The sequence below is a fragment of the Pseudomonas sp. JV241A genome (genome assembly GCF_900275665.1).
GTDB lineage: Bacteria > Pseudomonadota > Gammaproteobacteria > Pseudomonadales > Pseudomonadaceae > Aquipseudomonas > Aquipseudomonas wadenswilerensis.
The window spans coordinates 55377-112572 of the sequence record NZ_OPYO01000007.1 but is presented as its reverse complement, the minus strand read 5'-3'; the positions used below and the strand labels follow the sequence as shown (position 1 = coordinate 112572).

The following is a 57196-nucleotide window of genomic DNA, read 5'->3' as shown; positions in this document are numbered from 1 at the left end:
TCGACGTGTACCGCGGCGACACCCCGGCGACCCGCAACCTGATCGACTTCGCCGCCTTCGTGGCGATCTTCCCGCACTTGATCGCCGGCCCCGTGCTGCGCTTCAAGGACCTGGCCGACCAGTTCAACCACCGCACCCACACCCTCGACAAGTTCTCGGAAGGCTGCACGCGCTTCATGCAGGGCTTCATCAAGAAGGTGTTCATCGCCGACACCCTGGCGGTGGTCGCCGACCATTGCTTCGCCCTGCAGAACCCGAGCACCGGCGACGCCTGGCTCGGCGCCCTGGCCTACACCGCGCAGCTGTACTTCGACTTTTCCGGCTACAGCGACATGGCCATCGGCCTGGGCCTGATGATGGGTTTCCGCTTCATGGAAAACTTCAAGCAACCGTACATCAGCCAGTCGATCACCGAGTTCTGGCGGCGCTGGCATATCAGCCTGTCGACCTGGCTGCGCGACTACCTGTACATCACCCTGGGCGGTAACCGCGGCGGTACCTTCGCCACCTACCGCAACCTGTTCCTGACCATGCTCCTGGGCGGCCTGTGGCACGGCGCCAACTTCACCTACATCGTCTGGGGCGCCTGGCACGGCATGTGGCTGGCGATCGAACGGGCCCTGGGCATCAACGCCGCGCCGCAACGCTTCAACCTGGTGCGCTGGGCCTTCACCTTCCTGCTGGTGGTGATGGGCTGGGTAATCTTCCGCGCCGAGAACCTGCACGTCGCCGCACGCATGTACGGCGCCATGTTCAGCTTCGGTGACTGGCAGCTGTCGGAACTCAACCGCGCCAACCTCACCGGCCTGCAAGTGGCGACCCTGGTACTGGCCTACGTGACCCTGGCGTACTTCGGCCTGCGCGACTTCTATCGCAACGCCAGGCCCGAGCCCAAGGCCAGCCCGGTGGCCGTCCATGCCGACGGCAGCCTGAGCCTGGACTGGGGCCTGTACGCCACCCGTGCGCTGGTGCTGCTGCTGTTCGTGGCCTCGATCCTCAAGCTCTCGGCGCAAAGCTACTCGCCGTTCCTCTACTTCCAGTTCTGAGCGAGCCGACCATGACCCGATCATTACGCAAACTCTACGCCCTGCTGTTCCTCGCCCTGTTGCTGGGCCTGGGCCTGTGGTCGCTGGGCGGCCTGGGCAGCTTCCAGCGCAGCGCGCAGATGACCGCCCTCGACGGCAAGCTGGCCAAGGCCGCCGAGACCCACTACGACGAGCAGTTCCCGCTCAAGCGCATCGGCACCAACCTGTGGGCGGCGCTGGATTTCAAGCTGTTCAACGAAGGCCGCCCGGGCGTGGTGCTGGGCCGCGAGCACTGGCTGTTCAGTGACGAGGAGTTCAAGCCGGTGGCCAACAGCGACCAGTTCGAACAGGAAAACCTCGCGCTGATCCGCGGTGTGCGCGACACCCTGCAGCAACGTGGCGTACAGCTGGTACTGGCAATCGTGCCGGCCAAGGCGCGGCTGTATCCGGAGTACGTCGGCGAACAGACCCCGGCCAGCCTGCACACCGACCTGTACAACGAGTTCCACGCCCAGGCCCGCCAGGCCGGCGTGTTCGCCCCCGACCTGCTGGCGCCGCTGCAGGAGGCCAAGGCCCGTGGCCAGGTGTTCCTGCGTACCGACACCCACTGGACGCCCATGGGCGCCGAAGTGGTCGCCCAGCACCTGGCCGCCGCCGTCGCGCGCCAGACCCTGCTCAACGGCGAGCCGCAGCAGTTCGTCACCGAACAGCGCCAGAGCGCGCCGTACAAAGGCGACCTGACCAACTTCCTGCCGCTCGACCCACTGTTCAGCAACCTGCTGCCGCCGCCGGACACCCTGCAACAACGCAGCACCCGCCCGGCCCAGGCTGAAGGTGAAAACGGCGACGCACTGTTCGCCGACAACGAAATCCCGGTGGCACTGATCGGCACCAGCTACAGCGCCAACCCCAGCTGGAACTTCCTCGGTGCCCTGCAGCAAGCGCTGCGCAGCGACGTGGTCAATTACGCCGAAGACGGTCATGGCCCGCTGCTGCCGATGCTCAAGTACCTGCAAACCGACGCCTTCAAGAACAGCGCGCCGCAAGTGCTGATCTGGGAGTTCCCGGAACGTTATCTGCCAATGAAAAACGACCTCAGCGCATTCGATCCGCAGTGGATCGCGCAGCTGAAAAAAACCCGCAATGCCAATCAAGACCTGGCCCTGTCGTCCCATCGGACGGAAAACTGAAGAGGAAACGCACATGACCTTGCATACCCAAAAGCTCCGCATCGCCAAAGCCTGCGCCCTGGCCGCCGGTCTGAGCCTGCTCTCGCTGCAAGCCCTGGCCGGCGCCGACGCCGCGCTGTATGGCCCGACCGCGCCGAAAGGCTCGACCTTCGTGCGCATCTACAACGCCGGTGCCCAGCCGGTCAGCGCCAGCGTCGGCAATACCCAGATCAACGAAGTGGCCGCCCAGGGCAGCAGTGATTTCAGCTTCATGCCCCAGGGCGATTACAGCGCCAAGGTCGGCAGCCAGAGCCTGCCGGTCAAGCTCGCCGCCGATCACTACTACACCCTGGTCAACAACACCTCGGGCCAGCCGCAGCTGGTCGAGGAGCCGCCGTTCAAGAACAAGCAGAAATCCCTGGTGCGGGTACAGAACCTCAGTAACCAGGCTTTGACCCTGAAGACCGCCGACGGCAAGACCGAAGTGGTCAAGCCGGTGGCCGCCAAGGCCCGTGGCGAGCGTGAGATCAACCCGGTCAAGGTCAGCCTGGCGCTGTATGAAGGCGATAAGAAAGTCAGCGATCTGAAGCCTGTGGCTCTGGAGCGCGGCGAAGCGGCGGTGCTGTATGTCACCGGCTCCGGCAGCAACCTGTCGCCGGTCTGGGTCAAGCGCCCGGTATCCACCCGTTAACCACCTGCCTATTTCTATTTTTGGAGAACACCCATGATTCCAGTCATTCTGTCCGGTGGTAGCGGCTCGCGTCTGTGGCCCCTGTCGCGCAAGCAATTCCCCAAGCAGTTCCTGGCCCTGACCGGCGAACACACCCTGTTCCAGCAGACCCTCTCGCGCCTGGTGTTCGACGGCATGGACGCCCCCATCGTGGTCTGCAACAAGGACCACAAGTTCATCGTCAGCGAGCAGCTGCAAAGCCTGAAACTCGAAACCCAGGGCATCCTCATGGAGCCCTTCGGCCGCAACACCGCGCCAGCAGTGGCGCTGACCGCGATGAAACTGGTCAACGAAGGCCGTGACGAGCTGATGCTGGTGCTCCCGGCCGACCATGTGATCAACGACCAGAAAGCCCTGCAACGGGCCCTGGCCCTGGCCACCGTGGCCGCCGAGCGTGGCGAGATGGTGCTGTTCGGAGTCCCGGCGACCAAGCCGGAAACCGGCTACGGCTACATCAAGTCGAGCCAGGACGTACTGCTGCCCGAAGGCGTCAGCCGGGTGGCGCAGTTTGTCGAGAAGCCGGACGAAAAACGCGCGACCGAGTTCGTGCGGGCGGGTGGCTACTTCTGGAACAGCGGCATGTTCCTGTTCCGCGCCAGCCGCTTCCTCGAAGAGCTGAAAAAGCACGATGCCGACATCTACGACACCTGCCTGCTGACCCTGGAGCGCAGCGAGGAAGACGGCGACAACCTGAGCATCGACGAAGCCACCTTCGCCTGCTGCCCGGACAATTCCATCGACTACGCCGTAATGGAAAAGACCCAGCGCGCCTGCGTGGTACCGCTGTCGGCGGGCTGGAGCGATGTCGGTTGCTGGTCGTCGCTGTGGGACGTGCATGAAAAAGACCACAACGGCAACGTGACCAAGGGTGATGTGGTGGTCCAGGACAGCCACAACTGCATGATCCACGGCAACGGCAAGCTGGTGTCGGTGATCGGCCTGGAGAACATCGTCGTGGTCGAGACCAAGGACGCCATGATGATTGCCCACAAGGACAAGGTTCAGGGCGTCAAGCAACTGGTCAACACCCTCAACGAACAGGGCCGCAGCGAAACCCAGACCCACTGCGAGGTCTACCGGCCGTGGGGCTCGTACGACTCGGTGGACATGGGCGGGCGTTTCCAGGTCAAGCACATCACCGTCAAGCCCGGCGCCAGCCTGTCGCTGCAGATGCACCACCACCGCGCCGAGCACTGGATCGTGGTGTCCGGCACCGCCGAGGTGACCTGCGACGAGAACGTGTTCCTGCTCACCGAGAACCAGTCCACCTACATCCCGATCGCCTCGGTGCACCGCCTGCGCAACCCGGGCAAGATCCCGCTGGAGATCATCGAGGTGCAGTCGGGCAGCTACCTGGGCGAAGACGATATCGAGCGCTTTGAAGATGTCTACGGGCGCTCGACACCGATCGAGCGCGGGATTTCGATCAAGACCATCGCGCAGTAAAACCCCAATCGCGGGGCAAGCCCGCTCCTACACATTGTGGGAGCGGGCTTGCCCCGCGATGCTTTTTGGTTAGGATGAAAGAATACCCGCACACAAGGTTCGCTCCATGTTCATCGGCGCCCTGCTCATCCTTACCTGGCTGGTCCTGCTGCTGCGCTACCCGGCCAAGGCCCTGCCGATTTCCCTGGCAGCGCTGTTCGGCCTGGGGCTGGTGGCGTTGTGGGTGGTGTGGCTGGACAATCGCGAAGCCAACCAGCTGGCCCGCCTGGAACTGCGCCTGACCTACGCCCCGGAGCAATGCCCGGCCGATCGCCCGCTGCAAGTCCACATCAACAACGGCAACTCGGTGCCATTAGTGGAGCTGCGCTGGCGAGTAGCAGCCTATGCCCCCGGCGATACCGTCAACCTTGCCGAAAACACCTATGCCGCCCCGCGCTACCGCGGCCCGGGCGAGCTGCAACCCGGCGCCAGCTGGCAGGAATGCCTGCCATTGCCGCCGCTGCGTTCCGGCTACCGGCCACAGAGCGTCGACTACCGCGCCGAGCACCTGCAAGGCAGTTTCGCCGACTGAGCACCTGATATTTTTGCCAGGTTACCTACACCCCGAAGCCGTGTTGAATAGACACTCACATTTCCAGCGTCGGGAGCGGGACCATGGCGGACACCTCAACAGCGGTTCAGGCCGAGTTCAAGGCGCTTGTCGAACGTATCCAGGGCAACACGCAGCTGGATCGGCCAGTGGCCATTCTGGTTTTTTCCGATACCTGCCCGGCCTGCGCAGGCGCCAAGGCGCAGTTCAGCGCGCTGGCCGATGAAGGTTATCGAGACAAGGTCGACTTCTACCAGATTCCCTTCAGCGCCTTCAGTGCGCTGCGACTGGACAGGGAAGTCAAACACGTACCGACCTACCTGCTGTATGACCTTCCTGGCACACCCCGCCGGTTTCTCGGCCCCAGTGCCGAGCCGCTGAAAAAAACACTGGTGCAGCGGTTTCCTGACGTAGTATTCGTGGCGACTCCCCCTGCTTAAGGACAGCAGCTCATGCCCAGCGTGTTGATCACCGGTTGCTCCAGCGGTATCGGTCTGGCTTTGGCCGAGGCCTTCAAGAACGCCGGCTTCGAGGTCTGGGCCACGGCGCGCAAGGCCGAGGACGTCCAGCGCCTGGCCGCCAACGGCTTCAATGCCCGCCAGCTGGACGTCAATGACCCAGCGGCATTGAGCCAATTGGCAAGCGAACTGGAACAACGCGGCCAGGGCCTCGATGTGCTGATCAACAACGCCGGCTACGGCGCCATGGGCCCCCTGCTCGATGGCGGCGTCGAGGCCATGCGACGGCAGTTCGAGACCAATGTGTTTGCCGTGGTCGGTGTCACCCGCGCACTGTTCCCGGCCTTGCGTCAGAACAAAGGCCTGGTGGTGAATATCGGCAGTGTCTCCGGGGTCCTGGTCACGCCGTTCGCCGGTGCCTACTGCGCCTCCAAGGCTGCGGTGCACGCCCTGAGCGAAGCGTTGCGCCTGGAAGTGGCGCCGTTTGGTGTGCGCGTGATGGAAGTGCAACCCGGGGCGATTGCCTCGCAGTTCGCCAGCAACGCCGGGCGCGAAGCTGAGCAATTGATCGAAGAACACTCGCCCTGGTGGCCGCTGCGCGAAGGCATCCGTGCCCGCGCCCGCGCCTCCCAGGACAAGCCGACCCCGGCCGCCGACTTCGCCCGGGGCGTACTCAAGGCCGTGCAGCAGCCAGAGCCCGCGGCACTGGTGCGCCTGGGCAACGGCAGCCGCGCCTTGCCGCTGCTGCAAGCCTGGCTGCCCCAGGGCTTGCTGCAACGGGTGCTGAAAAAACGCTTCGGCCTGGACCGCGCGCTCTAGGCGATTGAACGCACCACGCCACCATCGACGCGCATGGCCGCGCCAGTGGTGGCGCTGGCCTGGCGCGAGGCCAGGTAGATCACCAGGTTGGCCACTTCTTCTACCGAAGCCAGGCGCTGGATGATCGAACTGGGACGGTGTTCGGCAATGAAGCCGGCCTCCAGTTGCTCCACCGGCACACCCTGCTCCTCGGCCATCTTGGCGAAGAAGCCGCCGACTCCTTCGGAGCGGGTCGGCCCGGGCAGCACGGCATTGACCGTGACGCCGGTGCCGGCGAGGGTTTCCGCCAGGCCGCGGGACACTGCCAGCAGTGCGGTCTTGGTGGTGCCGTAATGGACCATCTCCACCGGAATCTGCAAGGCCGATTCACTGGACAGGAACAGCACCCGGCCCCAGCCACGCTCGGCCATGCCCGGTGCGTAATGCCGCGCCAGGCGCACCGCGCTCATGACGTTGACCTCGAAAAACAGCTGCCAGTCTTCATCGGTCAGCTCGAAAAAGCCCTTGGGCTCGAAGATGCCGAGGTTGTTGACCAGGATGTCGGTCTGCGGCACTTCGGCAAACAGCCGGGCGGCGCCTTCGGCACAGCCCAGGTCCGCGGCAAGCCCCGAGACGCGAGCGCCGGGCAGCTTCAGGCGAATGTGCTCCAGGGCCTGATCGACCCGTTCCTGGCTACGGCCATTGATCACCACGTCGGCACCCGACTCGGCCAGGCCTATGGCAATCGCCAAACCGATACCGGCGGTGGAGCCACTGACAATCGCGCGCTTGCCATGCAATGAAATGTTCATACCTGTGTCCTTACGCTGGATGAAAAAACTGACAGATCAGCCCTGTGCGGCGGTCTGCAACGGCGCACTGAACGGCTGCCATCCGCCCCCCAGCGACTTGTACAAACCGACCAGAGCCTGGGACACCGCCGCCGAGCTTTCGACCCACTGCTCCTGGCTGGCCAGCAAGGCGCCCTGCACGCTGAGCACATTGAGAAAGTCCACGGCGCCCTCGACGTATTGCTGCTGGGCGGTCTGCAGGGCGATGCGGTTCTGCCGCACGGCCTCTTCAAGCAGGTCGCGGCGCAACTGGCTGGCGTTGTACAGGCGTAGCACATCGTCGATTTCGTGCCAGGCGCGCAGCACCACCTGCTGGTAGCGCAAGGCGGCTTCCTGCTGCTGGGCTTCGCGCAACTTGAGCACTCCGCGCAAGCGCCCGCCTTCGAAAATCGGCAGGTTCAACTGCGGGCCGATTGCAAACCGGCGTGAATCCCAGCTTCCGAAATCAGACAACTGCATCGACTGAAAACCAACATTGCCCGACAGACGGATGCTTGGATAAAAGTCGGCCTTGGCCACACCGATGCTGGCGGTGGCGGCATGCAATTGTGCCGCGGCCTGGAGAATATCCGGGCGGCGCTCGGCCAGCTCCGACGGCACGCCGATGGCAAAGCGTTGCTGTGGCGTCGGCATCGCCGCAGGTTCCAGCAGCTCGGCCTGCAAGCTGCGCGGCGGCTCAGCCAGCAGCAGGCCCAAGGCGTTGATCAGTTGCGCCTGGCGCTCTTCCAGGGTTGGCAGGCGTGCCTCGATCGAGGCGACCTGGGCACTGGCCTGAGCCACATCGAGGGCGGTGGCGACACCGTCGCGCAAGCGCATCTGCGACAGGCGCAGGCTGTGCCGGGAGACCTCGAGGTTTTCCCGGGTAACAACCAGGTTGCTCTGCACGGCGCGCAACTGGATGTAGTTGCCAGCGGTCTCGGCCAGCAGCGACAACAGCACACCACGACGGTCATTCTCGGCCACTTCGACCACCGCATCGGCGGCTTCGACCTGGCGGCGCACGCGGCCCCAGAGGTCGAGTTCCCAACTGGCGGTAAAGTCGCCCTGCCAGAGGTTGAAGGCCGACTTGCCGCTGTTGCCGGACGGGTCATTGAGGCCTTCGGCACTGTTGCGCGCACGGCTGTAACCGCCGCTCAGGTCAACCGATGGGGTCTGCTCGGCAGCGATGCTCATGCGTAGCGCACGGCTTTGCAGCAAGCGCGCACTGGCGATCTGCAGGTCGAGGTTGCGCTGGCTGGCGCGCTCGATCAGGGCGCTGAGCTTGGGGTCGTGAAAGCTTTCCCACCAGCGTTGCTCCAACGGGTCGGCCTGGGCCTGGCTGGCGGCGGGCGTTTCCTGCAGCGCTGCCCAACTGGCGGGGGCATGGCTGTCAGGCTTGTTGAAATCCGGGCCCAGGGTGCAGCCGGCCAACAGGCTCAGCAACAACGGGCAAAAGGCGAACGCAGGTTTCATCGGGCGCTGACCTCTTCACCGGTAGCCAGGGTCGCGCCAGTGTCGATCTTCGCCACGACCGACATGCCAACCCGCAGGCGCTCCAGCAATGGCTGGTTGGCGTCGAAGACAATCTTGACCGGAATGCGCTGCACCACCTTGGTGAAGTTGCCGGTGGCGTTGTCCGGTTTGACCGCAGCGAAGGTGACGCCGGTCGCCGGGGCGATACTTTCGACCCGCCCGTGCAGGTATTCATCGGCGAAGGTATCCACACGGATTTGCACCGGCTGCCCGGGCTGCACGTGGGTCAGCTGGGTTTCCTGAAAGTTGCCGACCACATAGGCGTGCTCCAGCGGTACCACCGACAACAAGCGTGCACCCGGATTGACGTAGGCTCCGACGCGCAGCGCACGCTCGCCGACCATGCCGTCGATGGGCGCGACGATGCGGGTGTAGGACAGGTCCAATTGCGCCCGATCCAGGCTTGCCTGGGCATGCTTGAGGCCACCTGCGGCACTGTCGACCTGAGCGCTGAGAATGTCCACCTGCTTGCGCGCCGCGGCCAGCGCGGCCTGTGAGTTGGCCAGCCGCGCCCGTGCCTGATCGACCCGGCTGCGCGCCTGCTGGGCGTTCTGCACGGTACCGGCACCCTGCTCGGCCAGGCGGCTGTGACGGGTCAGTTCGTGGTTGGCAAAGGCCAGCTCGGCCTGATCGGCGCTGACTGCGGCCTGAGCCTGATCAATCAGTGAAACCTGACGTTCGAGGGTCGCCCGGGCATTGTGGCTTTGCGCGGTGGACACCAGCAGTTGCGCCTGGGCCGCCGCCAGCGCGGCCTGGTAGTCACGGTCATCGATCAGCGCCAGCAACTGGCCGGCCTTGACCTGCTGGTTGTCTTCCACCAGTACCTGTTTGATGAATCCGGCCACCTTGGGCGCGATCACCGTGTAGTCGGCAGACACATAAGCGTCGTTGGTGCTCTGCTCGCTGTCGTGGCCCAGCAGCATCGGGCCGAGCACGCCCGCCAGCCCGGCAACGACCAGGGCGGCGACGAGCAAGGCGGTTTTTTTATGGTTTGTTGTAGTGGTCATGTCTTTCTCTCAAGTCCGCAAACCTAGGCCACCGCACGCGGTGGGTAGATCCGGGTAGGCACAAAAGGAATCAGCACAATCAGCGCCGCGGCCAGCAGCGCCATGCACAGGTAGAGGTCGGCCGAGGTCAGCACCAGGGCTTGTTCGTGGATGCGCCTGGCCAGGCCCGGCGCGCTGCTGTCGGCCAGCGGCGAATTGCCCAGGCTGTCAACCAGCGCGTTGGAATGAAAATGCCGGCGCACAGTAGTCAGTGCCTCGATCAGCCCGGCGGCGACCACCGAGGCCAGGCCCTTGACCGTGTTGAACCAGGCCGAGGCGAACGGCCCGTCCTGCGGGGTCATGCCGCCGGTGGCCAGCATCAGCAAAGGGATCACCGACATCGGCTGGCCAAAGATGTGCAGCAGTTGCAGCAGGTAGAAGTTGTCGCGAATCCACACGCTGGTGAGCTGGGTGCCCAGCGCGCACGACAACGACAGCATGCCCAGCCCCGTCGCCAACACCCAGCGGCAATCCACCGCGCGGATGTTGCACAGCGCCGCTACCAGCGGCAGCGCCAGCAATTGCGGCAAGGCCACCAGCAGCATCAGCGGGCCGGTCTGCGCCGGGCGGTAACCCTGGATCTGCGCGAGGTAGCTGGAGGGGATGATGATCACCGCAGTCAGCACGATCAGCACACCGAACAGGGTCACCAGGGCGTGGGTCAGGTTGCGCACCTTGAGCATCTGCAGCTTGAAGAACGGCAGCGGCTCGGACCACTCGTTGCACAGGAACAGCACCAGCAGTACCAGGCCGCCACCGAGCAGCCAGCAGATCAGCGTCGAGTCGAACCAGCCCATGCGGTCACCCAGGGTCAGGCCGATCACCAGCGTGCAAATGGCCGGCAGGCCGAGCAGCAAGCCGCGCCAGTCGAACTGCTTGAAGCGCTCAAGGCGCAGCGGGTCCTGAGGCAAGCCCCAGGACACACAGGCCATGGCCAGCAACGACGGCAGGATGATCTGCCAGAACGCCCACTGCCAGCCGACATACTCGGTCCACAGCCCGGCCAGCGGCGTGCCCAGGTTGGGCCCGAAGGTGGCGGTCAGGGCGTAACCGGCCAGGCCGTAGACCTTGATCCCCGGTGGCAGAAAGCGCAGGGCGACGCTCATCAGCATCGGTGGCAGCGCCCCCGACGCCAGCCCCTGCAACGTGCGCAACAGGAGCAGGCTGGACAGGTTCGGCGCATAGGGCTGCAGCAGGCCGAGCAGGGCAAACACGCCGATGGCACAAAGGGTGAAGCGGCGCAGGGAAAAGGTTGCCGCCAGCCACGGCGAAAAGGCCATGGCCGAGACCGACGCCGCCGAATACACCGCAATCAGCCAGGCGCCTTCATCGGCGCCAATGAACATGCCGCCACGGATATCGGCCAGCGAGGCCTTGGTGACCATCTCGTTCAGGCCGGCGCACAGCACCGCCAGCAGCACCCCGAGCAGGCCGACCAGAATGCGCGTGCCGAAAGCCGCCGGCGCCGCAGCGGCGGCAGCAGGTGGGGGCAGCACAGGTAAGGGAGTCGCGATCAGCGAACTCATGACAGACATCTCCGGACAGACAAGGAACCGGCAGAAGTCTATGAAGGGTCAATGCTAACGAAAACTGACATATTGGCAGTTTACTAGTGCAGCAAACGCAATCGGCCGGTTCAGCGCTGCTCGCTGCAGCAGGCCTTGAGGATCTGGCGCAGCCAGCGGTGCGCCGGATCGTTGTCAAAGCGTGGGTGCCAGGCCTGCATCACCGTCACCCGCTCCATCGGCAAGGGGATGTGGAACGAGCGTAGCGGCAGGCCGAGCTTGGTCACGCTGCTGAGGATGTTGGCCGGCATCGGCAGCAGCAGGTCAGAGTCCGGCAGGGAGAACATCGCCGAATGAAAGCTCGGGGTGATCAGCGCCACCCGCCGCTGCACCTTGTAATTGGCCAGCTCGACATCGATCGGGCCGTTGGCCCGACCACGGCGCGACACGCTGATCTGCGGGTAGGCGGCAAAGCGTTCGGGGGTGATCTCGGCCTCGAAGATCGGGTGATCGTGGCGCGCCAGGCCGACGTAGATGGTGTTGAACAGGCTCTGCATCTTGATCTCGGGACCCAGGTCGATGGTCGAGCTGACGATCAGGTCGGTACCACCGTCGCGCAGTACCGCATCATCGTCGCCACCGCTTTCGGGGACGAAGCGCAGCACGGTATGCGGCGCCTGCTCGTGCATCATCTGCAGCAGCTGCGCGCCATACAGGGCGATGAACAGGTCATTGGTGCGGATGTTGAAGGCCCGGTCGAGGGTCGCCAGGTCGACTTCTTCACGGCTGCGAAACACCAGCCCGGCCTGCTCGACCAGGGCCCGCACCTGCTCGTGCAGGGCCAGCGCCCGCGGTGTCGGCACCAGGCCGCGGCCGGCGCGAACCAGGATCGGATCGCCGATGGCCTCGCGGATCCGCCCCAGGGTCCGGCTCATTGCCGCCGGGCTGAGGTTCATGCGCCGCGCCGCGCCGACCACGCTGCCTTCATCGAGCAGGGCATCGAGGGCGACCAACAGGTTCATATCCGGGATCTGCATTGCCAGGCATCCATGACGTGTAAACAAGGGGCGATCTTAACAGCTCGACAGCGGCCTTCGGTTTGCGCCGCACGCAACTACACAGTGCAGGCCAGGCCATTTATCCGCAGGCCGGGAATCCCCAACAATAGCCGGCTCGACTGCCGCCCACAGGAGCCGCCCATGCTCAGCCCCGTATTGATTGCCATCGATGGATCGCCCGCTTCCCAGCGCCTGGTCGAACTGGCGCAGCAGTACTGCCTGCCCAACTGCCATCGCCTGCTGGTGGTGCTGGCCATCGACAGCGCCTTTGCCCTGAGTGACGGGCCGGGGGCGATCAGCCTGTACGAGCAGCAGGAGTACCCGGCGGCCACCGATGAGCAGCGCCATGCCACCCAGGCCGTGCGCCAGGCCCTGGAGAACCTGCGCGCGCTGGGGTTCGAGAGTGAAGGCAAGCTGGTGCAAGGCGAGCCGGTGGCGGCAATCGTTGCTGCCGCCCGCGAGCTTGAGTGCGAGCTGATCATCGTCGGCCACCGGCACTTGAACCGCCTGGGGCGCTTGCTGGATCCGTCGATCAGCAACAAGGTGATCGATCAGGTCAGTTGCCCGGTGCTGGTGGATTCGCGCCAGGACTGAGCCGCTTTTAACCCTCTTTCTGACCCGGCTTGACCACCACCGTACAGGTGGTCCCCGCCGCCAGCAAAAAGCCCTCCGGCACTTCATCGATATGAATCCGCACCGGCACGCGCTGGGCCAGCCGTACCCAGTTGAAGGTCGGGTTGACGTCGGCGATCAGCTCGCGGCTTTCCGGGTTGTCGCGGTCATAGATGCCGCGCGAGATGCTCTCGACATGCCCCTTGAGCCTTTCGCCGCTCATCATCTGCAGCTCGGCCTGGTCACCCACCCGAACATGCGGCAGTTTGGTTTCCTCGAAGAAGCCGTAGACCCAGAACGAGTCCTTGTCGACCACCGCCATCTTCGGTTCGCCGGTGCGCGCGTAGTCACCGCGATGGACGTTGAGGTTGGTGACGTAGCCATCGACCGTGGCAAGGATCCTGGTGCGCTTGAGGTCGAGCTCGGCCGCCGCCAGTTGCGCCTGGGCCTGCTGGTAATCGGCCAGCGCCGAGTTGGCGATGTTGCTGGCATCGTCACGGTTCTCCCGCGAGATCACCAGGTTGTCCATGTCGGCGCGGCGATGGGCGTTGACCTTGCGCATTTCCCAGGTGGCCTTGCGCGAGGCGACCAGCGCCTGGGCCTGGCGGACCGCCACTTCGTAGTGCTCGGGGTCGATCTGCAGCAGCACATCGCCCTTCTTCACCAACTGGTTGTCGCGCACCGGCACATCGACCACATAACCCGGCACGTCGGCAGCGACGTTGATGATGTCGGCGCGCACGCGCCCGTCGCGGGTCCAGGGCGTGTTCATGTAATGCACCCAGAGCTGGCGACCGATCACCACGGCAGCGGCCAGCACGAGCAAGGTGGCGATCAGGCTGAAAAACTTTTTCATCAACAGGGGTCTCAACGGTAGAGAGTCAGGGCCATGGAACCGAACAGGCAGATAAACAGGCACAGGCGCAGCAACGCCGGGTGCCAGAAGAAGCGGTAGCCGTCATGGCTGGCGATAAACCGGTCCAAACCCCAGGCAAGCCCGGCGGCGAACAGGAACATCAGGGTCATGGTCGGCATGTAGACGCCATGGAAGGCGATTTCACGAGGCATGGGGCAGTCCTTTGGCCGGGGCCAGTTCGGCCAGCGGCGACTGAGGGTCGAGCAACGAAGTACGGATGAAATGCAGGTAGCTCTGCACCCGGCGCAGGGCCGAGGTGTCGAAGTGGCGGGCGAACGGCTCGTCGGTGGCCTGCACCCGGCTGATGGCGTGATCCACCGCCACCAACGCACGCTCGTGGTTGCTCGCGCTCGGCTGCATGAACAGCCGCGCCAGCGCCCGGCCCATGACCCGGATGGCCTGGCGCCAGGGCTGCGATTCGGCATAGCACGGGTGCACCGGCAAAATCGCCTGCTCCTTGCGCAGCTCGATGATCGCGTGACCGACCTCAAGCACCACGAACATCCAGCGCAGCAACTTGCTCTGCACCCGCGGCTGGCCGACCGCCAGGCCATAGGCCTGGTGCAGCAGGTCGCGGGTGCGGCTTTCGAAGCTCGAACCCAAGCCGCGTAGGCGCCCGGTGATCGCATACAGCACCTGGGCACGCAAATCCTGCTCCAGGCGGCTCCACAACCAGCAGCTGTTGGGCGGCAGGATGATTGCCCCGGCAGCGGCGCAGACCAGCATGCCGATGACCATGGCGATGTAGTCGTTGATGAAGTTGTAGGGGTTGTAGATGGTCAGGTTGTCGGGCACGGAACCGGTGGCAAAAAAGATCAGCAGGCCCAGCCCGTAACCGGCATAGGCCGGTCGCGAAGCGAGGAACGCGCCGAACACGAACACCGGCGCCAGCACCAGGCACAGCAGCGGGAAACCGTCGATCCAGGGGAACACGAAGAAGGTTTCGAAGAAGCCGACAAAGGCGCCGAACAAGGTCCCGCAGGCCAGCTGGAACGACATGCGCTTGGGGTTTGGCGTGGCCGCCGAGAGGCCGACGGTGGCCGCGGCGATCAGCGTCATCATCGCCCCGCTCGGCCAGGCGGTGAGTATCCAGAAGCTGCCCAGCACCAGCAGGATGAACGAGGCGCGCACACCGGCGGCCAGTGAGGCCATCCAGTTGGTCTGCGCCACATAGGGCTCATCCCACTGCTCGCGGGCATGGTTGTGCTCGGTCAGCGAAGCGTGGGTCTGGGCGTAGCTGTGCATGTCGTCGACGAAGCGGTACAGCAGTTCGTAGGCGGTGTGGAAATCCAGCAGGTCGGCATCGCTCGGGCCGCTCTCGACATACGCCGCACGCAGGGTGCGCACGCGCTCCGGCAAGCCTTCCTTGTAGGCGGCCAGCTGCTCGGCCAGGCGCGCCGCATCACCCTCGGTAAGTCCGCGACCGGCATAGCCGTCGAGCAGCTCGGCCAGGGCGGTGAGCCCCGGCTCGATGGCGGTGACGATCTGCAGCGGCCCACGCAAACGCAAGCGCTCCAGCAACTGGTGCAAGGCGTTGAAGCGCGTGGTGATGGCCATGAATTCGCTGTTCATCCGCCCCAGGCGCCCGTTGCGCCGGCGCATGTGCGGGTCTTCGAAGGCGGTGACACTGCGCAGGCTTTCCAGGCCCACGGCCTCGGCGATAAAGCGCACGTTGCTGCTTTCGAAACGGTCGCGCTGGCTGTCGCCGCGCAGGCCCTCGGCAACGAAGCCGGCAAACACGCCGAAGCGTTGGTACAGGGCGTTGCGCATCGAGGCGCTGGCCGACTGCGGCAAAATCGCGGCGCTGACCAGGGTCGAAACCAGAATCCCCAGGGAGATTTCCAGCACCCGCCACACCGCGGCCATGAACGCGCCGTCGGGATGCTGCAGGGCCGGCAAGCCGACCATCGCCGCGGTGTAACCGGCGAGCACGAAGCCATAGGCGCGGAAGGTGCGGTAGCGCATGGCGCCGGCCGAACACAGGCCGACCCAGATCGCCAGGCTCGGCAGGAACAGCTCGGTGTTCTGCGGAAACAAGGCGATCAGCGCGACCATCATCGACGAGCCGGCCAGGGTGCCCAGCAGCCGGTAGAAGCTCTTGGCGAACACATGGCCGCTCTGCGGTTGCATGACGATGAACACGGTGATCATCGCCGTGCGCGGCTGCGGCAACTCCAGGCGCATGGCCAGCCACAGGGTCAGGAAGGCGGCGCTGAGAACCTTGAAGATGTACACCCAGGTCACCCCGTCGGTGCGCACCCATTCAAAGAACCCGCGACGCCACTCCAGGGTGGCCAGCCAGCGAAACGGCAGGGTCAGTGCGCTCATTCGGCATGGCCCGGCTTGTCGAAAATCGCCAGGGTCGCCGGGGTTTTCGGCGCCTGTTGCCGGTCTGCTTCCGGCACATCATGGCCCGCGCCCAGGCCGCCGCCCAGGGCCGTGACCAGTTCGGCGTGGGCACTCAGGCGTGCGGCCTGGACCTGCTGCTGGATCTGCTGCTGGCGGAACAGCATCGTCTGCGCGTTGAGCACATTGAGGTAATCGGTCAGGCCGCGCTGAAAGGCGATCATGGCGATGTCGTAGGTCTTCTGCGCCGAGGCCACCGATTCGGCGGCAAAGTGCTGCTGCTCGTGCATCGACTCACGGCGGATCAACTGATCGGAAATCCCCTTGAGCGCCTCGACCACGGTCTGGTTGTAGCGCGCCACGGCGATGTCATAACCGGCCGAGGCAACCCCCAGTTGCGAACGCAGGCGACCGCCATCGAACACCGGCAGGCTGATCGCCGGGCCGACGTTGTAGTTGAACTTGCGCCCGGTCAGAAACTCCAGCGCCCCGCCACCGGTGGCCATGAAACCGAGGCCACCGACCAGGTCGACGTTGGGGAAGAAACCAGCATGGGCGACATCGATACCGCGGGCCTGGGCCGCGACCTGCCAGCGGCTGGCGACCACGTCCGGGCGTTGGCCGACCAGCTCGGCGGGCAAGGCCGAGGGCAAATTCAGCGCGGTACCCAGCGCCAGCTGTGGACGCTGCAGTTGCGCACCCTCGCCTGGACCTTTACCGGCCAGGGCTGCCAGCTGGTTACGGGCCAGGGCGATTTCTTCATTCATTGCATCGAGCTGACGGTGGGTTTCCGGCAGCGGCGTCTGCGCCTGGCTGACTTCGAAATGGGTGCCGATGCCGCCGGCCAGACGCCGTTCGGCCAGGGCCAGGATCTGCTCCTGCTGCTCAAGCTCGGCCTTGACGATATCGCGCTGGGCAAAGTGCAGCGACAGCTGGATGTAGACCTTGACGATATTGTTCTGCAGCTCGAGCTGGGCCTGGCGGGCCTGGGCCACGCTCATGTGGGCCATGTCCACGGCCTGCTCGCTGGCATTGCGCTCACGGCCCCAGAGGTCGAGGGCGTAGCTGAAGCCGAGCGCGGCATTGTTGTCCCAGGTGTTGGAACCGGACAACGCGCCGGGGCCATAGAACTGGTCTTCCGGCCAGTTGTGGCGCTTGAGCGTCGACTGGCCATTGACCTGCAGTTTTTCCGCCGACTCGACCACCCCGGCCATGGCCTTGGCTTCGCGCACACGGGCGGCGGCCATGGCCATGCTCGGGCTGTCTTGCACGGCCAGGGCGATCCAGCGATCGAGTTGCGGGTCGCCGTAGGCCCGCCACCATTGCTGGTCGGGCCAATGGGCGTCGCGGGCGGCTTCACGGATCGCCGCGTCGGTGGTCAGGGTATTGGCTTGCAGCGTCTTGCTTTGCGGGGCAATGCCCCAGGTTCCGATACAGCCGCTCAAGGTCAAGCTAAAGGCACAGGCACTGAGCGCATTGAGCGCTCTGATGATGCGACGCGGCACAGCTGCAAATTCCCGACGTAGAAGGTGGATGACGCTTGGAGACGCAATTCTAGGGGGCTGCCGCACTGGCGATAAGCGTGCATTACTGCGAATCTTTGTTACGAAAACAGCGATAATCCGGCTTTAGTCTGAAGACCGCCTCGGTTACTTCATGTCACAATTTGTCGTCTACTTTGAGAGCGACCCATGGACACCCTGCAAAACATGCGTGCTTTTAGTTGCGTCGCGCAAGTCGGCAGCTTCACTGCCGCGGCCGTGCAACTGGATACGACCACCGCCAACGTGTCGCGGGCGGTCTCCAATCTTGAAGCCCATCTGCAAACCCGCTTGCTCAACCGCACCACCCGGCGCATTGCCCTGACCGAAGCCGGCAAGCGCTACCTGATGCGCTGCGAACAGATCCTCACCTATGTCGAGGAAGCCGAAGCCGAGGCCAGCGATGCCCACGCCCGCCCCGCCGGGCAGCTGAAGGTGCATTCGATGACCGGGGTAGGCCAGCATTTCGTCATCGACGCCATCGCCCGCTACCGCGAAACCCACCCGGACGTAACCTTCGACCTGACCATGGCCAACCGCGTGCCGGACCTGCTCGACGAAGGCTATGACGTGTCCATCGTGCTGGCCAGCGAGCTGCCGGACTCGGGGTTTGTCTCTCAGCGCCTGGGCATCACCTACAGCATCGTCTGCGCCTCGCCCGAGTACGTGAAGCGCCACGGCATTGCCCACAAGCCCAGCGACCTGCTCAACCACGCCTGCCTGCGCATGGTCAGCCCGGTGATCCCGCTGGAGAAATGGCTGTTCGACGGCCCCGAAGGCCAGGAAGTGGTCAACATCACCCAGGCGCCGTTCCAGGTGAACTCCGCCGACGCGATGAAAACCGCGATCCGCAGTGGCATGGGCGTCGGCGTGTTGCCGATCTACTCGGCCATAGAGGGCCTGCGCGATGGCTCGCTGGTGCGGGTGATGCCCGAGTACCGCCTGCAGGAGCTCAACCTGTACGCGATCTACCCGTCGCGCCAGTACCTGGATGCCAAGATCAAGACCTGGGTCGAGTACCTGCGCAACTCGCTGCCGGAGATTCTCGCCGCCCATGAAGCGGACCTGAAAACCCACGAACTGCGCATTGCCACCTGAAATCTTGCTGCACAGCGGCGGTGGAGAATGATAGCGTGCTACCCATTCTCCACCGCCCGCAGAGATTTCGCCGATGAAAAAGACCGTCCTTGCCTTCAGCCGCATCACCCCGGCGATGGTCGAACGCCTGCAGCAAGACTTCAACGTGATCGTGCCGAACCCCAAGCTCGGCGACATCAGCGCCCAGTTCAACGAAGCCTTGCCCGAGGCGCATGGCCTGATCGGCGTCGGCCGCAAACTCGGCCAGGCACAGCTGGAAAACGCGAGCAACCTGGAAGTGGTCGCCAGCGTCTCGGTGGGTTATGACAACTATGACCTGGCCTACTTCAACCAGCGCGGCATCGCCCTGACCAACACCCCGGATGTGCTCACCGAAAGTACCGCGGACCTGGGCTTTGCCCTGCTCATGGGTGCGGCACGGCGGGTGGCCGAGCTGGATGCCTGGACCAAGGCCGGGCAATGGCAGGCCACCGTGGGCCCGGCGCAGTTTGGCAGCGACGTGCACGGCAAGACCCTGGGCATCGTCGGCCTCGGTAATATCGGCGCGGCCATCGCCCGGCGTGGGCGCTTCGGCTTCAACATGCCGGTCCTCTACAGCGGCAACAGCCGCAAGCCGGCCCTGGAACAGGAACTGGGCGCGCAATACCGCAGCCTCGATGAGCTGCTGGCTGAGGCTGATTTCGTCTGCCTGGTGGTGCCATTGGGGGCGCAGACCAAACACCTGATCAGCACCCGTGAACTGCAACTGATGAAGCCGAGTGCGTTTCTGATCAACGTGTCCCGTGGCCCGGTGGTCGATGAGGCGGCGCTGGTGCAAGCCTTGCAGGCCGGCACCCTTCGCGGCGCCGGGCTGGATGTGTACGAGAAAGAGCCGCTGAGCGAATCGCCGCTGTTCCAGCTGAAGAACGCCCTGACCTTGCCGCACGTAGGTTCAGCCACCGCTGAAACCCGTGAGGCCATGGCCAATCGCGCGATTGATAACCTGCGCAGCGCGTTGCTGGGTGAACGGCCGCGGGATCTGGTCAATCCGCAGGTGTGGAAGTAAGGCGTTACGTATAGCTAATCAACAACCCTTACCGTTACCAGTGGTGAGATCTGCGACGGCAGGCTGAGCACCGCCAGATCGAAAAACAGCACACCGGTACCGCCCAGCGCGCTTTGCAGATAGCGCCTGGGCAGTAGGAAGTCGTGCCCACGGTAGTCTTCCCAGCGTTCGATTACATAGGTTTTCCCGTAGTGTTCCGGCGCCCCTTCCGGTGGAAAGCCAACCCAGCCAAACACCAAGGTTGCCCCTTGAGAGCCCTGCAGGCCTGGCAAGGAATAACCACTAAGCGTCAGTCCCTCGTCCCCGACCTGGGAAAGGCTGATGGTCCAGACCGCGTCTTTGGGAGTGGGCGGCGCGACCACCGGTTTATCGGACTTGCCAATCATCACTTCCATAACCGTTGCTCCGAACACTGCGAATGTGTTCTGCAAGCTACGCCGTTGGAACGCCATTGAAACCTGGCATTTTTACCAGGTACCGCTAATCAGCTGCACCGGCTACATCGTTGTAACGAAACCTGAGCCTGCAGACTCCATCAGTCTGTTTGAGCCTCAGGACAACAACAGCATGGAAACCTTATCGACTCACGGATTGATACGCCTCGGCAAGATCCTGGTCACAGCGTTCATCGGGATCTTCAGTGCCTTGGTGGTATTCGGCAACCTCACCGACTACGCCAGCAACTTTCTCTTCGTCCAGCACACCTTGAGCATGGACACGACCTTCCCGGGCAATGCCCTGCTCTACCGATCGATCACCTGGCCACCCCTGCACCATCTGTCCTACTGGCTGATCATTGCCGCCCAGGCCCTCTGTACGATGTGCTTTGTGATCGGTGCCTGTCAGTTGTTCAAGCACCGATGTGCCGACGCCCGAGGCTTTCACCAGGCCAAACGCTTCGCCATTATGGGGTGCCTGCTGGGGCTGCTGATCTGGTACCTGCTCTTCCAGGTAGTGGGCGGTGAATGGTTTGCCATGTGGCAATCTACCCAGTGGAACGCCCTGGCCACTGCGGGGAGGATCGTCGATTTTCTGTTTGCCACGCTGATTTTCATCAGCCTCAAAATAGATGATTGAGGCCGGTTGCCAACAATGCTCCTGCTTGAGCCGGCCCCTGTGGGCTGGCTGTACCGGCCTCATCGCGGGGCAAGCCCGCTCCCACCGCTACCTCAAGGCCACGACCGGCTCGACCACCTTGGGCCGGGGCTTGCGAAACACCAGGACGTTGCCCAGCATCACCAGCACCAGGCCTGCCAACGCCGGCGCCGTCCATTGATAACCTTCGTAGAACGCCGAGACGTTCAACGCCACCAGCGGGAACAGCACCGTGCAGTAAGCGGCCCGCTCCGGCCCCATGCGTCCGACCAGGGTCAGGTAGGCAGTAAAGCCGATCACCGAGCCCGGGATCACCAGGTACAACAGCGAGCCGATGTAGCGCGTGTTCCACTCCATCGCAAACGGAATGCCATTGACCAGGCAATACAGCCCGAGCATGGTCGCGCCATAGAGCATGCCCCAGGCATTGGTGGTCAGCGGCCGCAGGCCAGCCTTTTGTTGCAGGCTGGAGAGCATGTTGCCGGCTGAGAAGCATAGGGTGCCCAGCAGGGCCAGGCCCAGACCGATGATGGTTTCGCGGCTGGCGGCATGCCCGGACAGTTCCGGCCAGAACAGCAGGCCCAGCCCGGCCAGGCCCAGTGCGCCGCCGGCCAGCACATTGGCAGCAACCCTCTGCCCAAAGAACACCCGCGCATTCAGCGCGTTCCACAAGGTGGCGGTGGAGAACACCACGGCGATCAGGCCACTGGGGATCCACTGGCTGGCGGTGAGAAAGCACATGAAGTTGACGCAGAACAGGCACAGCCCCTGGGCCAGGCAGATCAGGTGGCCGCGGCGGTTCATCGGTTGCAGGCGGCGGCTGAGCAGCAGGATGACAAACAGCACCAGCGCCGCCAGGGCAAAGCGGTAGACGATCGACACCGGAATGGCAACCACCCCCAATTGCAGCTTCAGGGCAATCCAGGTAGTCCCCCAGATCAGCACAGTGAGCAGATATAACGACAGGTTCATGGCGGCACTCCTCGATTCCAGGCCACCAGTGTGCAACTGCACCCTCAGCCGGCACTTGCACATTCTTGCGCTTTTGCGCAGGCAGCAGCTGTCAGCCCCGGCCTGGCGGAGTACGATGGCCCACAGAGGTAAGGACCATGACGCCGTTGGACCAGCTGCAAGTCTTCAAAGCCATGCACGACTCACCCCATGCCCGCCTGGAACACAGCGCGCACCTGGGTGACGGCCTGGCTGCAGCCCTATGGAACAACCGCCACGACGCCCGCGACTACGAAGCCCCCAGCCATCACACCCTGTCGTGTTACATCGCCGACGGCACCGGCACCTTCCGCCGCGACCGTCCCGGCCACACCGGCGCGCCCGACAAGCTGTGCATCATGCCTGCAGGGTCGGCGTCGCACTGGGTGGTCAACGGCTCGATCCGCCTGGCGCACCTGTACATCAGCCAGGAACAGTTCGCCCTCGGCTGCGTCAGCCTGCTGGACCGCGAACCCCGTGAGCTGCAACTGCAGGAAGCGACCTTTCTCGACGACCCTGAGCAGGCCCGACGCTTTCGTCAGCTGATCGCCCTGGACTGGGACGAGCCCGCCGAGCGCCTGCTGACCAGCAGCCTGGCCCACGAGATTCTCGACCACGCCCTGCTCAGCCAGGTCGGCCTGCGCCAGGGCCTGCGCCTGAAGGGCGGGCTGGCCGCGCACCAGCGCCGGCAACTGAGCGAATATGTCGAAGGCCATCTGGATCAACCCCTGAGCCTTGGCGAGCTGGCGGCGCTGTGCAACCTCTCCGAGTACCACTTCGCACGGATGTTTCGCGAAAGCTTCGGCCTGCCGCCGCACCAGTACCTGCTGGCCCGGCGCCTGGCCAAGGCGCGTCAACTGCTGCGCTATAGCCAACTGCCGCTGGGCGAAGTAGCCCTGCTGTGCGGCTTTGCCAGCGCCAGCCATTTCAGCAACCGCTTCCGCCAGGCCCTGGGCGCGACGCCCGGTGCCTACCGAACCGCGCTCAAAAGCTGATACCCCCCGCCTCACAAGCCCTCACCAGGACGCCCGCTCCCCGGCACGCCGGGCCGCCGTCTGCTCATTGAATTTATTCATAATCTCGATCAAAACAATCGAATTAGTGAATACGTCTGCGCACCTTAAGCTTCGCCGCCTTCATCTTCCTAAGCCGAAAACGTGCGCTGAACGGGGTGAAAGAACAGCGGAGCTTCGCTGTTTGGTTATTGGGGAATTAACAAGAATTCAGAGAAATTCGTGCCTAACAAAAACCATTTATTCATCAGGACAATTCCAGCGGCCTGCTTACGCGGCCCCTAAAACCAGGACAGCACCATGAGCGACGTACAGACTCCCAGCCACTTGCGACAGCGGCACTCCCTGCAGCGATCGAGCCTTTATCTTTCATTGCTGGCAGTGCTTTCGCCACTGGCTCAAGCGGACTCAGTCTCAGGGTTTGGCACCGACAACACCTACGGCGCCGGCGCCGTAGACCCCGAAATCACCAGCAACTCGGGAAACTCGGCCTACGGTTTCAATGCCGGTGCCAAGGTTACGGGCAAGCACAACACGACGGTCGGATCGAACGCCGGGGTCAATGTCGAAGGCTCATTCAACAGCGCTGTCGGGCGCAACGCGGGCAGTAACGTGGTTGGTGACAACAACACCTACGCCGGTAACGATTCCGGTAATGGCGTCAAGGGTCGGGGCAATACCGGATTCGGCATCAATGCCGGTCGCACCGTCAACGGAACGGGTAACAGCGGTCTAGGTGCAAACGCCGGGCAGAACATTACCGGCAACTTCAACTCCGGCGCCGGCAACAACGCAAGCAATCGGGTCAACGGCAGCTTCAACAGCGCCAACGGGGCATTTTCCGGCTGGAATGTGACCGGCGACACCAATACCGCGACAGGCGCACACGCCGGAAAACAGGTTAACGGCAGCTCCAACTTCGCCGCAGGTTTCTCCGCCGGCAACAACGTAAGTGGCGACAACAACATTGCCATCGGCAGAACCTCAGGCTCGAAGATCAGCGCCAACGACACGGTGGCCATCGGCACCGACGCCAGCGCCACGGCCTCCGACGCTGTTGCCCTGGGTAACCGCGCAAGCGCGATCAATCACAATGACGTGGCACTGGGTGCCAGCAGCCAGACTGCCGCCGCACAGCCGACAGCCGGCGCGGTGATCGACGGTAACGCCTACATCTATGCAGGCAGCAAGCCTGCCAGCGTGGTCAGTGTCGGCGCCCAAGATGCCGAACGCCAAATCAGCAACGTCGCGGCCGGACGCGTCACCGGCACCAGCACCGATGCGATTAACGGCAGTCAGCTGTTCGCTACCCATCAGGCGGTCAACCTGGTGGGCAGCCGCTTGAACAGTCTCGGCGGTGACATCGCCAATTACTTCGGCGCCGGTGCCGTGTACAACCCGTTCACCGGCAACATGTCTGCACCGAGCTACCTCATCCAGGGCTCCAACTACAACAATGTCGGCGACGCGTTCAAGGCAGTGAACACCACACTGACCAGCCTGGACACCCGGATCACCGATCTGCGCGATAAGAGCCCCGTGCAGTACAGCAACCCGCAAACGCCTACCCAGGCAAACCCCTATGCGCCCGGCTCGGGAGGCGCGGGTGGAAGCTCAAGCGCCGGTTCGGTCAACGGCATTACCCCCACTCAGGACGTCACCCTGGTCGGCAACGCCCCGGGCCAACCCGTGAGCCTGCACAACGTGCAGGATGGCGTGGTGGCGCGCGACAGCAAGGACGCGGTCAATGGCGGCCAACTGCACCAGACCCGACAGCACCTCCACAATCAGGGCAATAGCGTCGCCAACACCCTGGGTGCAGGCTCGCGCTATGACGCAAACACCGGCAAGGTCAGCAACCCGACCTACACCGTGTATGGCAACAACACCAGCAATGTCGGCGAAGCTATCGACAAGCTGCAGACCGGCGCGCCGGTTCAGTACTCGGATGCGCACGGCGTAGCGACACCTGATGTGCCCTCCAATGACGTCACCTTGTCCGGCAGAAACAGTGGCCCTGTCGCTGTGCACAACGTCGCGCCAGGCATCCAGGGCACCGATGCGGTCAACGTGAATCAACTGCACTCGGCAATCAGGGGCGGCACGCAAGGCCAGTTCGACCAGATCCGTTCGGACGTCAACAACCTGCGCAAGGATGCGATGGGCGCGGCTGCCGGTGCCATGGCCATGGCCAGCATGCCCCAGGCCTATCTGCCCGGCCGAAGCATGCTGGCTAGCGGCATGGCCACGACCGGTGGCGAGGCCTCGATGGCCGTGGGCCTGTCGACGCTGTCCGACAACGGCAAGTGGGTGTTCAAGGCCAATGGTTCGGCCGACACCCGCGGGCAGATGGGCGTTGGTGTCGGTGCGGGCTTCCACTGGTAAACGGCAAGGCAGTTGCCCGCTACAGGGCAACTGCCACGGGTCAATCAATCACTCTGATTCCAACGGATTTCGACATGAACAAACGTTCGATTTTGCCTGCTGCCCAATGGGCTGCCTTACTAGCAATCGGCGCCGTGCTGGCGGCTTGCGGTACATCCCGACTAAGCCAGATTACCGAGGACGGGCATCTGCAAGCCCATACCGAGCCGGTCTGGCCCTCCGTCGAGGACAACCACTGGCAGCCGGAAGGCAGCCTCCCTGACCTTGATAACCTTGGCCGCATGATGCCGGGACTGAGCAAACCTCAGGTCTACGAGCTGTTGGGGCGCCCGCATTTCGCCGAGGGGCAAGTGGCCGTACGCGAATGGGACTATGTCCTCAAGCTGCCTAGCGGTAACGGCACTGAATATAGAACCTGCCAATACAAGATCCTGTTCGACCGGAACATGAAGACTCAGGATGTTTTCTGGCTGCCCGCGCAATGCGCCGAGCAACTCAAGCACGGGTAACCGGGTTACCCCCCTGGCCAGCGCCACAGCCGTGAACGAAGTTCGAGGTGTGGCGCAGCGGCTAGAACTCCAGGGTGCTGGACAGGCTGACCTGGCGCGCATCACCCACCGAGACAAAGTTGCGGTTCACCGCCGAGCTGTAATAGGTGCGGTCGAACAGGTTCTTCACGTTCAACTGCAAGCGCACCTTGTGCTCGTCCAGGCGGGTTTCGTAACTGGCGAAAGCATCGGCGACGGTGTAGCCCGGCAGCTCGAAATCATTCTCGGCGTTACCCGCCCGCTCACCGACATAGCGCGCACCGGCGCCCAGGCGCAGGCGGTCGCCACCGAACAGGCTGCCAGCGTCATACACCGCCGACAGCGAGCCGCTGTGGCGCGCCACGTTCTGCAGGCGATTGCCTTCGAGCGTGGGGTCCTGGGTAACTTCAGCGTCGGTAAAGGCATAGTTGCCGATCAGGCTCCAGCGCTCGCTCAACTGGCCGGTCAGGTCCAGTTCGACGCCCCGCGAGCGTACCTCGCCGGCGTTGCTGTAGAGGGTGTCGCCGGTTGCCGAGTCGAAGTTGGCCACCAGCACGTTGCGCTTACGAATGTCGAACAGCGCCAGGGTGCCGGTCAGCGCCCCCGGCATGTCGAGCTTGGCCCCCAGTTCCCAGGATTTACCTTCTTCCGGTTCGATACCCGAGTCCAGCACCAGGCCGCCGGTCAAGGGAGCGATACTGGAGTTGGGCTTGAACGATTCGGTGTAGCTGCCATAGAACGACAGCTGCTCGTCAACCTTGTACACCAGGCCCACCCGCGGCACCCAGGCCTGGCCGTTGTTGTTGGTGTTGGCCTTGAACGGCCGCCCGCGCCCGGCGATTTGGTCGTACATCTGGTAGCGCGCACCGGCGACCAGAATCCAGTGCTCGTCGAGGTGGATCGAATCCTGGAAGAACAGCGAGTCGCTGCGCAGCTTGTCGGTCTGCGCGCTGTCGCTGTCACGCACGCTGGTGCCCTCGACTTCGCGGCCATACACCGGGTTCAGGTAACTGAAGGTACTCAGGCTGCTCTGGCGGATCAGGTCGGCGCGGTAGACTTTGCGGTACTCGTTATCCAGGCCGAACAGCAGGTCATGCTGCATCCCCGCCAATTGCACCTTGCCCTCAAGACTAACGGTGGCGAAACGGTCGCTGCTGAGCGCGCCGTGGGTACCGTCCATGCTCCGGGTCAGGGTGCCGCGGGCAGCGTTGACGGCGGTCACCCGCACCTGGCTGGCGTCGTAGGTTTCGCGGTTGTAGCTGAAACCGAAGTGAGCTTTCCAGTCGTCCGCAAGCTGATGGTCGACTTCCAGGCGGTAGAGGTCCGAGCGCCCCTCCATGTTATTGAACGGCTCGTCCAGGCGCCGCGTGCTGGGGATATCCAGCGGGTGGTTGGTGCGCGGATCGATGGCCGTGCCACGGTCGAACGGATAGAGAAACTCGCGGTGCTCGTAGGCCAGCAGCACCTGGGTGTCTTCGCCGAACCAGGCCAGCGACGGCGCCACCAGCGATTCGCGGTGGGTACCGAAGTTGCGCCAGTAGTCTTCGTCTTCATGGTCGAGTACCAGGCGGTAGGCGAAGTTGCTCTCGCCCAGCGCGCCGGTGCTGTCCAGGCCGCCGCCGCTGCCGTTCTTGCCGCTGCCATAGGTGGAGCCACGCAGGTTCAGGGCGTTGTAGCGCTGCAGCTGTGGCCGCTTGCTGACCACATTGATCACCCCGCCCGGGTCCTGGATGCCATACAGCAACGAGGCCGGGCCCTTGAGTACTTCGACCCGTTCGGTGGTGGCGTTAAGGCTGCGCCCCTGCACGATCGGCATGCCGTCGCGCATGATCGAACCGTCGCGGTTGTCGCCGAAGCCGCGTTTCATCACCGTGTCCTGGGTGCCGCCGAAGTTGTTGCCCTGGGTCACGCCGCTGACATTGGCCAGGGCGTCGTCGAGGTTGCGCGGGGCCTGGTCCTTGAGCACCTGGGCCGGCACCACGTTGATGGCCTGGGGCGTCTCCATGATCGATGCCTGGCTGCGCATCACCGAGCTGTTTGGCGGCGGCTGGTAGCTGTAGTCGGCATCGGCTTGCGAGTTCACCGTGGTCGCGTCGAGCTTGAGCGCAGCGCTGGTATCCTGCGGTTCGAGGGTCAGGGTGCGAGCGTCGACGCGGCGAAAGACCAAACCGGAACTGCCCAGCAGTTGCTGCAAAGCCTGCTCGGCAGTCAGGCTGCCATTCAGGGCCGGGGCGTTGAGCATCGGCAGGTCGGTGGTGTAGATCACGCTTTGCCCGGTCAGCCGGCTGAAGTCGTTGAGCGCCTGCACCAGTGGCTTGCTCGCCTGGGCAAACACGTAGACCTGCTGCGCGGCAACGGCCCCCAGGGGTAACGCGCTACCCGCAGCCAGAGCCGAAACACTGAGCCAGATTGAAAAGCTACGCGCTGCCAAGGGTGTGAACTTCATGACCGGTGACCTGTGAAGGAGTGACGTTTATGCGAATGAATCGCACTTTCACTCACTACACGGTTGTCGCGCGAACTTACCTCATCACTTTTCTGAAAATATTTTTCAGCGGATCAGGGTGACCCGTTCCAGCAGGGTACTGCGCTTGAAGCCCAGCACCGCGCCGAGCGAATCCAGCGCCGCCAGCGGCTGGCTGGCCGGGAAGCTGCCGCTGACCTTGCGTTTGCCCAGTTCGCTGTCGAGCAGCATGATGCGCCCTGGGTAGTAGCGAGCCAGGTCGTCGATCACCGTGCTCAGCGGCACCTGATAATAATTGAGCCAGCCTTGGCGCCAGGCCAGGCGCGACTCGCTGTCCACCGCTTCGACCGCGCTGGCGGTGCCGTCGCGATAGCCCACCTGCTGGCCGCCGCTCAGTTGTTGCTGCACGCGCCCCGGCGCGGCCGTCACCGCCACCCGGCCATCGAGCACGGTGACCCGCGCGCCGCCATTGTGCTTGCGCACCTCGAAGCGCGTGCCGAGCACACGGGTTTGGCCTTTTGCCGCCTCGACCACGAACGGCGCGCCGGTGTGGGTGACATGAAAGAACGCCGCGCCGCGGCGGATCGTCACTTGGCGCTCACCGTCGCGAAAATCCACTGACACCGCACTGCCGGCATCCAACGTCATGTGCGAGTTGTCCGCCAGCACCACCTCTTCGACCTGCCCCGCCGCCGTGACGTAATCCGCCTGCAGATCATCCAGCCAGTACCCTGGATGCCAGCCCGCAGCAGTCCCCAGCGCCAGCACCAGGCAAGCGGCTGCAGCGAAGGTGGCAATGCGGCGCCAGGTGCGTCCCGGCGCAGGTTGCTGCATGGCGCGCAAATAACCTTGCAGGGCCTGGTCATCCTCGCTCGCCAAAAGGCTCGCCGGCCCCTCACTCAGGCGCCACACCGCCTGGGCCTGGGCATAGGCGCGGCCATGGGCCGGGTTGGCCAGCAACCAGCGCTTGAACTCGGCGCGCTCGGCCAGTTGCGGTTGCTCGTTGATCCGGCTCAGCCAGTTCAGGGCGGCTTGTTCGTGCTCGGCGGTGATTTCACTCATGGTGCTTTCCCTGGCATGCGCGTACTGGCTGGCGGCAGCGCAACACTCGCCTTGCACGCCTCCAGGGCACGCATCATATGTTTTTCCACCGCGCTCTGAGACAGGTCCATGGCCTTGGCGATCTCGGCGTACTTGCGCCCATGGATACGGTTGAGCAGAAAGATCTGCCGGGTACGCTCGGGTAGTTGGCGCAATGCCGCTTCGATGCGCTGCAGGTCGCTGTTCGCCTCCAGTGCCAATTGCGGTTCGCTGACATGATCGTCGGCCACTTCCCGCTGCAAGCTGTCGTTGACCCGCTCGCGGGCACCTTCGCTGCGCAGGTGATCGATGGCGATGTTGCCGGCGCAACGCAGCAAGTAGGTATCGAGCGCCTCGACCTTGACCTGCGGGCGCCGCCAGAAGCGCAGGAACAGCTCCTGGACCAGGTCCGAGGCCGTGGCCCGGCAGCCGATGCGCCGGTTGACCAGGGCTTCCATCTGCGCCCGCTGGGCGAGGAACACCTGCACAAAACGCGCGCGCCCGCTCGCCGCGTCGGTGTCGTTGGCACCGTCGGTGGGCAGATCGAGCGGCTCGTTGACCAACTTACAGCGAAGCCACGGCCGTCAACGGCGCCAGCACCACGCTGGCCGCCGCCAGGCACAGCAGCAGCCGCGGCTGGTAGGGCAAGAGGAACACCCAGAGGGTAACGCCGGCCATCAGCACCGCGAACAGCTCGACCAGGCCCATGGCCCAGCCGCTGTGACGCACGGCCAGCAGCAACGCCAGGGCCAGCAGCACCCAGCCCGCCACCCGCAACGCCTTGAGCCGGGTACTGCTGGGCTTGTGCCCAAGCAGGTCCTTGTAGTGCTTCTCCATCGCCAGGCACAGGGCGGCGAAGCCGGCAAAACCAAACAGGGCAATGGCCAGCATCAGTTCACCTCGCTTTCGATCAGCTTGCCGGGCGCGGCCTTTGGCGCACGCTTGGCCGCCACTACCGGCGCCCGCCACATCTTGCTGGCAGCCCATGCCAGGAACAGGCCGCTGGCCAAGGCGGTCAGGTCGAAACCGGCCATGGCCCAGTCGCCGACGGCGAGCGAGTGGTTCAGGCCCTGGCCGGTGGTCAGGCCGTTGAGTAGTGGCAAGCCCGCCCACATCAGCGCACCGAATCCCAGTTGCTCGGCCCAGGCACGGCGGCCGCGGCGCAGCATGGCGTGTACCAGCGACAAGGCCCAGAGCAGGAAGAAGCAGTTGGTCTCCCAGTCGGCTCGGCCTTCAAGGCCGATCGGCAACAAGCGGTTGGCCCAGAAGAACGCCGCCACGCCCAGCAGCAGGCCGCTCATGCTGGCAATGTTGAGCACCTCGACGAGGCGCAGCTCGAAGGGCTGGGTGCCGCTCTTGGCATGCTTGAGCTGGCGCTTGCCCAGCCACATGACCAGGCCAGTGCCGATCACCGCCGTGCCGGCCAGGCCGAAGAAGAAGTACAGCCAGCGCAGCCAGGGGCCGGCGAAAATGCCCATGTGCAGGCCGTACATGCCGCCGGAAATCAGCACCGGCGTGGCCTCGATCTGGCTGCCGCCCTCAAGCGTGCCATTGACCCCGTCGAACAGCCAGCCACCGCCGCGCTGGTGAGCGATGCGGTCACCGGCATGGCGGGCGAACCGGACCCGGGCGTTCTGGTCACCGGGGTTCTGTACCTCGACCCAGGCCAGGTTGGCCCCGGGCGCCTGCTCCTGGACCTTGGCGTACAACTGCGGCAACGGCAGCAACGGCGCCGCAGTACCGGCAGCCTGTACCTGGCTCTGGCCGCCGAACAGGTCGTTGAAAAAGCCACGGGTGTTGTCGCCATAGCTGGCGATGATGCTGGCCGGCATGACCATGGCCATGAAGATCACCAGGCTGCTGTAGCTGATCATCAGGTGGAACGGCAGCACCAGCACGCCAATGGCGTTATGCCCGTCGAGCCAGGAACGCTGGCCCTTGCCCGGACGGAAAGTGAAGAACTCCTTGAAGATCTTCTTGTGGGTGATGATCCCGGTCACCAGGCCCAGGAGCATGATGAACGCGGCAAAGGTCGACAGCCAGCGGCCCCAGGGGTGAGGCATCTCCAGCTGGAAGTGGAAGCGGTAGAAAAAATTGCCGCCACGGGTCTCGCGCGCCTGCAATTCGGCGCCGGTGGCAGGGTCGAGGGTCTTGGAGGTGAAGTCGCGGCGCCCGCCACCGGCCTTCGGCCAGCTCACGCTCAGCGCCGGTTCGCGGGCATTGGGCAACTCGATGAACCAGCTGCCTGCGGTCGGCGCATGCTCTTGCAGGTAGCGTTGGGCGAGGTCCAGGCTGGCCGCCGGGTCCAGCGCCCGGTTGGGCACTTCCGGCTGGGTCCAGTGGCTGATTTCTTCCTTGAAATAGGACATGGTCCCGGTCAGGAAAATCGCAAACAGCAACCAGCCGAAAATCAGCCCGGTCCAGGTATGCAGCCAGGCCATGGCCTGGCGAAAGCCCTCTTTCATGGGTTTTTCATCCAGTAGGCCAGGCCGCTGATCATCGCCAGCAACAGGCTCGGCACCAGTACCCCCAGCCAGGCCTGCCAGGCGCTACGACAGGCGAAGCACCAGAGAAAGGCCACCAGGTAGAACAGGAACGACAGCATCATGCCGCTGATCACCGCCTCGGCGCGCGGCACCGGCAACAGCAGGGTGATGCAGACGCTGGCCATGGCCGCCAGCAGGTAGCCACCGAACACGGCAGCCAGGCTGCGGGAGGTCACGGCCAGGCGATAGCTGATGGGTAGCCCGGCGGCTTTGCTTTTCATGGCATCCGTCCATTACGAGAAGCGCACAATAATAATGATTTATATTCTCATAAGCAAAGCCGCGGGCCAGACGGATCAGAACGACAGGTCGACGCCCATGGTGTAGCGGCGGCCGTCCAGTACGGTCTGGTAGCTGTCGTAGTCCACTTCCTTGTTGAAGACGTTGTACACACCCGCCAGCAGCTTGACGTTCTTGGTCACCCGGTAGGTGCCGCCGAAGTCGACGAAGGTGTACGACGGCGTGCCGTCGGACATGGTGCTCCGGCCCAGGTAGTCCGAGGTTTTGCCGCGGTAGTTCAGGCGCGCCCAGGTACCCAGCTGATCGGTGGCCTGCCAGTCGAGGGTGGCGTTGAACATGTGCCGCGGCATCTGGTTCAGGGCCTTGCCTTTCTGCGGGCCGCTCTTCTGCTCGGAGGCGGTGAAGGTGTAGTTGGTGGCCAGCGAGACGGTCTGGGTGATGTCCCAGTCCAGGGTCGCTTCAATGCCACGCATCTGCGCTTCATCGACGTTGACCCGGTCACTGATGAACTTGTACGAGGTACCGCCGATCTGGCACTGGCCCGAGGCATTGCCGGTGCTGTCGGTGCAGCGGCGGGTCTCGGTGATCTTGTCCTTGAAGTCGGTGTTGAACAGGGTCAGGCCGGTGGAGAAACCTTCGAGGTTGTCCCAGATGAAGCCGATTTCCTGGCTCAGGCTCTTCTCCGGCTTGAGGCTGGAGTTGCCGACGATGATTGCCGGGTCGCCACCGCCACCGGTGATCTGGCCCCAGTCATCCACGGCGGCGCGGATGTCCGGCGAGCGATAACCACTGGATACGCCACCCTTGATGGTCCACTGCTCGGTCGGGTGATAGACCCCGTACAGGCGTGGCGACCAGTGGGTGCCGTAGTTCTCGTCGCGGTCCATGCGCAGGCCGCCGGTCAGGGCGAAGGCTTCGGTCAGGCGCCATTCGTCTTCGGCAAACAGTGCCCACGACCAGCGGGTCAGCTGGTTGACGCTGGCCGCCGAAGCCAGTTGGTTGCCCTCGTCGCTGAGGTCTTCGTATTTGTACTGGCCACCGAAAGTGGTGATGTGCGAATCGCTGAAGAACGACACCTGCGAATTGAGCACGGTGTTTTCCAGTTCCATGCGCCGGCCGGGGTTCTCGATCTTCTCGCGCTGCAGGTAGCTTTCGCTGGTGAGGCTGTCCCAGCGCCCGGAATGGGTGATGGAGAAATTGGTGCGGTCGTAGTCGTTGCGACTGTCGGATCGGCTCGCCGAACGGCCTTTGTGCGAGTTGCGCTCCTGCTCGGACTTGCCCGCTTCCAGGGTGATGTCGTTGTGTTCATCCGGGGTGAACGACAGCTTGGCCGTGGCGCTGTCGGTGCTCTGCTCGTTGAAGCCGTTGACGATATGGTCTTCGTCGCGGCGCGAACGCTGGCCGTACAGCTGCAGGCCGACCAGGTTGTCGACCAGCGGCCCGGAGATGAAGGCATTGGTGCTGTTGTAGTTGCCCGAGTCGGAGCGGTCCTGGAAGGTCGCTTCGGTGCGGATGCCGCCGTACCACTGCGGGGTAACCTTGCGGGTGATGATGTTGATCACCCCGCCCATGGCGTCGGAGCCGTACAGCGACGACATCGGCCCGCGCACCACTTCGATACGTTCGATAGCTTCCAGCGGTGGCATCCAGCCCTGCTCGATACCGGCGCCGTCACTGTTCGGGCGAGTGGCACGCGAGTCCTGGCGTTTGCCGTCGACCAGCATCAGGGTGTACTTGGAGGCCATGCCGCGAATGCTGATGTCGCTGGAGCTGGCGCCACCGGTGACCACCACGCCCGGCACATCGCGCAGGGCATCGGTGACGTCACGGTAGGATTTGTTCTCGATCTGCTCGCGGGTAATGACCGAAATCGACGCCGGCGCATCCTTGATCTGCTGGGAGAAACCCGACGCGGTCACCACCATGTTGTCCAGCTCCAGCGGTTGGGTCTGGGCAGTGGCGTTCGCGGTGTACAGCGAGCAGAGGGTGAGCGCGAGGCAGGATTTGCTGAAAGTCGGGGACACGAGGACCTCTCCCTGAGAAATGTAAAGGTTGCGTAAATTCATCAAGGGAGCGAATGCTAGTTATTCTCAAATGAGAGTAAAGCGTATTTACGTTTTTTACATTTTCCCGATCCTCTGCTATGCCCGTCAGTCAGCCGCCGATTGCCGAGTAGTGGCACTTTTCACTACAATGCGAACAATTCTTATTCTGTTGCGCATCCCGGCGCCGGAGTGTTCACGGTGCCCAGCGCTCCCTCTTCCTCGCTCGAAGGCCTCTACCTCGACCATCACAACTGGCTGACCGGCTGGTTGCGCCGGCGTCTCGGCTGCCCCGACAGCGCCGCGGACCTGGCCCAGGACACCTTCATGCGCCTGCTCCAGGCCCGCCAAACGCCGCTGCTCAACGAGCCGCGGGCGTTCCTCACCACCGTGGCCAAACGTGTGCTGTGCAACCACTACCGCCGCCCGGACCTGGAACGCGCCTACCTCCAGGCACTGGCGCAGCTGCCGGAAGAACTGGCGCCATCGGAAGAACACCGGGCAATTATTTTCGAGACCCTGCTTGAGCTCGACCGCCTGCTCGACGGCCTGCCCTTGCCGGTCAAGCGCGCCTTCCTGATGGCTCAGGTCGATGGCCTGAGCTACAGCGCGATCGGTGTGCAACTGGGCATCTCCCTGGCCACGGTCAAGCGCTACCTGAACAAGGCGGCCATGCGCTGTTACTTTGCCCTGTGAACGGCCATCAGGAATTTTCCCCGCAGGTGGCCGAACAGGCCGTGCACTGGCTGATCGAGATGCAGGGCGGTGCTTTCGATGCGCGTCAGCAGCAGGCCATGCAGCAGTGGTTGCAGGCCGACGACAATCACCAGCGCGCCTGGGAACACATTCAGCGGGTCAACCAGCGCTTGCGTGGTTTGTCGTCGCCGCTGGCCCACGCCGCCTTGCAGGCGCCGCGTTCGACCAGCCGCCGACGGGCGCTGAAAACCCTGCTGATCCTCGGCGTCGGCAGCGCCAGTGGCCTGGCTTTGCAGCAGCACAACCCACTGCCGACGCTACTCGCCGATTACCGCAGCCCGGTCGGCGAGCGGCGCCGCCTGGCCCTGGACGACGGCAGCCAGCTGCAGCTCAACACCCGCAGCGCCGCCGATGTCCGTTTTGATTCCCGCCAGCGCCTGGTGCGCCTGCTTGAAGGTGAACTGCAACTGACTGTGGCCCGTGATACGCGACCACTGCAATTGCTCGGCGAACATGGCCTGCTGAACCTGAGCAGCGGTCGCTACAACCTGCGTCAGTTCGCCCAGTACAGCCAGTTGACGGTGTTTGAAGGCAGCGCCAGCCTGGCTGGCAATCTCTTGCCCAGCGGCCAGCAAGCGCGTTTCAACGGCCCGCAATGGCAGGCCAGCCAGGCGCTGGACAGCAACGTCGGGGCCTGGGTCGACGGCATGCTGGTGGCCGCGCACATGCCCCTGGGCGCGTTTCTCGACGAGCTGGGCCGCTACCGTCGCGGGCAGCTCAACTGCGCGCCAGAAGTGGCCAATTTGCTGATTTCCGGCAGTTATCCACTGGCTGACAGCGAGCGCATTCTGGACATGCTCGAGGTGGCGCTGCCGGTGCGCGTCAGGCGCTTTACCCGCTACTGGGTGACAGTCGAAGCGCAGGCCTGAAACTTTTTTCAACTGACCTGAGCCGTTTTCAATTCTCGCGTGACAGAGAAGGCAGAACCCTTTGCTTTGACCTTCTCAAGGACCTCCTGCATGCCCCTTCGACCGAGTCCACTTGCCCAGGCCCTGCGCGCCCTGCTGCTGGGCGCCAGCCTGAGCGTTGCCGCTGTTGGCGCACACGCCGCCCAAGCCCCTGCGCGCACTTACCAGATCGCGCCGACCAGCCTGGAAAACGCCCTGAACCAGTTCGGCCGCGAAAGCGGTGTGCTGATCTCGTTCGGCTCGCAGGTCACCCGCGGTGTGCAGAGCCCCGGCCTGCAAGGCCAGTACAGCCCGCAGCAGGGTCTGGATGCACTGCTGCAAGGCAGCGGCCTGCAAGCCCGCGCCGAAGGTGACAACGCCTTCAGCCTGCAACCGCTTGCCGCTGTCAGTGCGCCGGTCGAGCTCGGTGCCTCCACCGTGATCGGTGACTGGCTGGGTGCGGCGCAGCAGGACAACGTCTTCGAACATGCCGGTGCCCGCGACGTGATCCGCCGCGAAGAATTCGAACGCAGCGGCGCCACTACTGCGCGCGAAGTGCTCAACCGCATCCCCGGCGTCAACGCCCCGGAGAACAACGGCACCGGCAGCCACGACATGGCGCTGAACTTCGGCATTCGCGGGCTCAACCCGCGCCTGGCTTCGCGCTCGACGGTGCTGATGGACGGCATCCCGGTGCCTTTCGCCCCCTACGGCCAGCCGCAGCTGTCGTTCGCCCCGATCAGCATGGGCAACATGGACGCGGTGGACGTGGTGCGCGGCGGCGGAGCGGTACGCTATGGCCCGCAGAACGTCGGCGGCATCGTCAACTTCGTGACCCGGGCGATCCCCGACGAGCCGACGGTCAAGGCCGGTTTCCAGACCCAGACCAGCCCGTCATCCAGCCATGACGGTTTCAAGACCAGCGCCAACCTGCTCGCCGGTGGCACCAACGCCAACGGCCTGGGCGGCGCCCTGCTCTACTCCGGCAGCCGTGGCGGCGACTGGCGCGAGCACAGCGACACGCAGATCGACGACCTGATCCTCAAGGGCAAATACCAGCTCGACGAGGCCAACAGCCTGCACGCCATGGCCCAGTACTACGAAGGCGAAGCACAGATGCCCGGCGGCCTGAACGTTGCCGACTACGATGCCGACCCGTACCAGTCGACCCGCCTGCAAGACAAATTCTGGGGGCGGCGGACGATGTTCAACTTCGGCTACGACTACAAGGAAGACGCCCGCCAGTTCAGCGTCAACAGCTTCTTCACCAAGACCCTGCGCAGCGGCTACCTGGACCAGGGCAGCTTCGTCTCGCTGTCGCCACGCGAGTACTGGGTACGCGGCATCGAAACGCGCTTCTCCCAGGGCTTTGCCCTCGGTGAGAGCTGGCACGAAGTCGGCGTCGGCTACCGCTACATCAACGAAGCCGGCCATGAACTGCGCTACCGCGAACCGATCGCCGCCAACCAGCTGCCGACCACCGCCAGCCGCAACGACCGCGACACCCGTGGCAGCACCGAAGCCCACGCGATTTTCCTCGATGACCGCATCGACATCGGCCAGTGGACCATCACCCCGGGTATCCGCTACGAAATGATCGACTCCGAGCAGTCCAACAAGCTCAACGGCCAGCGCTACCAGGGCGACTACAACACCGCCCTGCCGGCGCTCAACGTCATGTACCACCTGACTGACAGCTGGAACCTGTACGCCAACACCGAAGGCTCGTTCGGCAGCGTGCAGTACAGCCAGATGCCCAACCGGGTCAGCAGCGGTGAAGTAAAACCGGAAAAAGCCCGCACCTGGGAACTGGGTACCCGCTACGACAACGGCAACCTGCAGGCCGAAATCGGCGCGTTTCTGATCAACTTCGACAACCAGTACGAAAGCAACCAGACCAACGATTCGGTGATCGCCCGCGGCGAAACCCGCCACCAGGGCATCGAGACCAGCGTCAAGTACGCCCTCGAAGGCCTCAACCCGGCGCTGGCAGGTTTTGACGTGTACGCCACCTATGCCTTTGTTGACGCTAAAATCCGCGAAGACGGGTCTAACAAGGGTAATCGTGTGCCCTTCTCGTCACGCCACAAAGGCACCCTGGGCGTCGGCTACAGCGAAGGCCAATGGAAGCTCAACCTCGACAGCACCTACCAGAGCGACCAGTTCGCCGACAACGCCAACACCTCGGCCGAAAGCGCCGACGGCAGCACCGGACGCATCCCCGGCTACATGCTGTTCAGCAGCCGCGCGGCCTACGATTTCGGCCCGCAACTGGCGAACCTCAACGTCGCCGTGGGGGTGAAGAACATCTTCAATCACCAGTACTACACCCGCTCGTTCGACGACAACAACAAGGGCAAGTACGTGGGTGAACCCCGTACGGTATACCTGCAGACCTCCGTCGCGTTCTGATCCAGCGCATGCAAAAGCCCGGCCTGTGCCGGGCTTTTTGCTACAAGATATTTTTATTTCAAAAGGGCTTGAATTGTTCGGCCAAGTGCCTGACCTTGTAGTCAAGAGGCGATGGTTCTCACAGGCCGCAAAGGCCCCATCGATTCTCTTGCGAGCTAGCTGAATAAGGGATTGAACTATGCAAATCCAAGTCAATAGCGACAACCATATTCAAGGCAACATCCGGCTGGAAGAGTGGGTCCGCAGCACGGTAGAAAGCACGCTCGAACGATTTGACGAAGACCTCACCCGCATCGAGGTCCACCTGCGCGACGAGAACGGCGACAAGCCTGGTCCGCACGACAAACGCTGCCAGATGGAGGCACGCCCAAAAGGCCATCAACCGATTTCCGTAAGCCATAAATCCGCATCCCTCGACCAGGCTGTCGAAGGCGCCGCAATCAAACTGAACCACGCCTTGGAGCACTTCTACGGCAAACTGCGCAGCAAACGCGCGGTGGCCCAGCAAAGCATCGACGGCGCCCAGAATGACGGGCTGTTGCAGGAAGAGTTTCTGGAGAACGAGCAAGCTCGCATCAACTGAACAAGCAGCAACGCAGACGGTAAAAAGGCGAGCCCAGGGGGCTCGCTTTTTTTTCCGAAGTAGGAGCGGGCTTGCCCCGCGATGAGGCCAGTACAGTCAGCTGATCAGGCGTTGCCTGGACTGCGACCGCTACGCGCTCGATCGCGGGGCAAGGCCCGCTCCCACAGGGTCCAGTGCCTGTTACTTCGCTTCCTCGATCTCCTTGCCACTAGCATCGATAGCCTTGGTCGACGGGTAGCGGTACGAGGCGTAGCGCACCACCAGGATCGAGAACGCCAGCAGCAGGATGCCGCCGCACACGTACAGCAAACCGGCGTCCGGCGCCTTGTGGTGCGACACGTCGCCAATCAGCAGGCGGGTCAGAGCGGTGATCGCCACATACAGCAGGAAGCGGATCGGCATGTGGTTGGTCTTGAAGTAGATCCCCACCATGGCGCCGAGTTCGAGGTAGATGAACAGCAGCAGGATGTCGTCGACGCTGACGCCCTTGCCGAGCATCTCGATAAAGGTGACCACGGCCGCGTAGGCGGTGATGCCACCGATGCCGAACAGGGCCAGGTAGTGGAACGCTTCGACGCACAGGTTGCCCAGCGAATCGGCCGAGCCATGCAGGCTCTTGCGCAGTTTGTCAGCCCAAATGATGCTCACGATACGGTTTCCTTGATACGGCTGGAAGGATGATGCGGCAAGCGCATGACGCTTTGTCTGCATGCAGTAAAAAGGCCAGGCCCCCTGCTTGAGAAGGCGACCGATTGCCGCAAGGCACAGCCATCGCTGGCTGTGCCCCTATCCTTTCAGTTCGCGGTTACCGAAACGTGTTTACTCCAGCGCAGACGCCGGGCCGAAGAACTCGTAGCGGCTTTGCTGCTCTGGCACGCCCAGCCCCTTGAGGTGGCGCTTGATGCTGGCCATAAAGGCTTTCGGGCCAAGGAAGTAGGCGTCCACATCACGCTCTTGCGGCAACCACTGGCCGAGTTGATCGGCGCTGAGCAGACCCACTGCATCCGCCGGCTGGCTAACGCCATCGTCTTCGGCATAGCAGTAGAAGCGCTTGACCTGCGGGTGGCGCGCCGCCAGTTCATCGACCCAACCACGGAAGGCATGCACCGCGCCGTTGCGCGCGCAGTGGATGAAGTGCACCAAACGACCGCTTTCCAGCGCTGCTTCGAGCATCGGCAGGGTCGGGGTGATGCCGACGCCGCCACTGATCAGCACCAGAGGCTTGGCGCTGGCACTCAGGGTGAACTCGCCCGATGGCGGGAACAGGTTGATAGTGTCGCCTACCGCCAACTGCTCGTGCAGGTAGTTGGAAACCTTGCCGCCCGCTTCGCGCTTGACGCTGATGCGGTACTGGCCGGCATTGCTCAGGGCCGACAGCGAGTAGTTGCGGCGCTGTTCCTGGCCGTCGATGAACAGTTGCAGGCCGATGTACTGGCCGGGCTCGGCCTGCAGGATCGCACCACCATCAACCGGGGCGAAGTAGAAGGAGACGATCTCGCTGCTCTCCTCGACCCGCTCGACCAGCTTGAACGCTCGCGCACCGCGCCAGCCGCCAGGGGCCGCGGCTTTTTGCGCGTAAACATCGCCTTCAGCGCCGATGAGGATATCGGCCAGTTGCTGATAGGCCGCGCCCCAGGCTGCGATCACTTCGGGGGTGGCAATCTCTTTGCCGAGTACTTCTTCGATGGCGCGCAGCAGGCAGCTACCGACGATCGGGTAATGTTCCGGAAGGATCTGCAAGGCCACATGCTTGTTGATGATCTGGCCGACCAGGCCGCCCAGCTGTTCGAGCTGGTCGATGTGCCGGGCGTACATCAGCACGCCGTTGGCCAGGGCCCGTGGCTGGTCGCCGCTGGCCTGGTGCGCCTGGTTGAACAGCGGACGCACTTCGGGGTACTCGCTGAGCATCAGTTTGTAGAAATGGGTGGTCAGCGCTTCACCGCCGCTTTCCAGCAGAGGTACGGTGGCTTTGACGATTGCACGATCCTGGGCATTGAGCATGGATGACTCCTGAGCCTGTGGCTTCTTGATGGATGCCTTGGTTATTACAGCTTTCGTGCCAACTTTTTAATCCTTATAAATCAATGACTTAAAAATTAAAGAGTCATAAGGACAACACTTGCGATATAGTCATTTTGACCCACAGGAGTCTTTATGACCGCAAAATCCCTGCTCACCGCCTTGCTGCCGCTGGTCAGCGACCTGTCCCGCGAACTGCCCGAGCGCGAACGCTACCGGCGCCTGCTCGAAGCCATGCGCAGCCTGCTGCCGTGCGATGCCGCCGCGCTGCTGCGCCTGGACGGCGAATGGCTGGTGCCGCTGGCGGTGGACGGCTTGAGCACCGACACCCTCGGGCGGCGCTTCAAGGTCGATGAGCATCCACGCTTTGCAGCGATTCTCAGCCGCAACGAGCCGACCCGCTTTGCCAGCGACAGCGAGCTGCCCGACCCCTACGACGGCCTGGTCGAAGGTCTGCACCAGCACCTGGAGGTGCACGACTGCATGGGCTGCCCGTTGTTCGTCGATGAACAGCCCTGGGGCCTGATCACCCTCGATGCGCTGGACCCGGAGCAGTTCCAGCAGGTCGAGCTGGATGCCCTGCAAGCCTTTGCCAGCCTGGCGGCAGCCACGGTCAACGTCGCCGAGCGCATCGAGCACCTGGCCTTGCGCGCCGAAGATGAACACGCGCGTGCCGAGGTCTATCGCCAGGCCAGCGGTCAGCAACACAAGGAACTGATCGGCCAGAGCAAGACGCACAAACGCCTGCTGGAGGAAATCCGCCTGGTCGGCAGCAGCGACCTGACGGTGTTGATTACCGGCGAAACCGGGGTTGGCAAGGAGTTGGTAGCCCAGGCCATCCACCAGGCCTCGAGCCGCGCCAACCAGCCGATGATCAGCCTCAACTGCGCCGCACTGCCCGACACCCTGGTCGAGAGCGAGCTGTTCGGCCATGTGCGCGGCGCCTTTACCGGTGCAGTGGGCGAGCGCCGCGGCAAGTTCGAGCTGGCCAATGGCGGCACGTTGTTTCTCGATGAAGTCGGCGAGTTGTCGCTGACCGTACAGGCCAAGCTGTTGCGCGTGCTGCAGAGTGGCCAGCTGCAGCGCCTGGGCTCGGACCAGGAGCACCGCGTCGATGTGCGCCTGATCGCCGCCACCAATCGCGACCTGGCCGAAGAAGTGCGCGCCGGGCGCTACCGCGCCGACTTCTACCATCGCCTGAGCGTGTACCCGCTGCTGGTGCCGCCGCTGCGTGAGCGCGGGCGCGATGTGCTGCTGCTTAGCGGCTACTTTCTCGAGCAGAACCGTTCGCGCATGGGCCTGGGCAGCCTGCGCCTGAGCCCCGAAGCCCAGGCCGAGCTGATTGCCTACAGCTGGCCGGGTAACGTACGCGAGCTCGAACACCTGATTGGCCGCTCAGCGCTCAAGGCCCTGGGGCAGCATGCGCAGCGGCCGAAAATCCTCACCCTGGATGCCGCCGATCTGGACCTGCGCCCGGTCGAGTCGCTCCCCACACAAACCGAAACAACTCAGTTGAGCGATGCCCCACTGCCCGGCGGCGACCTGCGCCAGGCCCTGGATGACTACCAGCGCCAGCTGATCCAGGCTTGCCTGGAGCGTCACCAGCACAACTGGGCCAGCACCGCCCGCGAGCTGGGCCTGGACCGGGCCAATCTCAGTCGCCTGGCGCGGCGCTTGGGTCTACGCTGATTTCACCGACTGATTAAAGCCACGGGCTGCCGGGTCGATAACCTGGCATCTCCCCCTATTACTCTGCCCTGAAGGTGCCTATGGCGTCGCAAAATGCCCGCGCGGATTCGCTGTCGCTGCTGCTGTTCACCCTGCGCAGCGGCAAGCTGATGGCGATCAACCTGCTCAAGGTCAGTGAAATCATCCCCTGCCCGCCGCTGACCAAGCTGCCGGAGTCGCACCCCCACGTCAAAGGCGTGGCTACCCTGCGGGGCAACTCGCTGTCGGTCATCGACCTGTCCCGGGCCATCGGTGAACGGCCGCTGGAAGACCCGGACGGCGGCTGCCTGATCGTCACCGACATCAGCCGCTCCAAGCAGGGCCTGCATGTGCAGGCGGTGAGCAAGATCGTCCACTGCCTGAGCACCGACATCAAGCCTCCACCCTATGGCTCGGGCAGCAAGTCGTTCATCACCGGCGTGACCCGGGTCGACAACACCCTGGTGCAGGTGCTGGATATCGAAAAGGTCATCCACGGCATCGCCCCGCCGCCCCACGAGGTGGTCACCTCCGAGCTCAGTGCCGAAGACGCCGCGGTGCTGGCCGCCACCAACATCCTGGTGGTCGACGACAGCCAGGTGGCGCTGCAGCAATCGGTGCATACCCTGCGCAGCCTCGGCATCGAATGCCACACCGCGCGCAGTGCCAAGGATGCGATCAATACCCTGCTGGAGCTGCAAGGCACCGAGCGCGAGATCAACGTGGTGGTGTCGGACATCGAGATGTCGGAGATGGACGGCTACGCCTTCACCCGCACCCTGCGCGAAACCCCGGATTTCCAGCACCTCTACGTGCTGCTGCATACCTCGCTGGACAGTGCCATGAACAGCGATAAAGCCAAGGACGCCGGGGCCAATGCGGTGTTGACCAAGTTCTCCTCGCCGGACCTGACCGACTGCCTGATCGTCGCCGCCCGCACCGTGGCCTTCGAAGAGCGCTGATACATACCCGGGAAGCCTTGCGCTTGAATGTGCCTGAAGCTCAGGCACAATTGTGCGTACGTCTTTGCGAGTACCCGCCATGAAAGCCCTCCTCTTCACCCTGCTAGGCTGCGCTGTGTTCAGCAGCGGCGCCCAGGCATCCAGCAGCCAGGCCTGGAGCGATCATGAACAACGCGTGCTGCAAAGCTGCATCGCCGCCAGCCAGCTCAAAGAGGTCAAGGCCCTGGGCAAGGCTGCCGAATTCGACGATCGCGTCGGTTACAGCGCCCTGCTGCTCGAAGGCCGCTACCCGCAAAAACACATGAACAACCGCAAGGGCACCGAACTGTGCCTGTTCGATAAAAAGCGCAAGGCTGCTTTCGTCACCGAATGGACACCTGGCCAACCGTGAACAGCGCACCTGCATCCGATATCCGTTTCGACTGCACCGGCTGTGGCAAATGCTGCACCGGCCATCATGTACCCCTGACCCTGGGCGAAGCCCGGCAGTGGGCTGGCGCTGGCGGCCAGGTCATGGTCCTGGTCGAAGCCTTTCTCGCCAACGGCCTGGGCCTGCCGGCAGAACAGCGCGAGCACGCCATGCGCCGCTCCTGGCTGGTGCCCTGCGGCAGCAGCCAGGCCTGGGTGACCATCACCTTCGCCGCCTTCAATCCCGGCCGCTGCCGCAACCTGGATGACGACAACCGTTGCGGCATCTACGAGATCCGCCCGCTGGTGTGCCGTATCTACCCGATGGAAATCAATCCGCACATCCCGCTGCGCCCCGAAGCCAAGGACTGCCCGAGCGAAGCCTGGCAAAGCGGCCCGGCGCTGATTCACGGCAATCAGTTGGTGGATAAGCGCCTGGCCGAACTGATCGAGCGCTCGCGCCAGGCCGACCGCGACGATATCCGCGCCAAGCTCGCCATCTGCCAGGCGCTGGGCATCGACGTCAGCGCGCTGAAAGGCAATGGCTTTACCGCTTACCTGCCCGACATCGCGGCGCTGGAGCAAGCCCTGCAGCAACCACAGCTGGACCAGCCTGTGGCGCCGTGGACGTTGCACGTCGTCGATCCGGCCTTGAGTGCCGAACTTGAGGCCTGCGGTGCGCAGGTGCGCAGCGAACCGGGCACCTACTACAGCTTCATCGGTTTCTGAACTGCCCTACTGGCAGCGCCGCCAGAATTCATCCGCCAGCCGGCGCAGGTCCTGCGCCAGCCCGGCCACATCAGTGGCGCTCAGATGGCTCTGCTGGCCGACCTGCACGGTGGCTTCGCTGGCCTGGCGGATGCTGATGATGTTGCGGTTGATGCTCTCGCTGACCTGGCTTTGCTGCTCCACTGCCGCAGCAATCTGCAGGCTCATTTCACTGATCTGGTTGACCCGCAGGCTGATGCCGTCCAGGGCACTGGCGGCGCGCTGGGCCTGCTCGACACTGTGCCCGGCATGTTCGCTGCTCTGCTGCATGACCTGCACTGCTTCACGCGCGCCATTTTGCAAGGCGCTGATCATCCGCTGGATTTCGTGGGTCGACTGCGCGGTGCGCTGGGCCAGGCCGCGTACCTCGTCGGCGACCACGGCAAAACCGCGGCCCTGATCACCGGCCCGGGCCGCTTCGATGGCGGCATTGAGGGCCAGCAGGTTGGTCTGCTCGGCAATGCCGCGAATCACCTCCAGCACCCCGGTAATCTCGCTGCTGTGGCTTTCCAGATTGTGGATAACTTCAGTGGCCGAGTTCAACGAGTTGGCCAGGTTCTGGATGGCGCTGCGGTTGAGGTCAACCAACTGATGCCCGGCCTGGGTTTCACCCTCGGCCTGGTCGGCGGCCTGGGAGGCCTGCTGGGCGCTGCTGGCAACCTGGGCAACGCTGGCGGCCATCTGATTGATCGCGGTGGCCACCTGATCGGCTTCGCTCTGTTGTTCCAGGCTGTTGCTGTGGCTGCTTTGCAGCGACTGGGCAAGCGTGCCGGTATGCCCGGCCAGGCGCCGCGAGGTGTCGCCGATACGCCCGACCACCGCGCCCAACTGGCCCTTGAGCATGCGCAGGGCGAAGTCGATCTGGCCGATGCCGTCGCGCCGGCCGGTGTACAACTGCTGGCTCAGGGGGTTGTCGGCGATGGCCTGGGCCTGGACGCGCAAGCGCTCGAGCGGGCGCAAGGCGATGAAGATCATCAAGGCCGCCAGGCCACTGGCCAGGATCAGCTCCAGCGCACCTTGCCATGGCAGGGCCGGCAATAGCAGCCGGCTGAATGCGAACACCGCCGCAAGCGCCAGAGTCACCCCGCCCCACAGTTGCCAGGCCAATCCAACCACCGGCAAACGCTGCCACCAGCGACTTCGGCCACTGCGCAGCTGGGCGTAGCAGCGCTCGGCTGCCTCGACTTGCTCGGCACTGGGCTTGGTCCGCACCGACTGATATTCCACGGCCTGGCCGTTACTGGAAATCGGCGTGACGAAGGCGCTGACCCAATAGTGATCGCCGTTCTTGCAACGGTTCTTCACCAGGCCCATCCACGAGCGGCCGCTCTTTAGCGTCTGCCACATCTGCGCGAAGGCCTGGGGCGGCATGTCCGGGTGGCGGACGATATGGTGGGCGCTGCCTATCAACTCTTCGCGGGTAAAGCCACTGACCTTGACGAAGTCGTCATTGGCATAGGTGATCTGGCTGGTCAGGCCAGTGGTGGAAAGGATATTGGCGTCACCGGGATAATCCACATTGCGACCGGTCACAGGCAAATTGCTCTTCATCGGAGGCACTCGTTATTGTCGGGAGAATCGGCAGGGCGTACGACTCTAGTGGCAATTTATTGCGCAATCTTGATCCAGCGCAGGATATTGGCACTTGGCCATTACCGCTGATTCCAGGCAGGACTGGCCTTATCGCGGGTCAAGCCCGCTCCTACGGGGGATGTGTACGCCGAACCTGTCCGCGCTGTCAGTTAGCGGTCACTCTGCTGACCTGATTGAGCAGCTATAACGCTAAATACCCACCCCTGCGCCCGCGGTGCCCTGCAAGCATGCGAATCAAGCCTCGTTCCCTCGTTATCTGCGCCCTGCTCATCGCCCTGGCAGGCACCGCCCTGTGGCTGGTGAACCGGCCTGGCAAGGAAAACTCCACCACCGCCGCCGCTATCCCGGTGCGCATCGTCAGCGTCAAGCAGCAGGACGTACCGCGCTTTGTCAGCGGCGTCGGTTCGGTGCTATCGCTGCACAGCGTAGTGATTCGCCCGCAGGTCGAGGGGGTGCTGACCCGCGTGCTGGTCAAGGAAGGCCAGGCGGTCAAGCAGGGCGACCTGCTGGCAACCATCGACGACCGCTCGATCCGCGCCAGCCTCGAACAGGCCAAGGCGCAACTGGGCCAGAGCCAGGCGCAGTTGCAGGTGGCCGAAGTCGACCTCAAGCGCTACCGCCTGCTGAGTACCGACAACAGCGTCTCAAAGCAGACCCTCGACCAGCAGCAGGCGCTGTTCAACCAGCTCAAGGCCACGGCGCTGGGCAACCAGGCGGCGATTGACGCCGCCCAGGTGCAACTCTCCTATACCCAGATTCGCTCCCCGGTCAGCGGCCGGGTAGGTATTCGCAATGTGGATGAAGGCAACTTCCTGCGCGTCGCCGATGCCCAGGGGCTGTTCAGCGTTACCCAGATCGACCCGATCGGCGTCGAGTTCTCGCTGCCTCAGCAGTTGCTGCCGACCCTGCAAGGCCTGCTCGCCGCGCAAACCCCAGCCGTGGTGCAAGCCTATCTGGAAGGCGACGGCGACAGCGGCGGCACGCTGCTGGGCGAAGGCAAGCTGACCCTGATCGACAATCAGGTGGCGGCCAACACCGGCACCATCCGGGTCAAGGCCGAGTTCGCCAACCCCGACGCGCGGCTGTGGCCCGGGCAACTGGTGACCCTGAAGCTGCAAACCGCGCTGGATCAAAAAGCCCTGGTAGTACCGCCGCAGGTGGTGCAACGCGGCATCGACGGCCATTACGTGTACCGCCTCAATGGCAACAAGGTCGACAGCATACCGGTCAAGGTGCTGTACCAGGACAGCGTGCTGAACATCATTGCCGGGGTCGAGGTCGGCGACCCGTTGGTGTCCGACGGCCAGTCGCGGCTCAAGCCCGGCGCGCACGTTGAAGTGGCGCCTGATGCGCCGCCGGTGGAAGACGTGGCCAGCGGCAAGGAGCGGCCATGAACCCGCGCGGCTCGATTTCCGCCTGGTGCATCGACCGCCCGGTCGCCACCCTGCTGCTGACCTTCGCCCTGCTGCTGCTCGGGGTCATTGCCTTTCCGCGCCTGCCGGTGGCACCACTGCCGGAAGCCGATTTCCCGACCATCCAGGTCACCGCGCAACTGCCCGGCGCCAGCCCGGAAACCATGGCTTCGTCGGTAGCAACGCCGCTGGAAGTGCAGTTCAGCGCCATCCCCGGCATGACCCAGATGACCTCCAGCAGCGCCCTGGGCTCGACCAACCTGATCCTGCAATTCACCCTCGACAAGAGCATCGACACCGCCGCCCAGGAAGTCCAGGCAGCGATCAACACCGCCACCGCACGCCTGCCCCAGGACATGCCCAGCCCGCCGACCTGGCGCAAGGTCAACCCGGCCGACAGCCCGGTGCTGATCCTCACCGTGAGCTCGGCGCAGATGCCGGCCAACGAACTCAGCGACTACGCCGAAACCCTGCTGGCCCGCCAGTTGAGCCAGATCGACGGGGTCGGCCTGATCAACATCACCGGGCAACTGCGCCCGGCGATTCGCGTGCAGGCCCAACCAGAGAAACTCGCAGCATTGGGCCTGACCCTGGCCGACCTGCGCCAGGCCATCCAGCAAACCAGCCTGAACCTGGCCAAGGGCGCGCTGTACGGGCAGAACAGCGTGTCGACCATCGCCACCAACGACCAGTTGTTCCATCCCGAGGAATACGCCCAGCTGATCGTCTCGTACCGCGACGGCGCGCCGGTGCACCTGCAGGATGTCGCCAAGGTCATCAACGGTGCCGAAAACGCTTACGTCAAAGCCTGGTCCGGCGAGCAGCAGGGCCTGAACCTGGTGGTGTTCCGCCAGCCCGGGGCGAACATCGTCGATACCGTCGACCGGGTCATGGAGGCCTTGCCCGGCCTTGAGCAGATGCTGCCGGCGGCGGTGCAGGTGTCGGTGCTCAACGACCGCACCCAGACCATCCGCGCGTCGCTGCGCGAGGTGGAGATCACCCTGATGATCGCCGTGCTGCTGGTGATCGGGGTGATGGCGCTGTTCCTGCGTCAATGGTCGGCGACCCTGATCGTTTCCAGCGTGCTCGGCGTGTCGCTGGTCGCAAGCTTCGCCCTGATGTACCTGTTCGGCTTCAGCCTGAACAACCTGACCCTGGTGGCCATCGTCATCTCCGTGGGCTTCGTGGTCGATGATGCAATCGTGGTGGTGGAAAACATCCACCGCCACCTGGAAGCCGGCGACAGCATGCGCGAGGCGGCGATCAAGGGCTCGGGCGAGATCGGCTTTACCGTGGTGTCGATCAGTTTCTCGCTGATTGCCGCGTTCATTCCGCTGCTGTTCATGGGCGGGGTGGTCGGTCGGCTGTTCAAGGAGTTCGCCCTCACCGCCACTTCGACCATCCTGATTTCCGTGGTGGTATCGCTGACGTTGGCGCCGACCCTCTGCGCCCTGTTCATGCGCCGCCCGCAGCACAACGCGCATGACACCCCCAGCCGCCTGCTCGGCTGGTACGAGCGCGGGCTGGTCAAGGCCCTGGCCCACCAGCGGCTGATGCTGGGGATCTTCGGCCTGACCCTGGCGCTGGCGGTGATCGGTTACGTGGCCATTCCCAAAGGCTTTTTCCCGGTGCAGGACACCGGCTTCGTGCTCGGCACCAGCGAGGCGGCGGCCGATGTGTCCTACCCGGACATGCTCGAGAAACACAAAGCGCTGGCCAGGATCGTCGAAGCCGACCCTGCAGTACGGGCCTTCTCCCACGCCGTCGGGGTCACCGGCAGCAACCAGACCATTGCCAACGGCCGCTTCTGGATTGCCCTTAAGGACCGCGGTGATCGCGACGTGTCGGCCAGCGAGTTCATCGACCGCCTGCGGCCGAAACTGGCCAAGGTGCCGGGCGTGGTCCTGTACCTGCGCGCCGGCCAGGACATCAACTTGAGCTCCGGGCCGAGCCGCAGCCAGTACCAGTACGTGCTCAAGAGCAACGACGGCCCGGCGCTGAACCTCTGGACCCAGCGCCTGACCGAACGCCTGAAGGCCAACCCGGCCTTTCGCGACCTGTCCAACGACCTACAACTGGGCGCCAGCGTCACCCGCATCGACATCGACCGCAAGGCCGCAGCGCGTTTCGGCCTGACCACCACCGACGTCGACCAGGCGCTGTACGATGCCTTCGGCCAGCGGCAGATCAGCGAATTCCAGACCGAGACCAACCAGTACAAGGTGATCCTCGAACTCGACGCCCGCCAGCGTGGCAAGGCCGAAAGCCTCAACTACTTCTACCTGCGCTCACCGCTGAGCGGTGAGATGGTGCCACTGTCGGTGCTGGCCAAGGTCGCGCCACCGAGCACCGGGCCGCTGTCGATTGCCCATGACGGCCTGTTCCCGGCCGCCAACCTGTCGTTCAACCTGGCCCCCGGCGTCGCCCTCGGCGATGCGGTGCAGATCCTCGAACGCACCCAGCGCGAACTGGGCATGCCCGACTCGATCATCGGCACCTTCCAGGGCGCGGCCCAGGCCTTCCAGAGTTCGCTGTCGAGCCAGCCGTGGCTGATCCTCGCGGCGCTGGTGGCGGTGTACATCATCCTCGGCGTGCTCTACGAGAGTTTCGTCCATCCGCTGACCATCATCTCCACCCTGCCCTCGGCCGGGCTCGGCGCCCTGGCGCTGCTGTGGCTGTCGGGCCAGGACTTCTCGATCATGGGCCTGATCGGCATCGTGCTGTTGATCGGCATCGTCAAGAAGAACGGCATCCTGCTGATCGACTTCGCCCTCGACGCCCAGCGCCATCAGGGCCTGAGCCCCGAAGAGGCGATCCACAAGGCCTGCCTGACGCGTTTTCGGCCGATCATGATGACCACCCTCGCCGCCCTGCTCGGCGCCGTGCCGCTGATGTTCGGCATCGGCGCCGGCGCCGAACTGCGCCAGCCGCTGGGCATTGCCGTGGTCGGCGGGCTGCTGGTCAGCCAGGCCCTGACACTGTTCACCACACCGGTCATATACTTGGCCCTGGAGCGCCTGTTCCACCGGCGCCAGATGGCCGTGACCCTGGCGCAAACCGATGCCCGTTGAGAGCCGATCATGCGTGTGCTGATTATCGAAGATGAAGCAAAAACCGCCGACTACCTGCACCGCGGCCTGAGCGAGCAAGGCTTTACCGTAGACCTGGCGCGCGACGGTATCGATGGCCTGCACATGGCGTTGGAAGGTGACTACGCGGTGATCGTCCTCGATGTGATGCTCCCGGGCCTCGACGGTTACGGCGTGCTGCGCGCCCTGCGCGCGCGCAAGCAGACGCCGGTGATCATGCTCACCGCCCGCGAGCGGGTCGAAGACCGCATTCATGGCCTGCGCGAAGGCGCCGACGACTACCTGGGCAAGCCGTTTTCCTTCCTTGAACTGGTCGCCCGCCTGCAGGCCCTGACCCGTCGCGGCGGCGCCCATGAGCCGGTGCAGATCCAGGTCGCCGACCTCTGGGTCGACCTGATCAGCCGCAAGGCCAGCCGCGCCGGGCAACGCCTGGAGCTGACCGCCAAGGAGTTCTCGTTGCTCAGCGTGCTGGCCCGGCGGCACGGTGAAATCCTGTCCAAGACGGCCATCGCCGAGCTGGTCTGGGATATCAATTTCGACAGCGACGCCAACGTCGTCGAGGTAGCGATCAAGCGCCTGCGCGCCAAGCTCGACGGCCCTTTCGAAACCAAACTGCTGCACACCATAAGGGGCATGGGCTATGTTCTGGAAAACCGTGCCGACTAACTCCATCGCCCTGCGCCTGAGCGCGCTGTTCACCCTGGTCGCGCTGGGCGTGTTCCTGCTGATCGGCACGGCGCTGTACAAGCAGGTCGACCGCAGCCTCGACCTGCTGCCCACCGCAGAGCTTGAAGCGCGCTTCAGCGTGCTGGAGTCATCGCTGACCCGCTACGACACCCGCGAGCACTGGCTGAAGATCACCAACAAGCTCAACCTGCTCAGCGAAGAAGACCGGCGCATCCGTTTCTGGGTGGTGAGCGGCGCCAGCCCGTTCGAATACGGCCAACCCGACGCCAGCCTCCGCAACTTCGCCCAGGGCCCGCTGGGCATGCGCGACCTGCACCTGGCCGGCAGCCCCTATCCGTACAAGGTGCTGGTCAGCGAACTGCCGGCCATGGGCACGCGGCCGGCCCTGCGCTTTTTGATTGGCATCGACACCGAGACCTTCTGGCACACCCAGCACACCTTGCTGGTGGCAATCATCAGCCTGTCGGTGTTCGGCGTGGTGTTGGCCTCGTTGCTCGGTTACTGGGTCGCGCGGGTTGGCCTGCGGCCGCTGCTGGCGCTCTCGGCCGAAGCCCAGAAGCTGGCGCCACCGCGCCTGAGCGGGCGCCTGCAACTGGCCGACCTGGCGCCGGAGCTGGCGCAGTTCGCCAGCGCCTTCAACTCGACCCTGGAGCGCGTCGACCTGGCCTACAGCCGCCTGGAAGCCTTCAACGCCGACGTCGCCCATGAACTGCGCTCGCCATTAACCAACCTGATCGGCCAGACCCAGGTGGCCCTGACCCGTGGGCGCAGTGCCGAGCACTACTTCGAGGTGCTGCAATCGAACCTCGAGGAACTGGAGCGCCTGCGCAGCATCATCAACGACATGCTGTTCCTCGCCAGCGCCGACCAGGGCAGCAAGGCCACGGCGCTGACCTCCACCTCGCTTGCCGAAGAAGTGGCGACCACTCTCGACTACCTGGATTACATCCTCGAAGACGCGCACATCCGCGTGCAGGTCAGTGGCGATGCCCAGGCGCGGATCGAAAAGGCCCAGTTGCGCCGGGCGCTGATCAACCTGCTGAACAACGCGGTGCAGCACACCCTGCCCGAGCAGGTGATCCAGGTGCGCATCGAGGAGCAGGATGGCCAGGTGAGTATCGCCGTGAGCAACCCGGGGCCGGCGATTGGCGAGGAGCACCTGGCGATGCTGTTCGAGCGCTTCTACCGGGTGGATGCGGCGCGCAGCAACAGTGGCAGTGGCAACCACGGGCTGGGCCTGGCGATCGTCAAGGCGATTGCGCTGATGCACGGCGGCAGTGTGTTTGTGCGCAGCCAGGCGGGGGCCAATACCTTCGGGATCTTGTTGCCGGCTTGAGGGCCTCATCGCCGGCAAAGCCGGCTCCCACAATAGATCGGTGCACGCCACTCCTGTGGGAGCTGGCCTTGCCAGCGATGGGCTGCGAAAGCAGCCCCCGGTCAACTATTACCTTTGACGCAACAGTGCTTATCCCAAAAGTCACTGTTTCTCCCACCCATTTCCGACTAATTTACTCAGACCTAATTCACTCTTGCCAAGCAAGAAGGTTGTTGCAAATGTCCAACAGTATGGGTGTTGCCAGCGTATTCGTCCTGTCGTCCCTGTTGCTGTCGCCACTGGCCATGGCTGAAGAATCCCAGGCCTTTGTTGCCCGAAATGCCGAGCGTGCCGCCGTCCTCCAGGAAGCCATCGCCGCACAGAAGTCCGAGCAGGCGCAAAGCCTGGAACAGACCGCTTCCAAGGCTGATGCGAGTGACGCCTCCGAAAGCTGATCGGCCCACGTTCCACCCCTTCGACTCCCTCGATGGCCGCACAGGTGACTTGAGCGCCTGTGCGGTTGTCTTTCAAAGCCGCTGCCGATCAGCGGCTTTTTTTTCGTGTGTCGAAAAGTGCCAGCGCGCTGGCTCGTTTGTTCATGACAAGACCGTCTTTCGCACAATAAAAACTGCCGTACATTCACCCCAAGGAGTCCACACCGGTGAACACTGCTTTACGCTTCACCCCGCTGTTCGTTGCATTGGCTGCAACGATGCCCTTCACCGCCCAGGCCGACGAGGAAAAGGCCGAAGGTTTTATCGAAGGGTCGAGCCTCAACGTGCACGCACGCAACTACTACCTGAACCGCAACCAGCTGCTGCCAGGTGTGCGTGACAACCGCGAATGGGGTCAGGGTTTTCTCGGCAAGTTCGAATCGGGCTACACCCCGGGCACGGTCGGGTTCGGCCTCGATGCCTACGCCATGCTCGGGCTGAAACTCGACGGCGGTGGCGGTACCTCGGGCTCGAGCATTTTGCCGATCAACACCAAGGGTGATGGCGAACCGGGCAAGGCCCATGATTCGTTCTCCACCGCCGGTGCTGCGCTCAAGCTCAAGGCGTTTGACACCGTGCTCAAGGCCGGCGACCTGTTCCTCACCAACCCGGTGATCGCCGGGGGCGAGTCGCGCATGCTGCCGCAGACCTTCCGCGGCGTCAGCGTCACCAACAACAGCTTTGACGGGGTGATGCTCGAAGCCGGCCAGGCCAGCTTCACCAAGCCTTACAACCAGAGCGGCCATCGGCGCATCAACACCTTCTACAGCAAGTTGCAGGACGAGCGCGACAGCCGCCACCTGAACTGGGCCGGCGTGGCCTGGAGCGGCGTGCCGAACCTGACCTCGAGCCTGTATGCCGCCGAGCTCGAGGACATCTGGAACCAGTACTACTTCGACGTTGACTACACCTGGCAGGTCAACGAGCTGGTCAGCCTCAACCCCGGCCTGCACTTCTATCACACCCAGGACACCGGTCAGGCACTGCTCGGGCACATCGACAACAACACCTACAGCCTGCATTTCACCGTCAACGTCGGCTACAACAGCCTTACCGCGGTGTACCAGCGGGTCAACGGCAACACGCCGTTCGACTACATCAACCAGGGTGACAGCATCTTCCTGGACAACTCGCAGATCTACTCGGACTTCAACGGCCCCAACGAGCGCTCGTGGAAGCTCAAGTACGCCTATGACTTCGCCGGTGCCGGGATCCCGGGCCTGAGCTCGGTGGTGTCCTACTCGCGCGGTGAGCTGGACATGAGCAAGGTCGACCCCAATAGCGTCGGCTACGGCCACTGGTACAACGCCGACGGCGAGAACGCCCAGCACTGGGAACGCGACGTCGACCTGCGGTACGTATTCCAGGAAGGCCAGCTCAAGGACCTTTCGGTGCTGCTGCGCTGGGCCTCGCACCGTGGCACCCAGGGCTACTCGCATATCGACAACGATGTCGATGAGTACCGGGTGATCGTTGACTACCCGCTGAACATTTTCTGATCGGCAGTGCAGGAGCGAGCTTGCCTCGCGATGCGATGTGCCTGGCCCATTGCAATCGCCGGGCAAGCCCGCTCCTGCATTCGTCAGACGACACGATTAAATCCTTGTCCGACAATCCCTAGGCCCCTAGAATACGGCCGCCGCGCAGTAATACCGCACTTTCCAGACGGTCTTCGGCATCAGTGACCATGACGTTGCCCACCCGATCCCAGCGATCCACCCTGTACAAGTCTCATCCGGAGCTGATCCTCAATCTGGGCAGTTGCCTCGCGGTGCTCGCCATCGTTGCCATCGTCACCTTCCTGTTGATGCGCGAACGCAGCAGCGTCGAACAGGCCGCCGCACGCTCGGCCAGCAATATCGTGCAACTGATCGAAAGCGACATCGTGCGCAATGTCGAACTCTACGACCTCTCGCTGCAAGGCCTGATCTGGGCCGTACAGCGCCCGGAACTGCTCGCCGTACCCGCCGAGCTGCGCCAACAGATTCTCTTCAACCAGGCCGTTACCGCACCGGTACGCGGCGATATCCTCTGGCTCGATGCCACGGGCAATGTAGTCGCCGACTCCACCAGCGCCATCCCGCGCCAGGCCAATTTCGCCGACAGCAAAGACTTCCTGCAGCACCGCAACAACCCCAACCTGGGCCTGCTGATTGGCCAGCCATTCAAGGCGCGGCTGGGCGACCTGGACTGGTGCATCAGCTTCAGCCGGCGCATTTCCGGGCCCAACGGTGAGTTTCTCGGGGTTGCTGCCGGCGCCTTGCGCCTGTCGTACTTCAGCACGCTGTTCCAGCGTCTGGATATCGGCAGCGACAGCAGCATCAACCTGATGAACACCGATGGCGCGCTGCTGGTGCGCCAGCCGGGCACGCCCGACGAACCGCGCATCGGCCAGAACTACAGCGACCGGCCGAATTTTCAGCGCATGCGCGCGGATGTCAGCGGCACCTTTGCCGGCGTCTCCACCCGCACCGGCAAAGAACGGCTGTTTACTTTTGCCCGGGTCGGCGACTTGCCGCTGATCGTTATCGTCGCCCACTCCGCCGACGAAGTCTTCGAGTCGTGGCGGCGCACGGCCTTGCTGGTCAGCGTGGCCACCGGTGTGCTGTGCATCGGCATTCTCTGGCTGACCTTGCTGCTGGGCCGCGAATTGCGCCGCCGGCAGAGCGCCGAACAAGGCCTGGCCGCCCTCGCCGCCACCGACAGCCTGACTGGCCTCGCCAATCGCCGGCGCCTGGACCAGGTACTGCGCCAGGAATGGGCACGCAGCCAGCGCAATGCCCGGCCGCTGGCAGTGCTGATGGTCGATGTCGATCACTTCAAGGCGTTCAACGATCGCCATGGTCATCCGGGCGGTGATGCCGCCTTGCGCCAAGTGGCCACAACAATAGCCAGCAGCATCCGCCGCCCGGCCGACCTGGCCGCACGCTACGGTGGCGAGGAGTTTCTGGTGGTGTTGCCGGAGACCGAACTGGCAGGGGCGCGGCTGTTGGCTGAGCGTATTCGCGCGGCAGTCGAAGCGCTGCCACCGTTTGGCGATGACACGGCGCCGGTCACCGTGAGCATCGGCATCGGTTGCCACACGCCAGGCACCCAGCAAGATCTTCAGACCTTGCTGGGCGCTGCCGATGAGGCGCTTTACCGTGCCAAGGGCAACGGTCGCAACCGGGTCGAAGCCGCCGCTTAAGAGCGGGCGCGAGCCTCGTTGCGCAGGGCCTTGACCTGGTCATGGTTGCGCTGCACGCCATGGTACTGACGCTCCACCAGGGCATAGACCTCACTGCTTGGCAGGGTGTTGAGGCGGGCCAGTTTTTCCAGGGCGTCCTTGTAGGCTTTCAGGGCATGGTCCTCGCCGCGCTCGACTTCGTTGAGCACTGCGGCTTCATCCTTGCCGGTGAGCATCGACTTCAGGTTGACCCAGCCACGGTGCAGGTCACCGCTGACACTGGTAGAGGTTTCCGGATCGCCACCGAGGCTGCGCACTTGCTGCTGCAGTTCCGCGGCAGCGGTACCGCATTCGCCAGCACGCTGGATGAAGTAGCTTTTCAGCTGGGGATTCTTCACATCCTCGGCAGAGGTTTTGAAACCCTTTTCGCCATCCTTGCTGAACTCGATCAGTTCGTTGAGAACCGAGACGACTTCTTTGTTGGGGGTAGTCATGACATTGCTCCTTTGCATGAGGGAAGATGCAATAGATCGGAGCAGGGTTCGTGCCAGCCTGATAATTGAGAAAATATCGTTTACTTTCAATGACTTGAAATTAAATGAACTTATGACTTCCACGCGTTCTGCATGAACTGTCCTTTGGCCTTCATGCAGATTGCATGTATGTTGGCCTCATCCTTTCAAAGAACAGCGTTGCCATGAACCCGGAAGCCCTCGTCCTGCTGGTCACCCGTGAAATGCCCTACGGCAAGTACCAGGGCCGGCTGATCGCCGACCTGCCTGGTGATTACCTCAACTGGTTCGCCCGCCAG

At 63.9% G+C, this 57196-nt stretch carries 52 protein-coding genes (2 of these 52 only partly in view); 30 read left to right on the top strand and 22 right to left on the bottom strand.

The annotated features are described in order from the left end of the window. The 7 genes from JV241A_RS03925 to JV241A_RS03895 all read left to right on the top strand — a co-directional run. A protein-coding gene (locus JV241A_RS03925) for an MBOAT family protein (RefSeq protein ID WP_115085388.1) crosses the window boundary here: on the top strand, nt 1–1046 show its 3' portion. The gene continues 412 nt to the left of window position 1, outside the view; the window shows 1046 of its 1458 coding nt (coding positions 413–1458); its start codon lies off the left edge, out of view; it ends in the stop codon at nt 1044–1046. Nucleotides 1047–1057: 11 nt separating this feature from the next. Next, nucleotides 1058–2215: an alginate O-acetyltransferase gene (locus JV241A_RS03920; protein WP_134061404.1), complete on the top strand. Its 1158-nt coding sequence runs from the start codon at nt 1058–1060 to the stop codon at nt 2213–2215. Nucleotides 2216–2228: 13 nt separating this feature from the next. Next, entirely contained in the window at nt 2229–2885 is a 657-nt protein-coding gene (locus JV241A_RS03915; RefSeq protein ID WP_115085386.1) for an alginate O-acetyltransferase AlgF, read from the top strand. 33 nt (nt 2886–2918) lie between these two features. Further along, complete coding sequence (locus tag JV241A_RS03910; RefSeq protein WP_134061403.1) at nt 2919–4370, top strand: mannose-1-phosphate guanylyltransferase/mannose-6-phosphate isomerase; 1452 nt, start codon at nt 2919–2921, stop codon at nt 4368–4370. A gap of 106 nt (nt 4371–4476) precedes the next feature. Continuing rightward, nucleotides 4477–4941, top strand: a complete 465-nt coding sequence (locus tag JV241A_RS03905) for a multidrug transporter (RefSeq protein ID WP_115085384.1) — start codon at nt 4477–4479, stop codon at nt 4939–4941. An 83-nt stretch (nt 4942–5024) separates the two neighbouring features. After that, nucleotides 5025–5399, top strand: a complete 375-nt coding sequence (locus JV241A_RS03900) for a thioredoxin family protein (RefSeq protein WP_115085383.1) — start codon at nt 5025–5027, stop codon at nt 5397–5399. Between the two features lie 12 nt (nt 5400–5411). Beyond that, entirely contained in the window at nt 5412–6236 is an 825-nt protein-coding gene (locus tag JV241A_RS03895; protein WP_115085382.1) for an SDR family oxidoreductase, read from the top strand. On the opposite strand, the gene JV241A_RS03890 is transcribed toward JV241A_RS03895, so the two are convergent. From JV241A_RS03890 to JV241A_RS03870, 5 genes are all read right to left on the bottom strand, one after another. Further along, complete coding sequence (locus JV241A_RS03890; protein WP_115085381.1) at nt 6233–7027, bottom strand: SDR family oxidoreductase; 795 nt, start codon at nt 7025–7027, stop codon at nt 6233–6235. The two genes, JV241A_RS03895 and JV241A_RS03890, sit on opposite strands and share 4 nt — an antisense overlap. A 36-nt stretch (nt 7028–7063) precedes the next feature. Continuing rightward, nucleotides 7064–8518, bottom strand: a complete 1455-nt coding sequence (locus tag JV241A_RS03885; RefSeq protein WP_134061402.1) for an efflux transporter outer membrane subunit — start codon at nt 8516–8518, stop codon at nt 7064–7066. Next, the gene (locus JV241A_RS03880; RefSeq protein WP_115085379.1) at nt 8515–9585 is read right to left on the bottom strand and encodes an HlyD family secretion protein; all 1071 of its coding nucleotides are present in this window, start codon (nt 9583–9585) and stop codon (nt 8515–8517) included. The genes JV241A_RS03885 and JV241A_RS03880 overlap by 4 nt, the downstream gene beginning before the upstream one ends. Before the next feature lie 23 nt (nt 9586–9608). Further along, entirely contained in the window at nt 9609–11150 is a 1542-nt protein-coding gene (locus JV241A_RS03875) for an MFS transporter (protein ID WP_115085378.1), read from the bottom strand. 110 nt (nt 11151–11260) lie between these two features. Next, a complete protein-coding gene (locus JV241A_RS03870; protein ID WP_115085377.1) occupies nt 11261–12166 on the bottom strand; it encodes a LysR family transcriptional regulator in 906 nt (301 codons plus the stop codon). Between the two features lie 162 nt (nt 12167–12328). Here JV241A_RS03870 and JV241A_RS03865 point away from each other — a divergent pair, with 162 nt between their 5' ends. Next, nucleotides 12329–12781, top strand: coding sequence for a universal stress protein (locus JV241A_RS03865; protein WP_115085376.1), 453 nt, complete (start codon nt 12329–12331; stop codon nt 12779–12781). A gap of 7 nt (nt 12782–12788) precedes the next feature. Here the strand turns inward: JV241A_RS03865 and JV241A_RS03860 are convergent, their stop codons facing one another. Genes JV241A_RS03860 through JV241A_RS03845 form a run of 4 tightly spaced genes read right to left on the bottom strand, consistent with a single transcriptional unit; the run spans nt 12789 to nt 17566 of the window. Continuing rightward, nucleotides 12789–13655, bottom strand: coding sequence for an HlyD family secretion protein (locus tag JV241A_RS03860; protein ID WP_115085375.1), 867 nt, complete (start codon nt 13653–13655; stop codon nt 12789–12791). Between the two features lie 11 nt (nt 13656–13666). Then, complete coding sequence (locus JV241A_RS03855) at nt 13667–13867, bottom strand: DUF1656 domain-containing protein (protein WP_028943216.1); 201 nt, start codon at nt 13865–13867, stop codon at nt 13667–13669. Next, on the bottom strand, nt 13857–16043 hold the full coding sequence (locus JV241A_RS03850; protein ID WP_134061401.1) for an FUSC family protein: 2187 nt from the start codon (nt 16041–16043) through the stop codon (nt 13857–13859). The genes JV241A_RS03855 and JV241A_RS03850 overlap by 11 nt, the downstream gene beginning before the upstream one ends. Further along, nucleotides 16040–17566: an efflux transporter outer membrane subunit gene (locus JV241A_RS03845; RefSeq protein WP_134061400.1), complete on the bottom strand. Its 1527-nt coding sequence runs from the start codon at nt 17564–17566 to the stop codon at nt 16040–16042. Before JV241A_RS03845 ends, JV241A_RS03850 begins: the two co-directional genes overlap by 4 nt. Before the next feature lie 186 nt (nt 17567–17752). Between JV241A_RS03845 and JV241A_RS03840 the strand changes: the two genes are divergently transcribed. Beyond that, nucleotides 17753–18700, top strand: a complete 948-nt coding sequence (locus JV241A_RS03840; protein WP_045197201.1) for a LysR family transcriptional regulator — start codon at nt 17753–17755, stop codon at nt 18698–18700. 73 nt (nt 18701–18773) lie between these two features. Further along, a complete protein-coding gene (locus JV241A_RS03835) occupies nt 18774–19745 on the top strand; it encodes a D-glycerate dehydrogenase (protein WP_115085372.1) in 972 nt (323 codons plus the stop codon). Nucleotides 19746–19759: 14 nt separating this feature from the next. On the opposite strand, the gene JV241A_RS03830 is transcribed toward JV241A_RS03835, so the two are convergent. Continuing rightward, the gene (locus JV241A_RS03830) at nt 19760–20140 is read right to left on the bottom strand and encodes a hypothetical protein (RefSeq protein ID WP_134061399.1); all 381 of its coding nucleotides are present in this window, start codon (nt 20138–20140) and stop codon (nt 19760–19762) included. On the opposite strand from JV241A_RS03830, the gene JV241A_RS03825 reads away from it, so the two are divergent. After that, complete coding sequence (locus tag JV241A_RS03825; RefSeq protein WP_205125905.1) at nt 20121–20822, top strand: DUF2165 domain-containing protein; 702 nt, start codon at nt 20121–20123, stop codon at nt 20820–20822. The genes JV241A_RS03830 and JV241A_RS03825 overlap by 20 nt on opposite strands. Nucleotides 20823–20909: 87 nt before the next feature. Here JV241A_RS03825 and JV241A_RS03820 read toward each other — a convergent pair whose 3' ends face one another. After that, on the bottom strand, nt 20910–21812 hold the full coding sequence (locus JV241A_RS03820) for a DMT family transporter (RefSeq protein WP_115085370.1): 903 nt from the start codon (nt 21810–21812) through the stop codon (nt 20910–20912). A gap of 137 nt (nt 21813–21949) precedes the next feature. On the opposite strand from JV241A_RS03820, the gene JV241A_RS03815 reads away from it, so the two are divergent. The 3 genes from JV241A_RS03815 (at nt 21950) to bamE (ending at nt 25737) form a co-directional block, all read left to right on the top strand. Beyond that, nucleotides 21950–22825 carry an AraC family transcriptional regulator gene (locus tag JV241A_RS03815; RefSeq protein ID WP_134061398.1) on the top strand — a complete coding sequence of 292 codons (876 nt, stop codon included), beginning with the start codon at nt 21950–21952 and terminating at the stop codon, nt 22823–22825. 318 nt (nt 22826–23143) lie between these two features. Further along, nucleotides 23144–25228 carry a YadA-like family protein gene (locus tag JV241A_RS03810; RefSeq protein WP_134061397.1) on the top strand — a complete coding sequence of 695 codons (2085 nt, stop codon included), beginning with the start codon at nt 23144–23146 and terminating at the stop codon, nt 25226–25228. 74 nt (nt 25229–25302) lie between these two features. Then, the gene (bamE, locus tag JV241A_RS03805) at nt 25303–25737 is read left to right on the top strand and encodes an outer membrane protein assembly factor BamE (RefSeq protein ID WP_134061396.1); all 435 of its coding nucleotides are present in this window, start codon (nt 25303–25305) and stop codon (nt 25735–25737) included. Between the two features lie 61 nt (nt 25738–25798). Here the strand turns inward: bamE and JV241A_RS03800 are convergent, their stop codons facing one another. The 7 genes from JV241A_RS03800 to JV241A_RS03770 form a co-directional block, all read right to left on the bottom strand. Then, nucleotides 25799–28201, bottom strand: a complete 2403-nt coding sequence (locus tag JV241A_RS03800; RefSeq protein ID WP_134061395.1) for a TonB-dependent receptor — start codon at nt 28199–28201, stop codon at nt 25799–25801. Nucleotides 28202–28306: 105 nt separating this feature from the next. Beyond that, a complete protein-coding gene (locus JV241A_RS03795; RefSeq protein ID WP_115085365.1) occupies nt 28307–29281 on the bottom strand; it encodes a FecR family protein in 975 nt (324 codons plus the stop codon). Further along, entirely contained in the window at nt 29278–29841 is a 564-nt protein-coding gene (locus JV241A_RS03790) for a sigma-70 family RNA polymerase sigma factor (protein WP_115085692.1), read from the bottom strand. The genes JV241A_RS03795 and JV241A_RS03790 overlap by 4 nt, the downstream gene beginning before the upstream one ends. A 22-nt stretch (nt 29842–29863) precedes the next feature. Next, nucleotides 29864–30190: a DUF3325 domain-containing protein gene (locus JV241A_RS03785; RefSeq protein ID WP_115085364.1), complete on the bottom strand. Its 327-nt coding sequence runs from the start codon at nt 30188–30190 to the stop codon at nt 29864–29866. Further along, the gene (locus tag JV241A_RS03780; RefSeq protein WP_134061394.1) at nt 30190–31764 is read right to left on the bottom strand and encodes a PepSY-associated TM helix domain-containing protein; all 1575 of its coding nucleotides are present in this window, start codon (nt 31762–31764) and stop codon (nt 30190–30192) included. The genes JV241A_RS03785 and JV241A_RS03780 overlap by 1 nt, the downstream gene beginning before the upstream one ends. Further along, on the bottom strand, nt 31761–32066 hold the full coding sequence (locus JV241A_RS03775; protein ID WP_134061393.1) for a DUF3649 domain-containing protein: 306 nt from the start codon (nt 32064–32066) through the stop codon (nt 31761–31763). The genes JV241A_RS03780 and JV241A_RS03775 overlap by 4 nt, the downstream gene beginning before the upstream one ends. Nucleotides 32067–32141: 75 nt before the next feature. Beyond that, nucleotides 32142–34109: a ligand-gated channel protein gene (locus tag JV241A_RS03770; protein WP_134061392.1), complete on the bottom strand. Its 1968-nt coding sequence runs from the start codon at nt 34107–34109 to the stop codon at nt 32142–32144. A gap of 219 nt (nt 34110–34328) precedes the next feature. Here JV241A_RS03770 and JV241A_RS03765 point away from each other — a divergent pair, with 219 nt between their 5' ends. The 4 genes from JV241A_RS03765 to JV241A_RS03750 all read left to right on the top strand — a co-directional run bounded on the left by JV241A_RS03765 (nt 34329) and on the right by JV241A_RS03750 (nt 38765). After that, nucleotides 34329–34823, top strand: a complete 495-nt coding sequence (locus tag JV241A_RS03765; RefSeq protein WP_134061391.1) for a sigma-70 family RNA polymerase sigma factor — start codon at nt 34329–34331, stop codon at nt 34821–34823. Beyond that, a complete protein-coding gene (locus JV241A_RS03760; protein WP_115085360.1) occupies nt 34820–35752 on the top strand; it encodes a FecR family protein in 933 nt (310 codons plus the stop codon). The genes JV241A_RS03765 and JV241A_RS03760 overlap by 4 nt, the downstream gene beginning before the upstream one ends. Nucleotides 35753–35842: 90 nt before the next feature. Then, nucleotides 35843–38182: a TonB-dependent Fe(3+) dicitrate receptor FecA gene (fecA, locus tag JV241A_RS03755; protein ID WP_134061390.1), complete on the top strand. Its 2340-nt coding sequence runs from the start codon at nt 35843–35845 to the stop codon at nt 38180–38182. Between the two features lie 178 nt (nt 38183–38360). After that, a complete protein-coding gene (locus tag JV241A_RS03750) occupies nt 38361–38765 on the top strand; it encodes an HPF/RaiA family ribosome-associated protein (protein ID WP_115085358.1) in 405 nt (134 codons plus the stop codon). A 180-nt stretch (nt 38766–38945) separates the two neighbouring features. Here JV241A_RS03750 and JV241A_RS03745 read toward each other — a convergent pair whose 3' ends face one another. Next, nucleotides 38946–39413, bottom strand: a complete 468-nt coding sequence (locus tag JV241A_RS03745; protein ID WP_134061389.1) for a phosphate-starvation-inducible PsiE family protein — start codon at nt 39411–39413, stop codon at nt 38946–38948. A gap of 171 nt (nt 39414–39584) precedes the next feature. Then, on the bottom strand, nt 39585–40766 hold the full coding sequence (hmpA, locus tag JV241A_RS03740) for an NO-inducible flavohemoprotein (RefSeq protein ID WP_134061388.1): 1182 nt from the start codon (nt 40764–40766) through the stop codon (nt 39585–39587). A 153-nt stretch (nt 40767–40919) separates the two neighbouring features. Here hmpA and norR point away from each other — a divergent pair, with 153 nt between their 5' ends. The 4 genes from norR to JV241A_RS03720 all read left to right on the top strand — a co-directional run bounded on the left by norR (nt 40920) and on the right by JV241A_RS03720 (nt 44590). Beyond that, complete coding sequence (gene norR, locus JV241A_RS03735; RefSeq protein ID WP_134061387.1) at nt 40920–42473, top strand: nitric oxide reductase transcriptional regulator NorR; 1554 nt, start codon at nt 40920–40922, stop codon at nt 42471–42473. Between the two features lie 80 nt (nt 42474–42553). Beyond that, nucleotides 42554–43453 carry a chemotaxis protein gene (locus JV241A_RS03730; protein ID WP_115085351.1) on the top strand — a complete coding sequence of 300 codons (900 nt, stop codon included), beginning with the start codon at nt 42554–42556 and terminating at the stop codon, nt 43451–43453. A 79-nt stretch (nt 43454–43532) separates the two neighbouring features. Next, a complete protein-coding gene (locus JV241A_RS03725) occupies nt 43533–43844 on the top strand; it encodes a hypothetical protein (protein WP_115085350.1) in 312 nt (103 codons plus the stop codon). Beyond that, nucleotides 43823–44590, top strand: coding sequence for a YkgJ family cysteine cluster protein (locus JV241A_RS03720; protein ID WP_115085349.1), 768 nt, complete (start codon nt 43823–43825; stop codon nt 44588–44590). Before JV241A_RS03725 ends, JV241A_RS03720 begins: the two co-directional genes overlap by 22 nt. A 6-nt stretch (nt 44591–44596) precedes the next feature. On the opposite strand, the gene JV241A_RS03715 is transcribed toward JV241A_RS03720, so the two are convergent. Then, complete coding sequence (locus tag JV241A_RS03715; protein WP_134061386.1) at nt 44597–46180, bottom strand: PAS domain-containing methyl-accepting chemotaxis protein; 1584 nt, start codon at nt 46178–46180, stop codon at nt 44597–44599. A 269-nt stretch (nt 46181–46449) separates the two neighbouring features. On the opposite strand from JV241A_RS03715, the gene JV241A_RS03710 reads away from it, so the two are divergent. The 7 genes from JV241A_RS03710 to JV241A_RS03680 all read left to right on the top strand — a co-directional run bounded on the left by JV241A_RS03710 (nt 46450) and on the right by JV241A_RS03680 (nt 56406). Further along, nucleotides 46450–47616 (top strand): efflux RND transporter periplasmic adaptor subunit, encoded by a 1167-nt coding sequence (locus JV241A_RS03710; RefSeq protein ID WP_134061385.1) that lies wholly within the window; start codon nt 46450–46452, stop codon nt 47614–47616. Next, complete coding sequence (locus tag JV241A_RS03705) at nt 47613–50705, top strand: multidrug efflux RND transporter permease subunit (RefSeq protein ID WP_134061384.1); 3093 nt, start codon at nt 47613–47615, stop codon at nt 50703–50705. The genes JV241A_RS03710 and JV241A_RS03705 overlap by 4 nt, the downstream gene beginning before the upstream one ends. A 9-nt stretch (nt 50706–50714) precedes the next feature. Beyond that, nucleotides 50715–51389 (top strand): heavy metal response regulator transcription factor, encoded by a 675-nt coding sequence (locus tag JV241A_RS03700; protein WP_115085345.1) that lies wholly within the window; start codon nt 50715–50717, stop codon nt 51387–51389. Continuing rightward, complete coding sequence (locus JV241A_RS03695) at nt 51364–52746, top strand: heavy metal sensor histidine kinase (protein ID WP_115085344.1); 1383 nt, start codon at nt 51364–51366, stop codon at nt 52744–52746. Before JV241A_RS03700 ends, JV241A_RS03695 begins: the two co-directional genes overlap by 26 nt. A 218-nt stretch (nt 52747–52964) precedes the next feature. Beyond that, nucleotides 52965–53180: a hypothetical protein gene (locus JV241A_RS03690; RefSeq protein WP_115085343.1), complete on the top strand. Its 216-nt coding sequence runs from the start codon at nt 52965–52967 to the stop codon at nt 53178–53180. A 206-nt stretch (nt 53181–53386) separates the two neighbouring features. Continuing rightward, on the top strand, nt 53387–54718 hold the full coding sequence (locus tag JV241A_RS03685) for an OprD family porin (protein WP_115085342.1): 1332 nt from the start codon (nt 53387–53389) through the stop codon (nt 54716–54718). Between the two features lie 194 nt (nt 54719–54912). After that, entirely contained in the window at nt 54913–56406 is a 1494-nt protein-coding gene (locus JV241A_RS03680; RefSeq protein WP_134061419.1) for a sensor domain-containing diguanylate cyclase, read from the top strand. On the opposite strand, the gene JV241A_RS03675 is transcribed toward JV241A_RS03680, so the two are convergent. Further along, nucleotides 56403–56879, bottom strand: coding sequence for a PA2169 family four-helix-bundle protein (locus JV241A_RS03675; RefSeq protein WP_115085341.1), 477 nt, complete (start codon nt 56877–56879; stop codon nt 56403–56405). The two genes, JV241A_RS03680 and JV241A_RS03675, sit on opposite strands and share 4 nt — an antisense overlap. Before the next feature lie 203 nt (nt 56880–57082). Here JV241A_RS03675 and JV241A_RS03670 point away from each other — a divergent pair, with 203 nt between their 5' ends. Next, nucleotides 57083–57196: the 5' end (the start) of a DUF3820 family protein gene (locus JV241A_RS03670; RefSeq protein ID WP_115085340.1), read on the top strand. 117 nt of this gene lie beyond the right edge of the window; only the first 114 of its 231 coding nucleotides appear in the window; its start codon is at nt 57083–57085; the stop codon falls past the right edge of the window.

Coding starts and splice junctions, on each gene's coding strand:
- JV241A_RS03815 (WP_134061398.1), top strand. CDS start 21,950: ATGACGCCGTTGGACCAGCTGCAAGTCTTCAAAGCCATGCACGACTCA.
- JV241A_RS03875 (WP_115085378.1), bottom strand. CDS start 11,150: ATGAGTTCGCTGATCGCGACTCCCTTACCTGTGCTGCCCCCACCTGCT.
- JV241A_RS03870 (WP_115085377.1), bottom strand. CDS start 12,166: ATGCAGATCCCGGATATGAACCTGTTGGTCGCCCTCGATGCCCTGCTC.
- JV241A_RS03795 (WP_115085365.1), bottom strand. CDS start 29,281: ATGAGTGAAATCACCGCCGAGCACGAACAAGCCGCCCTGAACTGGCTG.
- JV241A_RS03890 (WP_115085381.1), bottom strand. CDS start 7,027: ATGAACATTTCATTGCATGGCAAGCGCGCGATTGTCAGTGGCTCCACC.
- JV241A_RS03720 (WP_115085349.1), top strand. CDS start 43,823: ATGGACACCTGGCCAACCGTGAACAGCGCACCTGCATCCGATATCCGT.
- JV241A_RS03910 (WP_134061403.1), top strand. CDS start 2,919: ATGATTCCAGTCATTCTGTCCGGTGGTAGCGGCTCGCGTCTGTGGCCC.
- JV241A_RS03830 (WP_134061399.1), bottom strand. CDS start 20,140: ATGGAAGTGATGATTGGCAAGTCCGATAAACCGGTGGTCGCGCCGCCC.
- JV241A_RS03865 (WP_115085376.1), top strand. CDS start 12,329: ATGCTCAGCCCCGTATTGATTGCCATCGATGGATCGCCCGCTTCCCAG.
- JV241A_RS03860 (WP_115085375.1), bottom strand. CDS start 13,655: ATGAAAAAGTTTTTCAGCCTGATCGCCACCTTGCTCGTGCTGGCCGCT.
- fecA (WP_134061390.1), top strand. CDS start 35,843: ATGCCCCTTCGACCGAGTCCACTTGCCCAGGCCCTGCGCGCCCTGCTG.
- JV241A_RS03810 (WP_134061397.1), top strand. CDS start 23,144: ATGAGCGACGTACAGACTCCCAGCCACTTGCGACAGCGGCACTCCCTG.
- norR (WP_134061387.1), top strand. CDS start 40,920: ATGACCGCAAAATCCCTGCTCACCGCCTTGCTGCCGCTGGTCAGCGAC.
- JV241A_RS03885 (WP_134061402.1), bottom strand. CDS start 8,518: ATGAAACCTGCGTTCGCCTTTTGCCCGTTGTTGCTGAGCCTGTTGGCC.
- JV241A_RS03715 (WP_134061386.1), bottom strand. CDS start 46,180: ATGAAGAGCAATTTGCCTGTGACCGGTCGCAATGTGGATTATCCCGGT.
- JV241A_RS03800 (WP_134061395.1), bottom strand. CDS start 28,201: ATGAAGTTCACACCCTTGGCAGCGCGTAGCTTTTCAATCTGGCTCAGT.
- JV241A_RS03915 (WP_115085386.1), top strand. CDS start 2,229: ATGACCTTGCATACCCAAAAGCTCCGCATCGCCAAAGCCTGCGCCCTG.
- JV241A_RS03895 (WP_115085382.1), top strand. CDS start 5,412: ATGCCCAGCGTGTTGATCACCGGTTGCTCCAGCGGTATCGGTCTGGCT.
- JV241A_RS03820 (WP_115085370.1), bottom strand. CDS start 21,812: ATGAACCTGTCGTTATATCTGCTCACTGTGCTGATCTGGGGGACTACC.
- hmpA (WP_134061388.1), bottom strand. CDS start 40,766: ATGCTCAATGCCCAGGATCGTGCAATCGTCAAAGCCACCGTACCTCTG.
- JV241A_RS03900 (WP_115085383.1), top strand. CDS start 5,025: ATGGCGGACACCTCAACAGCGGTTCAGGCCGAGTTCAAGGCGCTTGTC.
- JV241A_RS03700 (WP_115085345.1), top strand. CDS start 50,715: ATGCGTGTGCTGATTATCGAAGATGAAGCAAAAACCGCCGACTACCTG.
- JV241A_RS03880 (WP_115085379.1), bottom strand. CDS start 9,585: ATGACCACTACAACAAACCATAAAAAAACCGCCTTGCTCGTCGCCGCC.
- JV241A_RS03730 (WP_115085351.1), top strand. CDS start 42,554: ATGGCGTCGCAAAATGCCCGCGCGGATTCGCTGTCGCTGCTGCTGTTC.
- JV241A_RS03695 (WP_115085344.1), top strand. CDS start 51,364: ATGTTCTGGAAAACCGTGCCGACTAACTCCATCGCCCTGCGCCTGAGC.
- JV241A_RS03920 (WP_134061404.1), top strand. CDS start 1,058: ATGACCCGATCATTACGCAAACTCTACGCCCTGCTGTTCCTCGCCCTG.
- JV241A_RS03775 (WP_134061393.1), bottom strand. CDS start 32,066: ATGAAAAGCAAAGCCGCCGGGCTACCCATCAGCTATCGCCTGGCCGTG.
- JV241A_RS03710 (WP_134061385.1), top strand. CDS start 46,450: ATGCGAATCAAGCCTCGTTCCCTCGTTATCTGCGCCCTGCTCATCGCC.
- JV241A_RS03850 (WP_134061401.1), bottom strand. CDS start 16,043: ATGAGCGCACTGACCCTGCCGTTTCGCTGGCTGGCCACCCTGGAGTGG.
- JV241A_RS03835 (WP_115085372.1), top strand. CDS start 18,774: ATGAAAAAGACCGTCCTTGCCTTCAGCCGCATCACCCCGGCGATGGTC.
- JV241A_RS03785 (WP_115085364.1), bottom strand. CDS start 30,190: ATGCTGGCCATTGCCCTGTTTGGTTTTGCCGGCTTCGCCGCCCTGTGC.
- JV241A_RS03855 (WP_028943216.1), bottom strand. CDS start 13,867: ATGCCTCGTGAAATCGCCTTCCATGGCGTCTACATGCCGACCATGACC.
- JV241A_RS03780 (WP_134061394.1), bottom strand. CDS start 31,764: ATGAAAGAGGGCTTTCGCCAGGCCATGGCCTGGCTGCATACCTGGACC.
- JV241A_RS03840 (WP_045197201.1), top strand. CDS start 17,753: ATGGACACCCTGCAAAACATGCGTGCTTTTAGTTGCGTCGCGCAAGTC.
- JV241A_RS03690 (WP_115085343.1), top strand. CDS start 52,965: ATGTCCAACAGTATGGGTGTTGCCAGCGTATTCGTCCTGTCGTCCCTG.
- JV241A_RS03750 (WP_115085358.1), top strand. CDS start 38,361: ATGCAAATCCAAGTCAATAGCGACAACCATATTCAAGGCAACATCCGG.
- JV241A_RS03905 (WP_115085384.1), top strand. CDS start 4,477: ATGTTCATCGGCGCCCTGCTCATCCTTACCTGGCTGGTCCTGCTGCTG.
- JV241A_RS03675 (WP_115085341.1), bottom strand. CDS start 56,879: ATGACTACCCCCAACAAAGAAGTCGTCTCGGTTCTCAACGAACTGATC.
- JV241A_RS03725 (WP_115085350.1), top strand. CDS start 43,533: ATGAAAGCCCTCCTCTTCACCCTGCTAGGCTGCGCTGTGTTCAGCAGC.
- JV241A_RS03705 (WP_134061384.1), top strand. CDS start 47,613: ATGAACCCGCGCGGCTCGATTTCCGCCTGGTGCATCGACCGCCCGGTC.
- bamE (WP_134061396.1), top strand. CDS start 25,303: ATGAACAAACGTTCGATTTTGCCTGCTGCCCAATGGGCTGCCTTACTA.